Source organism: Hyalangium sp. (assembly GCF_035629615.1).
GTDB lineage: Bacteria > Myxococcota > Myxococcia > Myxococcales > Myxococcaceae > Hyalangium.
Genome location: NZ_DASPHO010000291.1, coordinates 1 through 56002, shown reverse-complemented (window position 1 = coordinate 56002; position 56002 = coordinate 1). Strand labels below are relative to the sequence as shown.

Sequence of the window (56002 nt, the reverse complement as noted above, 5' to 3'; positions counted from 1 at the left end):
ACCATCACGTTCTGCACCTTCCCGTCCCAGAGCGCACGGCCCTCGGTCTCCACGATGCGCTTGAGCTCCGCGCGCAGCGCGTCGATGTCGGCCGCGTAGTCCACCTGGAGAATGACGGGCCCGAGCAGGCCTGCGCTGGCCCGGCTCCAGTTCTGGAAGGGCTTGTCCAGGAACTGGGTGATGGGGATGACCAGGCGCCGCTCATCCCAGACGCGGACCACCACATAGGTAAGGGTGATCTCCTCCACGGTGCCGAACTCGTTCTCCACCACCACCTGATCGCCCAGGCGGATGGGCTGTGAGATCGACAGCTGAATGCCGGCCAGCAACGTGGAGATGGACTTCTGCGCCGCGAGACCGATGACCAGGCCGGCGAGGCCCGCCGAGGCCAGCAGCGAGACACCCACGTTGCGGACCACCTCGAACTGCATGAGCAGCAGCGCCGCCGCGACGACGTAGGTGGCCGTCTCGAGGACACGCCGGAGCACCGCGAGCTGGGTGCCCAGGCTGCGCATGCGCGCCGCATCCTGCGTCGTGCTGGAGACCTTCTGCTGCACGTAGGTCGTCGTCACCCGCAGGAAGCGCAGGATGAACCACGCCACGGCCAGGATGAGGAGCGAGTAGCAGATCCGATCGACGGCCCTCCGCGCCACCGGGGGCAGCAGCAGGAAGGAGGTGCCCAGCGCCAGCAGCAGCGCGTAGTACGGCATGCGCAGCGGACCCCGGCCAGCGCCCACCAGGGAGTCGTCCCAGCCCATGTGGGTCCACTTCGCCACCTGCGCCGCGAAGGCCAGGCTCATCCGCTCCAGCAGCCCCGCCAGCACCCACCCGGCCACCAGCACCACCAGCAGCCCCAGCCACTGCCACGGCTCCAGCCCCAGCACCGGGCGCTCAAAGAGGACGGCCGGAAGTGTCTCCGCCAGGATCGGGCCATAAGCGTCGAAGAGCTTGTCCACCTGCTTCACTGTGGACTCGTTGAACACCCACACCAGCGCACCATCATCGCTGCCCACCACCCGCTGGACGCGGATGGGCATCGCCGTGCCGTCCAGGACAATGGTGCCGAGCAGATCGAAGCGTGCGTCCGTCGGATCCCCCTCGGGCGCCTTGCTCAGCGTGGACAGATCCACCGGGAGCTTGCGATCCAGGACGAACTTCAGCCGGCGGGCCAGCTGGGCGCCGCGCTCGGCCTGCTCGGCGCGCGGAAGGAAGTCCAGGTCCAGGTAGTGCGCGGCCCGCTTGTAGTCTCCCGCATGGGAGGCCTCCAGGAAGCCCTGGATGGAGGCCTGGGGAGTCTGCCGGTCGACGGTAGGTGGAGGTGCACCCAGGCCGGAGTTGAGGGCCCAGGCCGGAAGTGCCATGAGCACGAGAGCGCAGAAAGCCGGGAGGGCTCGGTACATGGGCGCTTTCATTACTCCTTTGCCATGGCTTTGCCCGCAACCTTCGTGAAGGGTGGAGGCGGCGAATCGTATGCCCGTGGACAGGGCAAGGGGGGCGGCGGGCGGACAGGCGGGCGGAAAGCCGTGGTACCTCGGGAGGCGGTAAGTTAGAACGGGGCTCCAAGGGAAGGTCGCCGTGCAAGAGAAGCGAAAAATCCTCCTCATCGACGACAGCGAGATCACCCTCGCCATGGAGAAGGCCGTTCTCGAGGCGCGCGGCTATGAAGTGGTCGCCACCTCGACGCTGATGGAGTTCGAGAAGACGCTTCGGACGTGGCGGCCGGACCTCATCCTCACTGACATCCACATGCCCGAGGCCAAGGGCACGGACATCTGCCGCACGCTGAAGAACGAGTACGGCACGCAGGACATCCCCATCATCCTCTTCTCCAGCCTCCCGGACGACGAGCTGTCCAAGCTGGCCGAGCAGGTGGGCGCCGACGGCTCCCTGTCCAAGGTGAACGGACTGGAGGCCATGGGCGAGAAGATCGACGAGCTGGTGCAGAGCATCCTCTGGTGATGTGGGCGCTGCGAGCCGTTGCTCTGGCGGCAGTGCTGCTCACGGGGTGCAAGCGCGCCCAGGATCCCGCCCCTGCTCCGGAGCCGGCGGCCAAGGCCGAGGCCAAGGCTGACCCCTCGGGCGCCGTCCTCCTGTTCTCCGCGGACACGCGCGGCTACCTGGGCCCTTGTGGCTGCAGCGAGAACATGCGCGGCGGCATCGACCGGGCGGCCTTCCAGGTGATGGAGGCTCGCAAGGGCTCGCGGCCCGTCGTCTATATCGACGGGGGCGACAGCCTCTTCGGCCAGCACACGCTCACCCCTGCCCAGGTGCCGCAGGAGGAGCGCAAGGCGCAGGCGCTCGCGGACGCCATGAAGCGCATGGGGCTGGCTGTCCGGGCCACGGGCGAGCTGGATGACGTGCGCGGCGTGGCCTTCCGCCAGAGCCTGGGGCTGCCGGAGCTGCCGCCCGGCGGCGTGAAGCTGCTCCAGGCGGGGCCTCGCCTGGTGGGCGTGGTGGCCGCGCAGGATGCCGCGCAGCTCGCCCAGGCCAGCGCCCAGGCGCGCAAGGACGGCGCGGACTTCGTGGTGGCGCTCTTCCACGGCACGGTGCAGCAGGCGCAAGCGGCCGCCGAGCAGCCGGGCCTGGAGGCGAACCTCCTCCTGGCCACCCATACCGCCACCGAGTTCAGCGGCGAGGAGCACAAGCGGGTGAACGCCGCCGTGCCCGTGGTGGGGCTGCAGAGCAAGGGCCGTGAGCTGCTGCGCGTGGACCTCGGCTACGGCCCGCAGAAGGGCCCCTTCACGCCGGTGAAGTCGCAGGATGAGGCGGAGCGCGAGGTGGCCGCGCTCGACGAGCGCATGGCGCTGCTCAACAAGGACGTCAACCTCCCGGACATCGATCCTCAGCTCAAGCAGCTCAAGCAGGGCAAGCTGGAGGAGCTGGTGGCGCGCAAGCAGCGGCTGCTGACGGAGCCCGTCGCGGCACCGACGGGCACCAACAGCTTCTCGATGCGCTTCCTCCCGCTGGAGTCCAGCCTGCAAGGCGAGCCCGGGGTGAAGGCGGTGATCGCGGCGTATGACAGCGCCGTGGGGAAGATGAACCTCGCCTGGGCCCGAGAGCACGGCCAGGACTGCCCGGCGCCGAAGAAGGGCGAGGCTGCCTTCGTGGGCAACCGCCCCTGCCAGGAGTGCCACGAGGAGGCCTTCCCCCTCTGGGAGAAGTCCAAGCACAGCCACGCCTGGGAGACGCTGGAGCAGCAGGGCAAGCAGTTCCACCTCAACTGTGTGGGCTGCCACGTCACCGGCTACGAGCAGCCCGGCGGCGTCTGCCGGCTGGACAAGGTGGCGGGCCGCGAGGATGTCGGCTGCGAGAGCTGCCACGGCCCCGGCTCGCTTCACTCCGAGGAGCCCACGCCGAAGAACATCGTCCGCAACCCCGGGCGCGAGCTCTGCGTCACCTGCCACAACCCGGAGAACTCGCCCCACTTCGACTACGCCACCTACCTCCCACGGATCCTCGGGCCCGGACACGGCCAGTCCATGGGCCAAAAGTAGAAGCGCCTCGCCGCTGGCGGTGGATTTCCCGGGCTGCTAATGCCTGCTTGGGGAGCAGCCCGCCGGGTTGCTTGTTTGACCGTCAAGGAAAATGACGGAAACTTCGGCTTCCTTCTGCTTCACGGGCGTACGCCCCCAGGGTCTCCATGCCGTCTCTCTGCCTCATGCTGGTCACCCTCGCCGCGTCGGTCCCCTCCACCAACACCGCACTGCCAATGCCGCCTCCGCCTCCCGGCATGCGCGTGCTGGATGAGGAGGACAAGAAGCAGCTGCTCGGCAGCGCCGCGGGAGAAGGCGAGGCGGAGGCCGAGGAGGCCAACGAGCAGGTGGAGTCCGAGTCCGCCGAGCTGGAGGAGCTGCGCGCCCTGGAGGGTGCGGCCCTGGATCCGGCGGCGAAGCCGAACGCGGCGGTGCTCCAGTCGCTGCGCCGCCTGGGCCTGGCCAACCCGCTGCGCCTGCGGATGCTGGACGCGCTGGAGGAGCCCACCCTCCGCGAGGACGACACCCTGCCCGAGCTGCCCCTCATCACGGATCTGCAGAGCTTCGATGTGGGGCAGATCCAGGAGCGCTACGACATCCCCGTGGAGATGCAGCCGCTGGTGGCCCAGTACATCCAGTTCTTCCAGGGCCCGGGCCGCAAGTGGTTCCGCAAGTGGGTGTCGCGCTCCACGCGCTACATGCCGATGATGCAGCCCATCCTCGAGCAGAAGGGGCTGCCGCGCGACACGGTCTACCTGGCGATGATCGAGAGCGGGTTCTCCGCCACCGCCTACTCGTGGGCCCACGCCGCCGGCCCCTGGCAGTTCATCTCCAGCACGGGGCGCCAGTACGGACTGCGCCAGGACTTCTGGGTGGATGAGCGGCGGGATCCCGTCAAAGCCACCCACGCCGCCGCGGCGTACCTCAAGCAGCTCTACTCCGAGCTGGGCCACTGGTACCTGGCCTGGGCCGGCTACAACACCGGCGGAGGGCGCGTGCGGAGGATGGTGAACAAGTATGGCACCACGGACTTCTGGGCGCTGTCCCTGGAGCGGGGCTTCGCCAAGGAGACGCAGCACTATGTGCCCAAGCTGATCGCCGCGGCGCTCATCGCCAAGCACCCCAGCGCCTTCGGCTTCCGCGAGGAGGAGTTCGACTACGAGCCGCCGCTGGAGTTCGACGAGGTGAAGCTGGTGGATGCCACGGACCTGGACGTGCTTGCCCGCTCGGCGGGGGTGAGCGTCAAGGACGTACAGGAGCTCAACCCGGAGCTGAGGCGCTGGTGCACGCCGCCGGCCACCGAGAAGCAGCCGTACGTGCTCCGGCTGCCCAAGGGCACCGGGGAGCAGTTCGCGAAGAACTTCAAGCAGCTCTCACCCAACGAGCGCCTGAGCTTCCGCATCCACAAGGTGAAGCGCGGGGACACGCTCTCGAAGATCGCTCTGGCCTACGGCAGCGCGGCGGAGGCCATCCTCCAGTTCAACCGGCTCAAGAGCGCCCGCTCGCTGCGCATCAACGCGGAGCTCGCCATCCCCGTGCCCGGTGGGCGCGGCGGGAGCGTGGCGCTGGAGCGCAAGGTGGCCCAGGCCCGTCGCAGCGGCGTGACGGTGCTGCGCCCCGAGGAGGAGATCCCCGCCGGTACGCCCCGGGCGCCGGTCGCCACGGGCCCCATCAAGACGGAGGTCATCGACGGCCGCACGCGCGTCACCTACGGAGTGCAGGACGGCGACAGCCTGTGGGCCATCGCCCAGCGCTTCAACGTGACGGTGGAGGATCTGCGGAAATGGAACGAGCTGCCCCGGCGCAAGCGCGGGCTGCAGATTGGCACCGTCATCCAGGTATGGCCGGGCAATGCCCCCACGGCGCAGGTGCAGGAGCGCGCGGGCACCGTGGTGGCCACCACCCAGCCAGCGAAGCCTCAGCAGGGCCGCACCACCGTCCACACGCTGGCCGCGGGCGAGACGCTCTGGTCGGTGGCCCAGCGGTACGGCATCACCGTCGAGGACATCCAGCGGTGGAACAAGATCGAGGACCACCGCAGCCTCCCTCCCGGTAAGCAGCTCCAGGTGGCTGCTCCCTGAGAAGGCGGGAGCACAGGGTTCCGCCGTGCTCACGGCCTGCGCGTCCCAGGGGTTGACGTCATAGGATGGTGGCCTCATGGCCTCCTCCGACGCCGCCGGGACCCTCGACTTCGCCACTCCGCTCCTCTGCCAGCAGCTCTGGAGCGGTCACTACCAGGCCTTCCCTGTCGCCGCTCCAGCGCTGACGAGCCACGCGCCCACCCAGGAAGCCTGCCTGGCCGAGCAGCGCCTCTTCCTCGAGGACTATCTCTCCCGCGCCGAGCCCGACGTCCTCTCCCACTTCGCCATGCCTGGCCAGGTCCGCATCGAGATGATCGAGGCGCTCGCCCCGCGCGCTGACCTGCCCAAGCGCCTCTTCAAGCCGACGACGATCGAGCTGCTCACCCTCGTGGTGCCGCTCGCCCAGGAGACGTGGGCCTTCGTCCCCGCGCTTGACCACACCGTCTACGTGGCCCGCAACCAGAACGTCCTCGAGATCGTCCGAGCCGACGTGGAGCGCCTGCTCGCCGCCCGCGAGCCGAGCTCCCACGAGTACCTGCGGCTGTTGCCACCGAAGGCCGTGACGCTCGAGACCGTCCAGCTCAGGCTCCGGCGCCAGGATGCGTTCAGCGAGAAGGCCCGGCAGGCCCGGAAGAAGCTCCAGGAGAAGCTGCTGCGCGAGCGGGCCCACGAGGTCCTCCTCTCCGTCTCCACGCAGCTCCACGAGCGCGACGAGTCCAAGCGCGGCCCCCCGCTCATCGGCCGGGACACCGAGCTGTCGCTCTTGACGAACCTGCTCGGGGGAGAGAAGCGTCAGAGCGTGCTGCTCGTCGGCCCGGAGCTCGCGGGGAAGACGGAGCTGCTCTACGCCTGGCTCCGCGCGGAGCGGAAGGCGGGCCGGGAGCGGCGGGTGTATGCGACGACAGGCTCGCGGCTGATCGCGGGCATGTCCGGCTTCGGCCAGTGGCAGGAGCGTGTCCTGCGCGTCATGCGCGCGGCGCAGGACCTGGACGCCCTGCTCTACTTCGAGAACCTGGGTGAGCTGCTCGCGCAGCACTCCACCGAGTCCATCGATCTTCCCGGTGCGATGAAGCCCTTCCTGGAGGAAGGCAAGGTCCGGTTCATGGGCGAGCTCTCCCCGGAGTCGCTCGACCTGCTCGAGAGCCGGCACCCAGGCCTCTTCGCCGCCATGACGCGCGTGCGCCTGGAGCCCTTGAGCGCGAAGACCACCTGCGAGGCCCTGCGGGCCCGGGTGGCCTGGCAGCGGCAGATGGAGCCCACGCGGCCGGCGCTGGCGGATGATGCCGTGGATCCCCTGGTGGAGCTGGCGGAGCGCTACCTCCCCAGCCGCGCGCTGCCGGGCAAGGCCCTCCGGCTGTACGAGGAGATGCGCGCGGGCATCCAGCAGGAGCGAACGGGCGATGGCAAGGTGCCCGTCCTCACTCGCGAGCGGGTGTACTCGCTCTTCAGCCTGAAGACGGGTGTGCCCGAGTTCCTGCTCCGTGAGGATCGCGCGCTCCTCGCCGGAGACGTCGAGAAGTACTTCCGCCGCCAGCTCATCGGCCAGGAGCTCGCGGTGCGCCGCGTCGTGGAGACGCTGTGCATGGTCAAGGCGGGCCTGCAGCCCCAGGGAAAGCCGCTGGCGACGTTCCTCTTCGTGGGCCCTACGGGCATTGGCAAGACCGAGCTGGCGCGGCTGCTCGCCACCTTCCTCTTTGGCTCGCCCGAGCGACTCTTCCGCTTCGACATGAGCGAGTTCATGGACGCGTGGGCCGCGGATCGGCTCATCCGCGGCAACGAACAGGGCGAGGGACAGCTCACGCGGCGCGTCCGCCAGCAGCCCTTCTGCGTGCTCCTGCTGGACGAGATCGAGAAGGCCCACCCCGCGGTGTTCGACCTGCTCCTGCAGGTCTGCGGCGAGGGCCGACTCAGTGACGCTCGGGGGCGCACCGCCTGGTTCCACAACGCCCTCATCATCATGACCAGCAACCTCGGCGCCTCCCACCGCCGCAGCCCACTGGGCATCGGCGCGACGACCACGGACGACACCACGCACTACCTGCGCGAGGTGCACAAGCACTTCCGGCCCGAGATGATCAACCGCATCGACCAGATCATCCCCTTCCACACGCTCACCTCCGAGCAGGTGTCCGAGGTGGCACGTCTCGGCGTGGACAAGCTGCGACAGCGGCGCGGCCTGCTGCAGCGTGGCATCGCGCTCGAGCTCCCGCCCGAGGCCACCACCGCCCTCGCCGCTTCCGGCTATCAGGAGGCCTACGGAGCTCGAGCCATGCGCCGGCACCTGGACCAGCAGCTCGTCGTGCCCGTGGCTCGCGCGCTCTCCGCGGCGGGGCGAGAGGCACAGGGAGGACGCCTGGAGATCACCCTCCGCGAGGGCGCACTGGCGGTGGAGCTGCACAAGGGAAACCTGAAGACCGCCCGCAGCCAGATCGAGCTGGTGCGCGTGCTCCAGGCGGAGCGCCGATCCATGGATGCCCTCTTCCGGCTCGACGCGGTGGTGCAGCTCGAGGAGCAGATCGGCTTCCTGGTGGCCCAGCTCTCCCAGAGCGACCGGGACGAGAAAGGGCCCGGGGCCCTCTCGGTGGCGAACATGCGGGGCGAGCACCACCGCCTCGATGGGCTCTGGAGGCACGTGCAGCAGCTGCGCTCGGCGCTGGTGGCTGCCGAGGAGCTGGCGCTGATGGCCCTGTTCGAGCAACAGGACGTCCAGCCTTTCGTGGAAGACGCCCACGCGCAGCTCCAGACCCTTCGCCGGCAGATGCCGGCAGTGCTGCTCGCGCTCCAGCCGAAGCGGGACGACATCACCCTGATCGTCCAGGCGGTCGGCGAGACGTCGAGCCTCCAGCGCTGGCTCCTGCCTCTGCTCGAGGACGTGCCGCGGCGCCGCTGGGTCGTCGAAGGCCGCCCCGCCTTGACCAGCAAGAGCAGCGACCGGAAGCGCAAGTGGGACGAGCCGCTCGGCCTCGAAGCCCTGCGCAACCGCGTGGAGGCCGAGGGCGGGTGCCGCGAGGTGCTCCTGTCCGTCCACGGCCCGAATGCCGGAGTGTTCCTCGCCCTCGAGTCCGGGCTGCATCGCTTCAACACCGGGGGAGACAAAGAGGATGTCCCCGTGGTCATCGTCAAGCCCGTGGCGATGCGCAGCAGGCTCACTGACAAGGAGCTCTCGCTGCCCGCCATCGGCCCGCCAACGTCCGCCCCCATCCATCAGCTCCGGCTGGCGCCGGCCGTCCGCGAGCACCTCCCCGACGACTGGCTCCACCTGTGCAAGAACGAGAGCAAGCTCCAGCTGGAGGCCGAGGACTACTTCCGGGAGCTCGAGCTCGTCCTGCTCGAGCACATCACCCACGCGGAGCGCTCCGGGGGCCTCGACCGTGAGGAGCTCTTCTCCTTCGATCTCGATGGGGTGAAGGAGTCGAAGCGATGAACCTCACCATTGGCATCTACCAGAACCGAGGGCCCTCGGGCCTCCAGTGGACCACGCTGGCGCTCGGCCCGCACACCCGCAGCCGCACGGGCAAGAGCACCGTCAAGCTGCAGCGCAAGCTCGTGGATGACCTCCGCACCATCCTCGGCGAGCTGCCGGTCCGTGAGCTGTCGTACTTCCAGCTCCCGCGCGGCATCCGCCTGGAGCGGGTGCGGCTCGAGCTGGACTTCAAGCGTGTGCGTACCAGCGCCGAGGTGCCGCGGGTGGCCGGCCTCTTTCCGCTGATCCTCGAGCCGCGCTGGCGCACCCGCAACGAGCCGCTGACCATCGCCTACCACCCCGCTCGCCAGGACGAGTGGTTCCCCGTGGATCCCGAGCTCGGGCTCGAGGATCAGGCCAAGGCCTTCTTCACCCGCACCTGGGCCGGGCTGGACACGCTCGCGCTGGACGAGCTGCGCTCCGGCCGCAAGGACAGCCTCCAGGCGGTCTCGTTCGTCGCCCGCCCAAGGTCGCTGCTCGACGAGCTCGGCAAGAAGAAGGGGCCCTGGGATGACCTCGAGCTGGAGGACCGGCTCGGCAAGAAGAAGAAGAAGCCGAGCGGAGGGCTCCAGGTGCTGAACAACCTGGGCACCAACCTCACCGTCCAGGCGGCGGAGAACGCGCTCGACGTCGGGATGCCGCGCAGCCCGTACCGCGAGCACCTCCAGCTGCTGCTCAGCGGGGAGCGGCGCACGCCCGTGCTGCTGGTGGGCCCCCCTGGCTGCGGAAAGCGGACCTTGCTCCGGCACTTCGTGGCCGAGCAGCTCGAGGCCGAGGACTTCCGCAGCCACCGCAACCTGGACAAGGTCACCGAGGTCTGGGCCATCGCGGGCAAGCGCATCATCGCCGGCATGAGCTACGTCGGCGACTGGGAGCAGCGCTGCCTGAAGCTCCTCGAGGACGCTCGCGGGGGACGGCGCATCCTCCTGGTCGAGGATCTGCACGCCTTCGGCCGCATCGGCCGCTCGCGCGACAGTGACGCCAACCTCGCCCTCTTCTTCCAAGGGCCCCTCGCGCGCGGGGAGATCACCCTCGTGGGCGCGGTGACGCCGGAGCAGCTCCAGCGGCTCGAGACCGACGCCCCCTCCTTCGCTGCGCTCTTCACCCAGCTCCACGTCCGGCCCACGAGCGCCGACGAGACGCTGCGGATGCTGCTGCACGAGGCTCGGGAGCTGGAGGCGAAGCACCACGTCGTCTGGGAGCCTTCTCTCTTCCCCACCCTGCTCGAGCAGGCCGGCTCGCTCTTCGCCGGGGCGGCCCTCCCGGGCAAGGCGCTCGATCTGCTGCGCGAGCTGGCCACCGACTTTGGCGGGCAAGGCACCGAGGTGGATGCCGGCCTGCTCTTCGAGCACCTCTCACGCAAGACGGGGCTCCCGGACTTCCTGCTCCACCCCAACAAGCGGCTGGATCCCACCGAGATCGACACCGCCCTCTCCCGCAAGGTGATGGGCCAGCCAGAGGCGGTGGAGGTGGCGTGCGACCTCATCGTGCGCATCCACGCCGGGCTCACCGATCCCCGGCGGCCCTACGGCGTCTTCCTGTTCACCGGCCCCACGGGGACCGGCAAGACCGAGCTGGCGCGCGCCCTGGCGAGCTACCTGTACGGAGATGCCTCGCGCATGGCCCGGCTCGACATGGCCGAGTTCCAGACACCGGACGCCGTCGCGCGGCTCACCGGCGATGCCTGGCAGCCAGAGGGCCGCCTGACGCGGCTCATCCGAGAGCAGCCCTTCACGCTCGTGCTGCTCGATGAGATCGAGAAGGCGCACCCGGCGCTCCTCAACCTGCTGCTGCAGACGTTCGACGAGGGCCGGCTCACCGACGCCTCGGGAGAGACGGCGGACTTCACGCACACGGTCATCGTGATGACGAGCAACCTCGGGGCCCGGCAGAAGGCGGCAGTGGGAATCGGCGAGCGGGACGCGCGGGCCGTGGCGCTCGACTCGGACCGCGCGGTGCGCGAGTTCTTCCCTCCCGAGCTCTTCAACCGCATCGATCGCATCGTGCACTTCTCTCCGCTCTCGCGAGAGTCGGGAGAGAAGGTGGTGGAGAAGGAGCTCGCACGGCTGCTGGCGAGGCGGGGCCTGACGTCGCGCAACATCTTCGTGTCGGCGGACGACGCGGTGAAGCGGCGCATCGTCGCCGAGTCTTTCGATGCCGCCCTGGGAGCGCGCCCCCTCAAGCGCTACCTGGAGGAGAAGGTCGGCCAGGTGCTCTCCGAGGCCATCATCCGCGGGCCCCAGGCGCTGATGCGGCTGTTCCAGCTCTACACCCGGGAGGGCCGCTTCGAGGTGCAGGCCGACGCGCTCGTGCCTCGTGAGCCGGCGAACGAGGGGTTCGCGCTCGAGCCCCTCCTCGCACTCCCCGTCTCGAAGCTGCGCGAGAAGGTGCTCGAGGCGCGCGAGGAGGTGCAGCGCATCCGTCAGAGCGAGGATCTGGGAGCCCTGTCCGAGCAGGTCCGCTTCCACCTCGCGCGGCTGCAGGCTGGCGAGCACGGCCATGCCGAGTCGCTCTACACGCTGGACGCGATGCGGCTGTACCTGGAGGAGTTCGCAGGGAGCCTGGAGGCGCTGGCGCGCGCGCCTGAAGAGGATGCGAGAGAGATGCTCGAGGTCGAGCTCTTCGGAGTCGAGAGGCATCCTCCCGACCTGGAGAGGGGAGTTGCCGGGCGCATCCGGCTCTTCGATCGGCGGGCCTTCGAGCCGGTGAGGTTCATCTCCCGCGAGCACCTGCTGGACTCACTGGCGGAGGTCTACTTCCTGCGGCGCATCCTCCGGGATCTCTCCCGCTCCGATCAGCATGTCATCACCCTGGAGCTGCTCCCGCTCGGGCAGTGGCGACAGGAGGGGTCCTCCGGCTCGCTGCTCGGCCTCTGGCTCTGTGACGCCTATGCGGGTGCGCGTGGCGAGCTCGAGAGCTTCGCGGCCCGCTTCCCAGGGGGAGCGCTGATCTCGGGCGGCCCTCGGGAGCTTCCCAACCTCCTGCGAGCGCCCCTGGAGCCGGTGCACCTGGCGATCAAGAAGGTGGGACCTGGCATCCGCCCCTTCTTCGAGGGGGAGGCCGGGCTCCACGTCTGGCAGTCCACGGGCCGCCTCCCGGAGATCGTCAAGGTGCGAGTCCACGACGCAGCCGCGCCGGAGCCCCTGGAGCTGATCGCCCAGCACGACGCCAAGCTCCAGGCCTTCCACAAGGCCCGTCAGGAGGGCGTGAGCCCGCTGCCGGAGAACCCCGAGGCGGCCGCCCCCGTGCTCCGCGCCTACCGTTTCGAGCCACCCACTCGCCCGGGCTCGGTCTCGGTGCTGGAGCTGGACGACTACCTGCTCACCCACAGTGGCAGCCACCGGGTGCGCACCCCTGGAGAGGCCCTGCCTGCCCTCTGGCGCCTGCGCATGACCCAGAACCCCTCGGACGGGAGCGCCTGACTCCATGAGCGACAAGAGCCTTCGCGTCTACTTCACCACCCACCACGATGGCCGCCTCACCGGGCGGCTGCTCCCGGCGTGGGCGAGCTTCTTCGATGCGCCCGCGCCCTCCGCCTATGGCGCCAGCGCGGCCGAGGTCTACGCGCTGCTGGAGATGCGCGTGCGGCAGCTGTTGCTCGAGGATCCCTCCACGCTGGAGCGCTTCCTGTGGGAGGAGTCCCTGCAGGCGAAGACGCTCACGGTGGAGGTCCACCCGCAGACGATGCACAAGAAGCGGCCGGTGATCGGCAAGGCGCTGGTCCCGCTCAAGCTGACGTACATCTACGGGAAGCTGGAGAGCGGCTCGTATCGCGTGCTGGTGCCCCGCTTCGGCTGGTCGTTCGTGCTCGAGGAGCTGTCCATCGCGCGCGAGGTGCTGCAGCACGCGCTCGCCACCGCACTGCTCGGCGAGCAGCCCAAGGGGCTCTACGACTTCCGCCACGAGGGCGAGGAGTACGTCCAGAGCTGGGATCCGGGCGGGCTGCAGCAGTCCCAGCGGGGCGGCTCCTCCGAGGAGCCCGCGCCGCTCGTGCTCGAGCAGATCGGTGAGGAGCTGACCTCCCGCGCCCTGGGCGGGAGGGCCCCGGCGCTGGTCTACGACGCCGACTCCCTGGAGCCCTGGCGTGTCTATGTCCTGCGCCAGCCGCCACGGTCCATCCTCTTCGTGGGAGGGCCTGGGGTCGGTAAGACGACCCAGGTGATGAAGATGGCGCGCTGGATCGCGGAGCGGCGGCGCGAGGACAAGGAGCGGCAGTACCCGAAGATCTGGCGCACCAGCGCCGAGCGCATCGTGGCCGGCATGGTGTACCTGGGCATGTGGCAGGAGCGCTGCCTGAAGATCATCGACGCGCTCTCGTACGAGAACCACTACCTCTATGTCGATCGGCTCACCTCGATCCTGGCGCCGCAGCCAGACGGCTCATCGATTGGCGATCTGCTCCTGCCCGCCGCGATGAACGAGGAGCTCTCCCTCATCGCCGAGTGCACCGAGGCGGAGCTCGAGCGCTGCCAGCGGCGCTTCCCGGAGGCCCTGCGCTCCTTCCGCGTCGTCCGCATGGAGGAGCCGTCCGCCTCGCAGATGCCGGAGCTGATGCGGCGCTACCAGGAGACTCGGCGCAGCAAGGTGAGCATCCACGCCATGGGGCTGCGACAGCTCGTCGGGCACCTGGAGATGTTCCAGCGGGACAACCAGTTCCCCGGCAAGGCCTTCCGCTTCCTGGACTGGCTGGACCAGCAGGCGGAGCGCGGCAAGGCCCGGACGCTCTACCCGAGGGATGCCTCGGAGGCCTATGCGCGCTACACGGGGCTGCCCCTGCAGCTCATCAGCGACGAGATCCCCGCGGAGCAGGCCACGCTCTCGGCCCAGCTCACACAAGGAGTCATCGGCCAGGAGCGCGCGTGCGCGCTGGCGGCGGGGGTGCTCTCGCGCTTCAAGGCGGGCCTCAACGATCCGGACAAGCCCGTGGGCACGCTGCTCTTCGTCGGGCCGACAGGCGTCGGAAAGACGGAGCTGTCCAAGCAGCTCGCGCGAACGCTCTTCGGCCACGAGGACCGGATGATCCGGCTCGACATGTCCGAGTTCATGCTGCCCGGCTCGGCCCAGCGGCTGATGGAGGTGGGACCCGGCATCACCAGCCTCGCCGAGCGGGTGCGGCAGCAGCCGATGTCGCTCGTCCTCTTTGATGAGATCGAGAAGGCGCACCCGGAGATCTTCGATCTGCTGCTCGGCATCCTGGGCGAGGGCCGGCTCACAGACAGTCTCGGGCGGCTGGTGGACTTCCGGATGACAGTCATCTGTATGACGAGCAACCTCGGCGTCGAACAGTCCGAGCCCATGGGCTACGGAGCCGAGCGAGGCGCCGGTGACTTCCTGCGCGCGGTGCGCCAGGCATTCCGTCCGGAATTGTTCAACCGCATCGACCACGTCGTTCCCTTCCGCCGTCTCTCGGAGGAGGACGTGCTGCGCATCGTCGACCTCGAGCTGGAGAAGGCGGCCTCGCGCGCGGGACTGCTGCGGCGCAGGCTGCGGTTGGTGGTGGAGCCCGACGCTCGGGCCTGGCTCGCGCACCATGGCTATGACCCGAAGCTGGGAGCCCGGCCGCTCAAGCGGCTCATCGAGTCCAAGGTGATGGCGCCCATCGCGGTGAGGCTCTCGGCCGACGCCGGGCTGGAGGGCGCGATGCTGCCCGTCGTCGTGGCAGGCAGCCCAGGGGAGCGGCAGCTGCAGCCCGAGTTCCGCGCGCTCGCGACGCTGCTCGAGACCTGAGCGGCCCGCGTGCCTACGCGAGCGTTGCGCTGCGCACCGCCGCGCGCATCCGCCCAGGGCTGAGGAGCCACGACCACAACCGCGCTCCGACACACAGTGAATCCAGGTCGTGCGTCGTGTCGCGGTGATGACACGCTAACCTCATGACGTACGACATGCACGGGGGGTGGGACCCGACGACGAACTTCCACGCGGCGCTCTACAACCAGAGCGGGAACCCGGCGAAGGCGCGGCGCGACAGCACGCACGAGGCGGTGCAAGGCCACCTGGCTGCGGCGTGCCAGCGAGCAAGCTCATCGTGGGAGTGCCCTTCTACGGCCGAGGCTGGCAGGGGACGCAGGCGGGCCCGGCGGAAGATGGGCTCTACCAGCCCACCTGGGGGCCCGCATGGGGCAACTGGGACAACCTCACCACGGGCCCCAGCGGCCTCTTCGACTACCACTCCATCCGCAGTGTCCTGGAGGCCTCGGGCGTGAAGCGCCGGCACCCCGAGGCCCAGGTGCCCTACCTCTACAACCCCTCCACGGGGCTCTGGGTGAGCTACGACGATCCCACCTCCCTGGGCGTCAAGGGCGACTACATCAACGGCAACAACCTGGCCGGCGCGATGATCTGGGAGCTGAGCGGAGATGACACCCAGGGCTCACTCGTCACTGCCCTCAAGGGCAAGCTGAACCCTTGAGGGCAGTGGCTTCATCGTCTTCTCAACACGAGCCATGCCCAGCCGGGTCAGTGTCTGAGAGACAGGCCCTTGGTTAACCTGCTCCGAGTCCACCGTCCCCGCGGCTGACTCGGAGATCACCCTTGAACGACATCGCCCTGGCAGGAAGCGAGCTGCGCTACTACCACCTCGCGGCCCTGGTCCGCTCACGCGAGGAGGAGTACGAGGTGCTCCAGTCGTTCATCCAGGAAGGCATCCGCACGGGCGAGAAGGCCGTCCACATCTGCGATCCCAAGCTGCGGCACGATCACCTCCAACATCTCGAGCGAATGGGGATCCCCATCGCTGACTGCACTCGCACCGGCCAGCTCGAGGTGCTGAGCTGGCATGACACCTACCTGAAGGAGGGGCACTTCGACGGCGACACGATGATGGCCCTCCTCGACGAGACCATCCAGACGAGCTTTGCCGAAGGCTTCCCACGGGTGCGGCTCCTGGGCCATATGGAGTGGGCGAATGAGATCTGGCCGGGTGTGGAGCGCCTCATCGAGTATGAGTCGCTCATCAACAACCTGCTCAACCGGAAGAAGCAGCCGGCGATCTGCATCTACGAGGTCAGCCAGTTCAGCAGCTCGGTCATCATGGATGTCCTCCGAGCGCATCCCTATACGCTCGTGGATGGCGTGATCCACGAGAGTCCCTACTACGTCCCGCCCGAGAAGCTCCTCAGGACCTTGTCTCCGTCTGGCCGTCGTCCTTGAGGCGCGGAAGCGGGGCACCCTTGATCGAGGAGCGCAAAGCCTTCCGCCTCGCGGAGATCGCCGAGCTGGGGGCGCTCGCGCTCCGGCGGCAGGTGCATGATCTCTTCGCGCTGCTCGATCTGCCTGCTCACTGGCAAGGCCGGGAGCCGAGGGAGATCGCCGAGAGCTTCATGGAAGTGATCGTCCAGCTGCTTCGGCTCGACGTCGCGCTCATTCACCTCCGCGAGCCGAGCGGCGTGATCGAGCAGAGCTTCCCCTCTGATCTGGCCAGCGAGGCACTCCTGGGGGCCGTTCAGAAAGGGGGAGGAGCCTCGCCCATCCCGTTCGAGCTCCCACGGCCCAATACGGTGGGACGCCGGTCGGTCCGGGTGGTGTCGGTCTCGCCGCTGGGGGAGCAGGGCGTCGTTCTCGCCGGCTCGTGGCGCCAGAACTTCCCGACGGCCCACGAGCTCCAGCTGCTCCAGACGGCCGCGACCCAGGCCGCGCTCGCCATGCAGTCGAGCCGCGAGGCGCGCGCTCAGCGAAACCTCGCCGAGGAGCGGAGCCGGCTCGAGCACACGAACCAGGCGCTCGCGCGGCTCCATGCCATCTCGGAGGGCCTCTCGCGCGCCCATACCTCCACACAGATCGCGGACGTCATCCTGTCCCGAGGGTTGGCCGCCCTGTGCGCTCAGGCAGGCGGCCTCTTCCTGGTGGATGACACGCAGCTCGAGCTGCACCCGATCTCAGGCACCCGCGCCCCGGAGGCCTCCCCTCCTTCTCCTCGCCGCATCCGCGTGAGCGCAAGTCTGCCCATAGCCCAGGCCTTTCGCCGTAAGCACGGGCTCTACCTCTCACTGGAGGAGGGCTCCTCTCCAGAGCTGTACGGGCTGCCACGGGGCCTCCTGAAGGCGGTGGCGCTGGTGCCACTGAGGGTGGATACCCTCTGCCTCGGCATGCTGAGCTTCGGTTTCGCCGAGCCTCGGGTGTTCACGGAGGACGAGCGCGTCTTCATCCACGCCATTGCCCAGCAGACGGCCCAGGCGTGTGACCGCGCGCGGCTGCTCGAGGCCGAGCAACGGGCCCGGCGCGAAGCCGAGGAGAGACAGCAGCGCGCTGACCTCCTTGCCGAGGCGAGCGCCATCCTCGGCTCCTCCCGCGACTTCTCGGGGGCCCTCACCCGGATTGCCCACCTGGTGGTGCCCCGCTTCGCGGACTGGGTCACGCTCCAGGTGTCGGAGCGCATCTCGTCGAGCCTGGAGGAGACCCAGACAGTGGTTCTCCACCGCGAACCCTCCAAGGCGGAGCTGGCACGCGCGTACACCCGAAGCCTGCTCTCCACGGGTGGCGAGCTCCGGTCCTGCATCACGAACAACTCGGCCCTCGCGCCGATCCTGGCACGGGGCCGATCCTTCGGAGCGATCATCTTCGGCGCGGAGGAGCCCGGCCGCTATGGCACGGAGACACTGGTGCTGGTCGAGGAGCTCGGGCTCCGAGCGGGGGTGGCGCTGGAGAACGCCCAGCTCTTCCTGGCAGCCCAGGAGGCGGACCGGCGCAAGGATGAGTTTCTCGCGATGCTCGGACACGAGCTCCGCAACCCGCTCTCTCCCATCCTGACCGCCCTGCAGCTCATGCAGCTCAAGGCCCCTTCCTCCTGCGAGCGAGAGCGGACGATCATCGAGCGGCAGATCGAGCACATGGTCCGCCTCGTTGATGACCTGCTCGATGTGTCGCGCATCACGCGAGGCAAGATCCAGCTCAAGCGCGAGCAGCTCGATCTGATGACGGTCCTGACGAAGGCCCTCGAGATGACGGGCCCACTCCTCGAGCAGCGCTCACACCACGTCCAGTTCGACCCGCCGCCGGAGCCGCTCCTCGTCGAAGGCGACGGCGCCCGGCTCGCTCAGGTGATGGCGAACCTGCTCAACAACGCGGCGAAGTACACGGATCCCGGTGGCCGGATCCACCTCTCCGCGTCGCGCGAGGGCGAGCTGGGGGTGCTGAGAGTCCATGACTCCGGGACAGGGATCTCCCCCGAGATGCTCCCGAAGATCTTCGAGCTCTTCGTACAGGATGGCCGGGCCATTGACCGCTCTCAAGGAGGACTCGGGCTCGGACTCTCCATCGTTCGCAGCCTGGTCGAGCTCCACGGCGGCACGGTCTCTGCTCACAGCGCGGGAGTCAGCCGTGGGAGTGAGTTCGTGGTGCGCCTGCCGCTCACGAAGGCACTCGCCCTGCGCGACGACGAGGTGCCGGGTCTCGGTCAGGCCAGCTCATGGAGCCAGAGCGCGCTCCAACCCCTGCGGATCCTCATTGTCGATGACAACCGCGACGCCGCCGAGATGCTCTCCGAGGCCCTGGGGAGGGCGGGGTTCCTCACCCGGACAGCCTTTGACGGCCCCACCGGCTTCGAAGCTGCCACAGACTTCTGCCCGGCCGTGGCGCTGTTGGACATCGGCCTGCCCGTCATGGACGGCTACGAGCTGGCAGGGAGGCTCCGAGCGGAGTCCAGGCTGCACGAACTCAAGCTCATCGCGCTCACAGGCTATGGCCAGGAGTCCGACCGGCGACGAGCCCTGGAGTCCAGCTTCGACCTCCACCTGGTCAAGCCCGTGGACTTCACCCAGCTGCTCTGCGCCATCCAGGGCCTCCTCCGAGGAAAGGACGGCGGCGACAGCGCGCCTCAGGAGCACTGAAGCTCACAGGTGCCCTCCCGCCGCCCAAGCTCACTGCTCCTCGAGGAGCATCTTCAGCTCGCGCACGCGCCGCGTCACCTCGTCCCGCCCCATCGTGCGGAACTCCTCGGGCAGCAGCTCGCGGCTGGTGCACTCCTGCACCGCCACCAGGTTCTGCAGCTCGATCTCCAGCGGGTAGCTGGGCGGGATGAAGTCCGCCAGCACCGCCTTCAGATCCTCCACCGACACCTGCTCCCGCCCCTCCGCCAGCGCCCGGAACTTCGCGCGCACCATCACCGCCTCGATGTCCGCGCCGCTGAACTGGCGCGTCCCCTCCGGGATCAGCGCCGCGAAGGACGGCACGTCCACCGACACACCCGTCTTCTTCTGCATCACCTGGAAGAGCTCGTCACGCTCTGCATCCGTCTGAGGATAGAAGAGCGCCAGGTGCTCCTCCGCACGCCCTTGCCGCTTCAAGTCGATGGGCAGCAGATCCGGCCGTGCCGTCATCAGGAACCAGACAATCTTCCCGCGGTACTGCGTGTTGCCCATGAAGGAGGCGATGGAGCCGAACACGCGGCTGCTCGTCCCCGAGTCCCCGCCGGAGTCCCGGTTGCCCAGGAAGGTGTCCGCCTCGTCCACCATCACCGCCACCGGCCACAGCGCCTTGAGCAGCGTGAAGATGCGCTCCAGGTTCGACTCGGTGACGCCCTGCCACTGGCTGCGGAAGTTGAGGAACTTCACCGCCGGGATGCCGATCTCTCCGGCGAAGCTCGTCACCATGAACGTCTTGCCCGTGCCCACCGGGCCGCTGACGAGATAGCCCATGGGCATCACCTCGTTGCGGCCCTTCTTCAGCGCGGAGGCCGCGTGGCGCAGCATCTCCTTGGCCTTGGCGTGGCCCGCCACCGAGTCCAGGTTGTTGTCCGGCTCGATGAACTCCAGCAGGCCGTGGCACTCCGCCTGGATGATCTCCTTCTTCTTCTCCTTGAGCTGCTCGGGCGTGATGCGCATGTCCCGCTCGATGGCCTCGGTGAGCAGGCGATCCAGGTTGATGCGCGACAGGCCCGCCGTCATCTTCGCCAGGGCCGCCAGCGGCACATCCGAGATGGACTGCAGCTTCTTGCGCTCCAGCTTGTAGCGCACGTAGTCCAGCCGCTCCTCCTCGTTGGGGAGCGGCAGCTCAATGGGCGCCACGTACGGGTTGCGGGCGATGCGCGGCGACATGTCCGCCAGGTTCTCCGCCAGCAGCACCACGGAGATGTCGTTGGACAGGAACTGGGGATCGTGCGCCCACTTGTCCAGCGTAGCCACCACGAACCGGTCCTCCGAGGACAGGTGGCTCATCTCCCCGCCAGGCACCAGCGTCTCCGCGAAGTCGATGACCAGCGCCATCGACTTGCCCTCGCCCAGGCGCAGTCGGAGGAAGTTCTCCAGGATCTGCAGCGCCCGGCCTGGATCGCGCGGCAGGGACTTGGCGAAGTCCGTGCCGTACATCGCGTCGTACCCCGTCATCGCCCGCATCAGGTCCTTCTGGGTCTCCGGCGCGGCGGCGCGGATGCCAGAGGAGCGGTCATAGAAGATGACGTGATCCCGCCCGCCGAACAGCTCCTCGGCCAGGAACGTCTTCAGGGTGCCGTAGCCCCTGTCACCGTCCTCCAGGTTGAGGGGCTGCAGGTCCCTCACCGCCCCGTAGAGCAGGAAGGTGGAGACAGTCTTGGTGTAGTACTTCTGGGCCAGCTTCTGGGCCCAGCGAGGCAGATCCGACAGCGGATCCGACTTGTTCTTGCGCGATTTGGTCGTCACGGACGAACGTCCCTCCGCCCCTTTCAAGGGGCCCCGTGCCCGCCCGGCTCGGGCAGGCGCAGCTACTTGCAGCCAGGCTGCTTCTTCAGCGCGCCCCTGAGCACCGGCGTGCCGCCCGAGAAGGCAGGCACCGGCAGCTCGGCGTCATCGAAGCACCTCATCCTCAAGGTCACCTGCTTCGCGCCCGCGGGCAGCTTCACATCGGCGGGCGTGACAGCCCCCAGATCCTTGCCACTGGCCAGGATGGTAGCCCCCGCGGGCTCGGACTCCACACGCACCGCCAGCTCCGCCGGCTCCAGCCTCATCGTCACCTGCAGGGGCTCAGGGCCCGTGGGCGGGGTGTACTTCTGCCGGAAGGTCTTGAAGCCCGGGGCGCTCACCTCGATGGACATCTCCTCGCTGGCGGGCAGATCCTTGATGAACGAGTCCTGCGAGCCCTGGGCCCGGACGACCTTCCCGTTGAGCTTCACCTCGGCGTCCTGCGGCACGGTGGCGAGCACCATCGACACCGCCTTCACCAGGGACTCGAGCTCGGCCGACACGCGGGTGACCTGCGTGCCCTCCTGGACCTCCACCGTCTGGGTGAAGGCCTTGTAGCCCTCGGCGCTGACCGCCACGATGACTGGGCCCGCGCTCACCTGCTGCAGGACGACCCCGTTCTGCACGGGGACGGGCTGGGTGTTCAGCAGCACCTGGGCCTTGTCCTTCAGCTGCGGCGGGAGCTCCACCATGATGAAGCCCATTGCGGGCGAGCGCGTCGCGAGGAAGAGGATGAGCCCCAGCACGAGGAAGGCCACGCCCCCGATGCCCCCGAAGATCACCATCCGGTTCATGCCCGGCGGCCGCTCGGGCGGTGCGTCGTGGGAGTCCTCCGAGTCACGCACCGGCACCACGGGCGGGGGCCGCGTGGCCACGGGGGGATGAGCGGCGACCGGAGCCGCTGGAGGCATGACAGGCGCGGGGCGTATGCCCGGCGAGGCAGGCCCCCCCGGGCTCAGCATGGGAGGGCCGCCAGAAGGAGGCTCCGGGCGGACGATGCGTGGCAACCCCTCCCCTGGGCTGCGGGCCGCACCCGGGCGGCCGGAAGCCGCGGGGGCCTCGGCCAGAGCGCCCACCGAAGGCATCCCAAAGACGGAGGGACGCACCTGCACGTTGACCGAGGGCGCGACCACGGGGATGTTCGCGGTGGACGTGCGTGAGGCAGCGGGCTGAGCGCTCGGGGGCGGTCCGATGACGGCCGTCTTCCCCGTGCTCGCGGGCTCGCCCTCGCCCAGCTCCATCGCAGGCGAGTCCATCGGTGTCACGGAGCGCCCGACACCCGGCTGCGTCCTGGGCTCGTCGTTGTCGTCGAAGTACTCGCTCGAGTCCACCAGCATCGTCGCCGCGGACTCGTCGTCCTTCGGCGCCGGGGTGGCCGCCGCGGCCGTGAGCTTGGGCAGCGCGGTGAGCGAGGGGGTGCGGCGGATGGCCTCGGCGCCTGGCACGCTCGGGCCCAGGACGGCCGTGGCCCCGGCCTTGGGTACCTCCGGCGGCGTCGGGGTGGGCGCAACCACCGCAGGAGCGGGCGCCGGGGCGGTGGAGGGCGTCCCGCCGAACCCCGCCTCGATGGCGGAGAGCATCCCCTCGGGCGGCCTGATGGTGGAGTACTCCGCCAGGCGCTGCTTCTCGCGCTCCACATCCTCCGCGAAGGTGGACTTCATGTACTGCATGAGGTCCTTGCGGCCGAAGATGGTGTCGCTGGTGATGAGAAAGCGCTGCAGATCGTCGCCCAGCTCGCTGGCGTACTGGTAGCGCTCGTCCACATCCCGCGTGAGCGCCTTGAGGACGATCTTCTCGAGCTGCTCGGGGATCTTCCGGTTGTAGGTGGACGGCGGCGCCACGTCGGCCTTGCGGACTTTCTCCAGCACGGAGAAGTCGCTGTCGCCCACGAAGAGGCGCTCACCGGTGAGCATCTCGTAGAGGCACACGCCGATGGCGAACACGTCCGAGCGCCGGTCCAGCGGCAGGCCACGGATCTGCTCGGGGCTCATGTAGCCAAACTTGCCCTTGAGGATGCCCGCCTGCGTCTTCGTCGCCTTGCCGGCCGCCTTGGCGATGCCGAAGTCGATGACCTTCACCTCCCCCTCGAAGGAGATGAGGATGTTCTGGGGGGAGATGTCGCGGTGGACGATGTTCAGGTCCCGCCCCATCTGGTCCTTCTTGCGGTGGGCGTAGTCCAGGCCCTCGCACATCTTGGCCACGCAGTAGGCCACCAGCGGGATGGGAGCGGGCTCGCCCTTCTTCCGGCAGCGATCGAAGATCGCCCGCATGTCCTTGCCGGGGATGTACTCCATCGCGATGAAGTAGCTGTTGGAGATCTGCCCCAGCTCGTAGATCTGCGCGACGTTGGCGTGAGCCAGCTGGACGCTGATCTTCGCCTCATCGATGAACATCGCGATGAATTCTTCATCCTCGGCGATATTCGGGAGGATGCGCTTGATGGCGACGAGCCGTTCGAACCCCCCCGCGCCGAAGGTCTTCCCGCGCCACACCTCGGCCATGCCGCCGATGTTGATGCGGTCGAGAAGGAGGTACTTCCCAAATGGGATGGGTTGCCGCTTCGGTTGTGAGGTCGTCACGAGATTCGAGGGTCTCGGGTAATTGGTAGTGGAGCCTAGCGATCGCCCCTCTTCAGGGTCAACCATCGCCAGCCCTGGCGGGCGTGTAGGCGAGCCCCTGCTCAGGGCCCAGGGTCAGCGTCCTTCCGCTCGCCAGAGGGGGCGGGCGGCTCCTCCCCTGGCGGCCCTGGCTCCCGGAAGAGGGCTGGGGGGGCACCGGAGTCGTCTCCGACCTCCCCGGGAATGGCAGGCGCCACGAGTGCGACAGGCGCCACGATGGGCTCCCCGTTGACAGAGAGCAGCTCCGGCTTGCCAAAGCGCTTCCCGGCGGGGAGCCCGACCAGGGCAATCGAGGCGCCCTTGCGACCCGGGTCGACACAATAGATCAAGGTGCCGGGCTGGAGTCCCGGGGCCAGGCGTACCGGGCTCTCGCAGTCCTGGCGGACCTGGAGGGTGTACCGGCTGGCGGGCTGGCCGCGGACGAGGTAGGGCGGACGTCCGAGACTCTCGAGCAGGGGGCTGAGGACCGCGGGATCGGCGGGGACGGCCTCCGACGTGGCCAGCTGCTGCGCCTGCTCCTGGAAGACCCCCAGCGCCCGGGAGGCCACCTCCAGTGAGTCGAAGGGTGAGCGCTGCTCGGCGAACACCAGATCGACGAAGAGCGCGCCCACCAGGACGATGGGCAGCAGCCGGTAGCCCTTGTAGTCATCCCCCTGGCGCCGCAGCAGGCCCCACAGCGCCGCTCCCAGGGCGAGCGCGCCGAGGACGAGCACCGAGGAGGGGCGGCCAAGGGGCGGCAGCTCGGTGAAGGCGGACACCTCCGCGCTTCGGGCCTGGAGCGCGTCACTCACATCCCCGCCGTAGAGCCAGGCCAGCAGCAGCAGGCAGGCGGCGTTGGCCATGAGGAGCTTTCGAGAAGGGAGCGTCATCCAGCGAGCGTTCTAGCAGGATCCATGGCGGCGGCGCGGCGGCTGGGAAAGTAGGCCCCGGCGAGCGCGGCGAGGAGCCCGAGCGCCACGCCCCCCACCACCACCGGCCATGGGAAGGAGAAGAAGCTGTCGGGCTTGAAGGGGAAGTCCGGCAGGTACCGGGCCGCGAGCCGGTTGATGAGCAGGGCGAGGGCCAGGGCCGCCGCGGTGCCTGCGGCGCCACCGGCCAGCCCCACCACGGCGGCCTCCGCGAGCACGATGTTGCGCACATCCGAGCGCGCGGCGCCCACGGCCTGCATGACGCCGATCTCCTTGGCGCGCGCGCGCACCGAGGCGGAGAGCGCGTGGGCGATGTTCACCGCGGCCAGCACGCAGATGAGGATGGACAGGAGCGCGAGCGCGGAGGTGGTGAGCGTCACGGCGGCGCCCGCATTCTCCGCCAGCCGCCGCTCCTGGTCGTCGATCTCCAGGCCCATCTCCTTCACCGCGGTGACGAGGGCGGAGACCTTGGAGGGATCGTGCGCCACCAGCGTCACGCCGGTGAACGTCTCCGCGTCCACGTTGGAGGCGCGGTTGAGGCGGATGGCCGTGTCGAGCGGGATGGTGATGCCCGCGAGCAGGCCCCGATCGGAGGCGCCCACCACCTGCGCCTGCGCGGCGGTAGTCGGTCCCGGGGCGGCCTGGGCCACGTAGGAGCGGTTGAACTCCACCGGGAAGCCAAAGCCGACGATCATCTGCGGGGAGATCTGCGGCAGCTTGCGGGCGGGGGCAAAGGTCTTGTTGTAGATCTCCAGCAGCCGCGTGGAGATGACGGCGGGGATGGGCTTGTCCGGTCCCGGATCCTTGAACTCGCCCAGCTGCACGTCCTTCTCCACCAGCCCCGGGTCCACGCCCACGGCCAGCACCTCCATGCCCATGCGCAGGCGCGAGCCGAAGAAGGCGCCCTCGTAGCGGCTGACGGCAGGCACGCGCACGTTCATCTTCCGGTACACCCCCTCCACGCCGGGCAGGGCCTTCAGGCGCTCCACCATCTCGGTGTCCAGCTTGCCACCGCCGAGCAGTGAGCCGAGCGACACGGCCGGGGGCACCACATCCACCAATCGCGCGTCCGTGGGGAAGATGCGCTCGCGGATGACGCGGCCCACGCCCAGGCCCATGCCCACGAAGAAGACGAGCGCTCCGACTCCCACGGCCACACCGAAGGCAGAGAAGAAGGCGCCTCGGCGCTCGCGGGCAATGCTCAGGCGGACCAGCCGGGAGAGCGCGGCGGGCCTCATGACCCACCTCCGGGAGTGGCGTGGGCGGAGGGCTCTTCGACGAGCTTGCCTTCCTTGAGCCGAAGCACGCGGCGGGCGGCGGAGCTCATGCGCTCCTCGTGGGTGACGGCGAGCACGGTGAGCCCCTCGCGGTGCAGCTCGTGGAAGAGCTGGATGACGCCAGCGCCGGTGGCCGCATCGAGGTTGCCCGTGGGCTCGTCGCACAGCAGCAGCTTGGGGCCGGTGAAGAGCGCCCGGGCGATGGCCACGCGCTGGCGCTCACCGCCGGAGAGCCGCACCGGGGCGCGATCCTTCTTGGACAGCAGGCCTACCCTGTCCAGCATGGCCTCGGCCCGCTTGCGCGCATCGAGGGAGGCAGAGCCGAAGTGCGAGGGCAGCAGCACGTTCTCCACCGCGGAGAGGTTGGGGATGAGGTGGAAGGACTGGAAGACGAAGCCGACGTGCGAGTTGCGGAAGCGGGCCAGCTCCTGGTCACGCAGCCCGCGCAGCTTGATGCCCCCGACTTCGACCTCGCCGGTGTAGTGCACGTCCAGTCCGCCCAGCAGATGCAGGAGCGTGGACTTGCCGCTGCCGGAGGGCCCCACCACCGCGACGAAGTCCCCCTGCCCCACCTCGAGAGACAGGCCGTCCAGCACCCTCACCAGCGTGCCATCCCCGTCGAGGTACTCCTTGACGATCTCTCGGGCGCGGATCACTGGGCCTCGGTGGGCTGCGGCGTTGGCGGGGACGGGGCGAGCGTCAGCTTCAGGGAGACCTCGGACTGCAGGGCCTTCTCCTTCTGGGACAGGCTGAAGGTCACCGCGCGCAGATCGTCCGTGGCCTCCAGCCAGCGCAGGGCGGTGGCCCGGATGGCGAAGCCGCCGACGCCCCAGGCCTCGGAGGGGAGGTTGCGCACCGAGTCTGCCAGCTTGCGCAGATCCAGCACCACGAAGAAGACCGGGTCCTTCAGCGCATCCCGCAGGTCCTGCGCCACGGGGCTCTCCCCCGGCTTGCCCGCAAGGCTCGTGAGCGCCGCCTCCAGGCGCGAGCGGGGCGCCGCGAGCACCAGCTTCCCGCCCACCTCCGCGAAGTGCGCGCCCTCCCCGGCCCGGTATGAGGTGAGGTACACGCGCTTGCCATTCACTTCCTCGGGCTTCACCTGCGCGCCGAAGTTGCCGGCGATGCCCGGAATCTTCTCCAGCGTGGCCTGGGCCTTCGCCGCATCCTTGGCCTCGGCGACGGCCATCAGCTGCACATACTGGAAGGGGCTGGTGCGGCGGATGTCGAGCTCCGGGATGCCGCTGCCGAACTGGGCCGTGGGCGCCAGCGCTACGCCCAGCGAGAGGCCACTCTTCAGGTTGTCGAGCACCTCGCCCTTGATGTCGAACTGGCTCTGCTGCACCGCGCGGGCGACATACGGGCCGACGATGTAGGGCCACACGCCACCGAGCGTCGACGGCTCTCCGCGGTAGCTCGCCACCAGGAAGCTGTCCGCGGGCAGGTAGCCTGGCAGCTCCGGCCCCTCCTTGGGGACGAGCGGCGCGAGTGACTCCTGGGTGTCCGGCCATGGGGCGTCCGCGCGCAGCGTCACCGCGCGCTCCTCGATGAGCCCGGTGACGGTGACGCCCTGCACGGTGCCTGGGCGCACCAGCGCGGTGCCGCCGGGGAGGTAGACGTGGAAGTCTCGCTCCTTGGGGAGCCGCGCGAGCGAGGCGGCCAGCACCGGCTCATCGACGAGGGATTTCTCTGGGGGCTGCGAGGCGAACGTCGGCAGCTGCGCCACGGTGGTACCGGGGGCGACCAGGACGAAGTCTCCGATGAAGAGCAGGCCCAGCTGAGGCGTGGGTGCATCCTTCCGGCTGAAGGTGACGAGCGTGCCGCCCCCGGCCTTCTCCTCCTTGCGCTCGGGGGCGCCGAGGCGGTTCTTCGCGAGGTTGGCGAAGGTCTCCTCCAGGGCCTTCGCGTCCTTCACTCCGAGCACCGTGAAAGCCTGGCCGGCAGCGAGGATGGCCGCGCCCGCGCCCTTGCCGGGATCGATGCCGGCCTTCTCGATGGCCTGACGGCTGCGCAGATCGACGCCGATCTGCCGCATCACCGAGGAGACGACGGCGTCCGCGGACTTGGCGTTCTGCAGCTGCGCCAGGAAGGAGGCGATCTTGAGGTTCTGGAAGCGCGCGAGCTTCTCTCCGAGCGCGCCCAGGTCCTGGACGACGATGGCGGCCTGGGCCTCACGCGGGAGGAAGCGCTCGACGCTGGGAGGTTTGCCGGCGGGGCCAGCTGGACCCGCCTCCTTCCCGCAGCGCGAGCAGCCGGCGAGCACAACGAGAAGCAGCAGGGACCAGGACGAGGCGCGGCGGTGCATGGGGGCGGAGTGCAGACGGAGCCGGGTCAAGAGTCAATTTCTTCCTGTCGTCACCGCTGGATATCCTCAGTAGGCGGCTTGTTCACGGCTGGACACGCTGATAACAGGACGGGCGGGCCTGCGCCGGGCGTCCTGTATCCCCGCCGAGCAGCGCCTACCACTGGGAGGGAGTCACACCATGCGCAAGTTCGTCTCGGTCTGGGCCAAGGCCCTGGCCTTCGTACTGATCCTCGTGTCTGCCGCGGCCGAGGCGACCACGCTCCGGGTCTACTACGACGTGGGCTACGGCAATCGCATCACGCTGCGGGGCAACAAGGCGCCGTTCTCATGGACCGCGGGGGTCAACGCCACGTGGACCGCGGGCAACGCCTGGACCTACACGTGGGCCAACAGCGTGGGGGACGTGGAGATCAAGCCGCTCATCAACGATGCGACCTGGTCGGTGGGGGCCAACTACATGGTGAAGGCGGGGACCACGACCGACGTCTACCCGTTCTTCCAGGGGCGGAACGGGACGCTGGTGAAGATCTCCAACTTCAGCTCGCCGCAGCTGGGCAACACGCGGACGCTGCGGATCTACTTGCCGCCGAGCTACTCGCTGAACCCGCTGAAGCGCTACCCGGTGCTCTACATGCATGACGGGCAGAACCTCTTCGAGGCGGCGACGGCGTTTGGCGGTGTGGAGTGGAGGGTGGACGAGACGGCCAACAGCCTGGTGAACAACGGGCAGATGGACGAGGTCATCGTGGTGGGCGTGGACAACGGCGGGGCGAGCCGCATCTACGAGTACACGCCGTGCTGTGATCCGCAGTACGGGGGTGGCGGGGCGGATGTCTACGAGCGGTTCCTGAAAGAGACGGTGAAGCCGTACATCGACCAGAACTACCGGACGCTGCCGAGCAACAAGAACACGGCGATCATGGGCTCGTCGCTGGGGGGGCTGGTGTCGACGTACATCGCGCGGCGCAACCCGGGGGTGTTCTCGAAGTCGGGAGGGCTGTCGAGCTCCTTCTGGTGGAACGGCCAGGCGCTGACGAAGCAGGTGGAGGTGGCGACGGGCAAGGTGCTGGTGAACTTCTACATCGACGCGGGGACGAGCAGCGACGGGCTGACGGAGACGACGCGGATGCGGGACGCGCTGACGGTGGACGGCTACGTGCAGGGCAAGGACCTGTACTACTACGTGGCGCAGGGCGCGGGGCACAACGAGGCGGCGTGGGCGGCGCGGCTGAACCTCCCGCTGACGTACCTCTTCCCGTGGCAGAGCACCGTGTACTGAGCCAGGAGGCCCGGACGCGCTCCGGGCCAGGGCTCACCGCACCTCCTCAGGCTGTCACCTTCGCCGGGACACTGGCCACTTCCCGGTTGAACACCTCTCACTCCTTGCGCAGCCGCTGGAAGAGCAACCCGGTTCCCTGGAGGGCTCAGGGGCTCGGCAAAGCACGGCAGCGCTCTACCGGGTGGCCTTCAGTGCGATGAACCACCCCCAGGAGCTGGGCAGGTACGGGCCCAGCCAAGCTGGCAGGCGCGAGCGATCATAGGCAGTCACGAGCGGCTCGGCGGAGAACTCCGAGAACGCGGAGAACATCTGCTCCAACTCCGGCAGGGTGTACGCCTTGGTGCCGGTGCTCTCGCAGTGGTTGGCCAGCACCTCCTTGAAGGTGCGCCAGGGCCGCCCCGCGAGGAGGCCCCGTCGCACCCATGTCTTGAGCGCCGCGACCGATCTCCGGCCGTACATCATCCCCACGAACTGGCCCCCCGGCTTCAGGACCCGGCGGATCTCCGCGATGATGCTCATGGGGTGCGCGGAGTGGTGGATGACGCCCCAGGAGTAGACGATGTCGAACATCTCCTCCGAGAACGGCAGCACCTCGGCATCGGCGCGCAGCAGGTTCGACTCCAGTCCGTACAGCTCCAGGTGGGACCGGGTCGTCTCAATGGCCGCATCGGTCAGATCCACCCCGTAACACTCGGCCCCGGCGCGCGCCCACTGCAGGTGATCGGTCCCGGCGCCGACTCCAACCTCCAGGACTCTCTTGCCACGGCCTCGGGTGAACTGGGCGACCGAGTGGATGAACGGCTCCGTGGCATAACGGTGTGCCTCCACGCGCTCGAACCACTCCCGCGTCTGCGTGGGCACCTCTCCAACGATGGCTGGGCTGGTCCCACAAGGCTCAGCTTCCCAATAGGTGCGAACCTGCTCGTTCAATCTCGTAGCCCCCATCCCTTTGCCTCTCTTTCCCTGGATGTGCTTGAAACAAGATTTAGCGACGGGTATTCGTCCTACCCACCCTCCCTCTAGGCGGAGACATGTGTCATGGGTCCCACAGAGCCTCGGCACTGGAGGCCTCTCCCGGGAAAAGCCTTTCTGCACCTGGCATGTCTCCTTCCAATAAAGGCACCCAAACCTCTCCGGGAGCCCATATCGCGTAGGCAGCTGCCTCGTCTGAGGACTGGCATTTCCCATGCAGCCCTGGCCCCCCAGAGGATTCTCTGCGCAGGGGGAGCGGTCATGGAGGCGGGCAAGTGGGTGCGAAAGGCCGTGAAGGTGACGGCCGCCGGGGTGCTTCACTACAGCGGGATACGCAAGGCGATGGCGATGTACCGGCGGCGCCAGTCCGGTGGGCGGCGCATCCTGATCGTGAGCTACCACCGGGTGGTGGCGGATTTCACGGGCGAGTTGCAGCGCTCGCTTCCAGGGCTGCTCATCTCGCAGGAGACATTTGGGCGGCAGTTGGAGGAAGCTGCCGCGGCGGGCTACGAGTTCGGCTCCATCGGTGACGCGGTGGACGTGATGGCCGGGCGCAAGGTGACGAAGCGGGATCTGTGCGTCATCACCTTCGATGATGGGTACCGGGACGTGTACCAGTATGCGTACCCGCTCCTGAAGAGGATGGGCGTGCCGGCCATCGTCTATCTGCCTACGGCGTTCATTGGGACGAACCGGCGCTTCAACCATGACCGGCTCTTCCACCTGGTGCGCTGTGCGAAGAAACGGCGGCTGCGGCCATCCGCGGTCACGCTGCCGGGCCCGGCGCTGGAGTTGCTGAAGCCCCTCCTCTCCGAGGAGAAGACGCCCTCGAGGGCGCTGGATGACTTCATCGGAGAGCACCCGGCGGGTGTGCTCCTGGAGGTGATCGAGGCGCTCGAGCGGGAGCTGGGCGGCGGCCCGGAGCTGCTGCCCGAGCAGGGGGAGCCCATGAGCTGGGACGAGGTGCGCCGCATGGCGCGGGATGGCTTCGAGTTCGGCGCACACACGCAAGGCCACACCGTCCTGACGTTGGAGCCCCCCGAGGTGGTGGAGCGGGAGATCGTCGAGTCCAAGCGGACCATCGAGCGGGAAGTGGACATCCTGGTGCGGGACTTCGCCTACTGCAATGGCTGGTACTCGGATGAGATCATCCGGGTGCTGGCGGCGCACGGGTTTCGCTCAGGGGTCACCACCGAGGATCTGCCCAACCGCATCGGCGGCGACCCGTTCGCCCTCAAGCGCAAGGTGCTGTGGGAGAACTTCAGCATCGGGATGCTGGGGAGCTACTCTCCGGTGTTCACTGGGTGCGAGTTCGATGACTGCTTCGGCGTGCTGGGCATGAGCCACCCGGTGCCGGGTAGGCGCCCGCATTCCTTCGCCGCTGGCCGCCAGCTGCTTGCGCCCCCAGGGTGACTCTCGTACCTCTTCCCGTGGCAGCGCACCGTGGACTGAGCAACGATGCGGGTCATGACGGCCCACGCCTCCCCCCTCACGAGAGGAGTACCTCCCTCTCACCGCTCCCTTGGAAGAAGCCCTCAGGTGAGGGGGGCGTACCTGGTGGCGTTGCTGCTCCTGGCGATCTCCTGTGCCACGGACAGCGGGCGAGCCCGAAGCATGGACGCTTCGGATACGGGCTCTCGCATTGTCCTGATCGCAGAGGAGGCCCCGCCGATAGTCGCACCAGCTCCGGTTCGCCCGGAGCCTGTGGAGGTGAGCCGGGCCGAGTATCAGGCTGCGATGAAGCGCTTTGCCCGGGAGCTTCGAGACAGGCTTCCGCCCCGTCTTGAGGAGCGGTTGGACGTCGTCTCCTGGGGGAGTCCCGAGCAGAGGGATGAGCGAGCGGAGCTGGCCGCGGAGTACTCCCGGTGGTGCGAAGCCCGAGGCACTCCGGGCGACTGCCTCGCGCTGCTTCAGGGCAGGCTCTACCTGACCGAGGAGGCCAAACGTTCCCTGGCCTTCGCGCTCGCGACCCGGGGAGTCTGGGATGGCACCAAGGCGGTGATCGACGAGGTGATAGACCCCGCTCAGCTCCAGATCGCGCTGGTGAGCACCATCACGATGACGCTTGCGCTCCTGGCGATCCCCGAGCCCATCTCGAAGGTGATCGTCCTCGTGATGACTGCTTCCATGGTGGCCTATGTGGGATGGGACACGCTGGTGGGCCTCATCGAGGGCTGGCGACGGCTGGAGCAGGAGTGCCAGCGAGCACGCACCTTTGCCGAGCTGCGCGATGCTGGCGACCGGTATGAGCGGATCATGGGAGAGAAGGTCACCCGGCTGCTGATCCTGGCGGCCACGGCCGCACTGGCCTCAGGAAGGACGGATCAAACCCTACAAGGACTCTCAAAAACCTTGGCGCCTGATCGAGAACAAAGGGCGAGACCGTGCAGGGAATGGATTCCCAGAGTTCAACACGAAATTTGAGACCATTCTTGATGATGTACACATCGGGAGCGGCAATCCCAGGGCGCACAGGACAGCCTGCAACGAGAACCTCTTCCGCTCCGTCAAGCAAGACCCATCTCTCGCGAAAGATCTAGGGTTGAGCTCGGAGTCGGTGAATGCGCTGCCACATTCAAGCACTCCGCCTCCAGGCTATACGTGGCACCACCACCAAGACGTCGGAAGGATGCAACTGGTGCTTCTCTCTGAACATAGATTGGCCATTTCACACACAGGGGGAATGGCCATCTGGGGTGGGGGATATCCCTGATGACCGTGATCTGGAAAAGCTACATCTGGAACCAACCACGCTTCGCCAAGCCGGATGAAATTGCATCCCTCGAACAGAGTTGGGGAGTGATTCTCCCCAATGACTACAAGGATGTCGTCTCGATGCACCAAGGAATGTCACCACACCCCGACGCCTTCAACATCGGCAGGGGCGAGGACGCCATTGCTGCACTCCTGATCATCAGCCCGGATGAGCAGCAGCGTGCCTACTCCATGAAGGACACGTACGCTCAGGTGAAACCTCATGTCCCCGACGGAATCTATCCGTTCGCAGTCACCGGGTCAGGCGACTACATCTGCTTCGACTATAGGGGTTCTCTCCATGCACCCAAGGTCGTCTTTTATTTTTCAGAGGATGCAGGGGAGGAAGCCATCCATCCGCTCGCAGAGAGTTTCTCCGCTTTGCTGACCAAGCTACACGACTGAGCAATCAACCTCTGCCCCGCTGCGCCACATGCTCGCCATGGCCCCTGGCGAGACGGTACGTGGCAAAGTGAGCGCAGGAAGTCACTGAAGGGACGGGTGGACTACGCGGGCCCTTGGCCGCCCCGCTGACGCAGCTCGCTCCAGGCCTGGTTGAGCCGGCGCGTCTCCTCCGCCGCCAGCGCCTGGAGCTTCGGCCCCAGCTGCGCCACCTTGTCCGGGTGGTACTGGGTGATGAGGGCGAGGTAGGCCCGCTTCACCTCGGACAGGGGCGTGCCCGGAGCCACGCCGAGCACCTCCCACGGGCTGCTCGAGGGGGCGTCCCGGGCCGCGGGGGGCTCGTCTCCGTCCTCCTGCGCCTCGTCCGTGCGGGGCTCTGACGCAGGGGCCTCTTCCTCCGGGAGCGGAGCAGCTCCGAGCTCCTCCGCACACGTCGTGCACAGCAGCAGCTCACGCACGCCGAGGCTGCCGTCCTTCGCCTCGCGTTGCCCGGCGCGCGGCTCCCGCAGCGTGTAGTCGCCGAAGCATTCGTCACACACCATCCGCCGACAGTGCTCGCAGCGCGCGGCGCTCTCCGCCTGATCGAGCGGCTCCCCGCAAGCGAAGCACTCCTCGGGCAGCGGGGCCTCCTCGCCGCAGGACACGCAGAAGGCCCAGGTGGGCTCGAGCCTCGCCTCGCACCCCACGCACGCGGGCGCGTCCGCCTCCCCAGAGGGTTGCCAGCGCTGCGCCGTTGCACACCAGGGGCAGTACGGCATCAGCCACCCCACCCGGCCCTGACACCGACGGGAGCGACAGTCGAAGGCGAGCACATAGCCCTCGGCGGTGTCCCCGGCTTCGTTCTCCTCCTCGAAGGACTCTCCACACGCCCAGCAGCAGTTGAACTCAGCGTGCGAGGGCGCTCCGCACGCGTCACACACGGGGTTGCCGTGCTCGGCCTCCCAGGCCAGCTCGGCGCCGCAGGCGGGACAGCACCGCATCCACCGCACCGCCTGGACATGCGCGCAGGCCGCCTGCGCCGCCCGCCTGCTCCGGCCCGGCGGCTCGGGCAAGGGCGGCGGCTCACCACGGGCCACGAACACCTCCCACAGGCAGCTGCCGCAGACCTGCCTCCGTGCTGCTCGTGGCGTGGGGCCGCCGTCGGGGGCCCGGCCTCGCAAGAACGCCTCCACCTCCGGAGTGCCTGAGTGCAGGCAAGCCTGGCACACCTCCTCACCACACAGCTCGCAGCTCCCCGCGAGGCGGCGGCCACCGAGGCCCAGGAGCGCGGGCGTCAGGACCTCCAGGCAGCACGGACACTCAGGCATGCTCTCCCTCAGGGCTGGCCCGCCGCCAGGCTTCGCCCAGCGGCTTCGAAATCGGCGCGGAGGAACCAGGCTTCGCCGAGCCGGCCCTGCCCGACCGGGACGCTGAGGCGCATGCCGGTCCGCAGTTCGCGGTCGAGCTCACGCGAGATCGAGACATCGAATACCTCGGAGCGCCCGTTGAAGCGGACGCTGGCGAAGCGCAGGTTGCGATCGCTCCGGGTCTTGACGATCTCGGCGCTCCACGACTGGGGCGCGCCGCCATCCAGGCCCGCGTTCACCACCAGGAAGCCGGTGCTGACCCAGCAGCCCACCGCGACGGCCGCTCCCGCGAACAGCCCCAGCCCCGCATTCAGCGTGAGGTGCGAGTCGCCCTGCCGGCTGTAGAGCCACAGCGCGATCCCCCCGATCACCACGCTGCTGGTGAGCACGGCGAGCCAGTGGCTCCGGCCACTCACAAGCACCCAGCGGTAGTGCGCGAAGCCAGCGGCGAAGAGGCCGAGGAGCAGCGCGATGAAGCCGGTGAAGACCCAGCGTTCTTGAATGACAGCCATGGACCTCCCGGGTCATGCGCTCAGGTTCTCTCATCCTACCTCCTGAAGGAGCCTCGTGGTGACGACGGAGTAGGCGCTTGCTGAGGTTCACCCCTCCTCCGTATGCTCGACTCCATGGCGGCTCGAAAAGCTCAGCGCTCCAAGGCCCGAGCGGGCAGCGCGGCAGGGAAGATCAGCGAGCACGCCTTGGTGGGCGCTCGGCAGCTGCAGCTCCGGCGCGGCTCCGGCGAGGACGTGGTGGAGATCCTCGAGCCGGCCGGAACTCGCGCCATCACCCTGACGGTAAACGCCGATACCATTGTCATCTCCGTGGAGGGTGGCAGCGTGGTGCTCCGGACAGCGGGGAGCCTGCGGCTCGAGGCCGAGCAGCTCGACCTGCATGGCCGGCGCGGCGTGAACATCACCAGCGAGGGGGACGCCAGGATCGCCGTGGCGGGGAACGTGTCGCTCCATGGGCGCGCCCAGGAGCTGGTGGCGCACCGTGGCAGTGTCAGCGTCACCGCGAGCGATGACGTGAAGCTCGACGGCGAGCGGATCATGCTGAACTCCTGAGATGAAGCTCGGCAACCTGACCCCCCTGCCCGCGGAGCTGCTGCGCACCGCCATTGACGATCAGCGGATCGCTGCCGCTGTCGTTGCCAAGGCGACCTTTGATGTGTCGAGCGGTGAGCCGCGCCTCGCCGACGAGCAGGCGTGGAAGGTGGCGCGTGAGCCCCTCGAGACCGAGTACGGCATCGTCGACCCCGAGCAGCCCTGCCGCCGCGAAGGCGTCGACCTGTTCCTGTTCGGCAACGCCTACGCGGCTGGTGGCCGGAAGACCATCGCCCAGGAAGTGCGCCTGGAGATCGGAACGTTCTCGCGGCGGGCGGCGGTGATCGGCGATCGCGTCTGGCGCAAGTCGCTGGGTGAGCTGATGGCTTCGGATGCGAAACCCTTCGAGTCCATGCCCCTCACGCTGGCGGGCGCGTTCGGCGGCAGCACCTTCTGGGACGGGCTCGAGCTCAAGCACCCCGAGAACCCGGGCGGCAAGGGGTTCTACGGCACCCTCCAGGAGGCCGTCGACCAGCCGCTGCCCAATATCGAGGAGGCCGACATGCTCGTGCGCAGGTGGGATGAGCGGCCTACTCCCGCCGGGCTCACCTTCTGCCCGATGACCAGCGCGCTGCGGCTCTCGGCCGCCTTCCAGTTGGACGACAGCGGTGCCCCGGTGGGCCTCTCGCGCCGCCTGTTCAACGCCGCGTTCCCGCGGATGATCGCACCCGCCGTCAGCCCTGGGGATCCGGTCCGCCTGCAGGGCGTCTCTCCCCGGGGGCCGCTCCTCTGGAGTGTCCCCAAGCTGCGGCCCACCGTGAGGCTCCGCTTCGACGACGAGCGCATCGAGCAGCCCCTGCAGATCGACCAGGTGGGCTTCGAGCCCGACAAGCAGCGGATGTTCGTCTCGTATCGCTTCGTGTTCAGGTACGTCATCCATCCAGGCCAGCTCCGCGAGTGTGAGCTGGTCATCGCCTGAGGGAGCACCCCATGGTGTTCTGTGCCCTGATGACCGTTCATCCGATGGTGGGCGTGGATCTCCACGACGGCATTCCCCCCCCCGGGCCGGTGCCCGTTCCGAAGATCCCGCACTTCACCGTCGCCACGCTGAAGTGGCTGCTCCCGACATCGACCCCGACCCCCAAGGTCCAGGGACCGTTCGGCTTCTCGCTGATGCAGCAGGGAACGGACATCGGCAACTTCCTTCCGCACGTGGCGGCCAACTACCTGCTGCCGCTGGTGATCGCGACCAGCGGCTCGAAGTCCCACTTCGGGGCTTCCACCGTCCAGTCCGAGGGCAAGCCGACGGCCGCGGCCATCCTCGTCGCCGTCAACCTGAACCTGAACTGCGCGGGCGCAGCCATGCCGCCGCTGCCCTCAGGGTTCGTGGTGGCACCGAACACAGTCCTCGTCGGGCTCACCCTGGGAGACGTCCTGGGGGGCATCTTCTCGATGGCGGTGGACTGCGCGATCCAGTTCGGGCTCAACCGGCTGTTCGCCTCCCAGCGGGTGGGGAACCTGTTCACCCGGCTCCAAGGGCCGCTGATCCGCGCGCTGATGCCCAATGCCCCGCGCTTTGTGTCGCTGACCACGGCCCTCTTCGGGCAGTCCAGCCGGATCCTGTCCAACCCCTACGTCGCCAATACCCTGGGGAACCTGCTGCCCACCGCCGTGGGCGTCCTGCTCGGCTCGCCGCTGGGCTACACCCCTCCCACGGGGGTGGTGGGCAACACCTCCTCCGCGGTGAACGACTGGGCGCGTGGGAAGGGGGAGCAGCTCGGCAACGCGATCAGCTCGCTCTTCGACGATCCGGCGACGCCGCAGTACCCGACCCGCGCCCCGACTCCAGGCGGCTCGTGACATGACGACCGCAGCCCCCGCCAGTCCTCCTTCGACGGTTCGCCAGCTCTCCGGGTACGGCGCGAGCGGCGAGTTCATCCTCTCTCTCCTCGTCAAGCGGACGTACCGGCTCCTGCCGGACGGCCGGTGTGTGCTGGCACCCGAGCAGCTCCCGCTGGTCGAGGAGCCAGTCTTCGATCCCGAGCTGCCCGGGGTGATGCTCGACGACATGGACCTCTACGCCTACAAGCCTCTCTCGGACGTGGTGGTAGACGGGCATGCCTACGCGGAGAAGCCGAGCGGCGCATTCCCTGCCGGCCTCTCCATCGGGAAGGTGCTGAAGAAGCTGGCGCTGTTCGGGCCGCGCCGCTGCCAGCCCTCGCGCGCGGGCCTGCGCTTCTCTCCCCCGGAGCCTGTCGCCAAGGTGGCGCTCCTCAGCAAGCATGCCTATGGCGGCCATGACGCGGCCGCCGAGGCCAAGTACGGAAACCACCTCGCGGAGCTGGCGCCGTACCTGCGAGAGATGGACCTGCGGCTCGCGAGCCCGTACGTGTACCCACGCAACCCGGCGGGGAAAGGCTTCGTCATCGACGGCGCGACCGAGGCGCTGGAGACGGTGTCGCTCCCGTTGATCGAGGATCCCGATGATCTCCTCACCCCGGCACGGCTGATCTGTGGCGCGCCCGCGCGCTGGGCGGCGATGCCGCTCCCCTGGTCCCCCGGGTGGACCGACCTCGCCGTCTTCCCGCGCTCGGCCTACTTCGGCGCGGTGCCGGAGATGGATCCCGAGACCCTGCCGCTGCCTGAGGTGCGCCGTGGGTTCATCCCCCCAACGCTGGTCCGTGGCGGGCACCTGTTCGAGTCCTTTGATCTGCGTGCGGCCAACGGCGCCTCTTTCGGTCTCCAGCTTCCCTACGTGAAGCCGGAGACGGACATCGTGCTCATCGGGCTCCACCCGACGGCGCGCAAGCTCCAGTTCCGTCTCCCTGCAGAGCAGCCAAGTCTCTGGATCGATGGGCGCAACGGGAAGCTGGTGAAGACGGAGCCCGTCCTGCACACGCTGCGGCTGTTCCCCGATCGCGGCCTCTTCACGGTGACCTGGTGCGGCTCGGGCCCGGCGCTCCGGCCGTACCTCCCCGAGGAGCTGGAGAAGATGCCTTTCAAAGTGGCCTGGTGACTCCAGGCCGAGGCCTGCGCGCAAGCACCTCGTCGCCTTCTGTTCGTGGGAGCGACGCGGTATGAAGTGAGTCCACGAAAGAACCTGATTCCTGGAGTAGCTGCGTGTCAGACTCGGATGACGTTCTGCGCCGCCTCAAGCAGGGCCAGCAGGTGGCTCAAGAGGTCAAGGAAACCATCAAGCAGGCGCGCGAGGGCGAGGTCCCCGTCGAGCAGGTGCGCAAGCTCGAGAGCGCCGTGAACGAGCTCCCCGAGGTGCAGCAGGCCCGGCAGCAGTTGGAGCGCGCCGGGGGCACCGTGCGGCAGGTGGTGGACGTGGCCGAGCGCGTGCTGGGCGCCGCAGGCCCGCTGGAGGCGCTGTCCGAGGTGGCGCAGGCCCTCGCCGGGCGCAAGCCCCTGGACAAGGTCCGCTTCTCCTTCACGTCCAGCGCGGACCCCGGCGGCTCCTGGCGCGTGGTGGAGCTGCATGCCCGCGAGGGCCTGTCCGAGCTGTACAGCTGCACGCTGGACCTGGCCAACGAGCACCTGGGCGCGGACGTGGACGGGCTGCTCGGCTCCTCGGCAGAGGTCGTCATCTCCCGTGAGTCCGCTGCCCGCCGCCTGTGCGGCGTCATCCACCGCGTGGAGCACACCGGCACCAAGGCGGGGCACCTGCTGGCGCGCGTCCACATCGTCCCCGCGCTCTGGGCCCTCTCCCAGCGCCGGGACTCCTACATCTTCCAGGAGAAGACGGTGAAGGAGATCCTGGAGGACGTGCTCACCGAGGGGCTGCAGCCCTTCGAGCGCTCGTTCCGGCTGGATCTGAACCGCGAGTTCCTGCCGCGCGAGTACTGCGTGCAGTACCGGGAGACGGATCTGGAGTTCCTCCTGCGGCTGATGGAGGAGGAGGGCCTCTTCTTCTACTTCGATCACTCGGGCGAGAAGGAGGAGCTGGTGGTGGCGGAGGAGAACGAGCAGGTCCCCACCTGCGAGGCGGTGAACGGCGGCCCTATCACCGTGAGGGGGCCCGACGGCGGCACCGCCGAAGAGGAGTCCGTGCGCCACTTCGACTTTGCTCAGCAGCTGCACACCACCAGCGTGGTCATCCGTGACTTTGACTGGACGCAGCCGGCGCTGGATCTCACCAAGAAGGCGCTCGCCTCGGACAGGCAGGGCCGGGAGCGGGAGCTCTACGAGTATCCGGCGCCCCTCCTGGGCCCCTATGACGCGGGCTCGAAGAAGTACAAGCACGAGCAGAAGCAGGAGACGCTGCGCCGCCAGGCCCTGCACTCCGAGGGCCGGCGCGCGCACGGCGTGGGCTACATCACCGGCTTCTGCCCAGGCCACATGTTCGAGCTGAAGGAGCATGCCATCCCCGCGCTGGATCAGTGGTACCTGCTCACCCGGGTGGAGCACGCTGGCCATGCGCCGGAGGAGCTCACCAGCGACACGCATGAGCACGGCCGGGAGGGCCGGAGCACCGAGCGCTACCGCAACACCTTCGAGTGCCTTCCGCTGGACGTGCCCTTTCGCCCCGAGCGCCGCCACCCGCGTGCCCGGATCAGCGGCCTGCAGACCGCCACGGTCGTCGGGCCCTCAGGCGAGGAGATCTTCACGGACGAGCACGGCCGCATCAAGGTGCAGTTCCACTGGGATCGAGCCGGCCAGCGGGACGAGCGGAGCTCGTGCTTCCTGCGTGTGGCTCAGGTGTGGGCCGGCCCGGGCTGGGGCTTCGTCTTCCTGCCGCGCATCGGCATGGAGGTGCTGGTGGACTTCCTGGAGGGGGATCCGGACCGGCCGATCGTGGTGGGCTGCGTCTACAACGGGCAGAACACGCCCCCCTACCCGCTGCCGGAGCAGAAGACGCGCAGCTCCATCCGCACCGCCAGCACCCCTGGGGGTGAGGGCTTCAACGAGCTGCGCTTCGAGGACGCTGCTGGCGCGGAGGAGCTGTTCCTCCATGCCCAGAAGGACTTCAACGAGGTGGTGCTCCACAACCACAGCACCCAGGTGAAGGCCAACCAGAGCAACTCGGTGGACGGCTCGCAGTCGGAGACGATCGGCGGCAACCAGTCGATGACCGTCCACGGCAAGCGCACCAAGACGGTGGACAAGGACGAGGAGGCCACCGTCACCGGCAAGCGCACCGAGGAGGTGACGGGCCAGGAGAAGCTCACGCTGCACGGGGGGCGGGACACCACCGTCAACACGCTGGAGAAGCTCACCGTCACCGGCCGGCGGGATGAGACGATCGGCGGCAACGACGATCTGACCGTCGAGGGAGACAAGACGGACCACATCACCGGCAAGTACGCGATGACGGGGGATCAGGAGGTCAAGCTCAACCAGGGCGACGTGAGCATCGTCCTCAACCGGGGGGGCGCCGTCATCGAGGGCACCGGGCAGAAGATCCAGCTCCACAACACCTCGGGGCAGATCACGTTCGATGGAGGGCGAGTCGAGGTCTCCGCTCAGAGCGAGCTGAAGCTGGTGTGCGGCTCATCGAGCATCACGCTCGCGAGCGACGGCACCATCACGCTCTCCGGCTCCACGGAGGTCAAGATGAGCTCGGGGCCGAGCTTCGTGAAGGCGACTCCCTCGGCCGTGCAGAGCTCCGCGCCGGCCGTCAGCTCCTCGGCCACCGGGGGCAACAACGAGATCTCCGGCACACTGGTGAAGATCAACTCCTGACGCGCGGTGCTTCAGGGCCACGTGAGCAACGGCAGCGACCCTTGAGGTATGGTGTCCCTCCCCTACCCGAGGCGCCCCATGCAGCCACCCCAAGCCCCTGCCCTGAACCCGGCGCTGCTTCCTCCTGGCACCCTCGTGGGCTCCTGGCTCGTGGTGGCCTGGGCAGGCCGCGGCGTCCACGGCGCCGTCTACCAGGTTGTGCCCGTAGACAAGCCCGAGGCCCGCCCCAAGGCCCTCAAGCTCGCTCTGCTCCCCGGGGATCCCCGCTTCGTGCGCGAGGCGGAGCTGCTCTCCCTGGTGCGTCACCCCAGCGTCCCTCGCCTGTGGGACTCCGGGGACTGGCAGCACCCGGGCGGCGCCCTCCATCCCTTCGTTGTCATGGACTGGATCGACGGCGCATCGCTCTATGACTGGGCCCGTCTGCACCTCCCCTCCTCCCAGGAGGTGCTCCTCCTGCTGGCCCAGCTCGCTGGCGTCCTCCAGACCTTGCACTCCCAGGGCTGTCTCCACCGCGATGTGAAAGGCGACAATGTCCTGGTGCGCCGCTCCGACAGCCGCGCCCTGCTCACCGACTTCGGCTCCGGCCGTTACCCCCACGCCTCCTCCCTCACCCCTGACATCCTGCCCCCCGGCACCCCGGCCTACCGCTCCCCGGAGGCCTGGCTCTTCGAGCTCCAGTTCTTCCGCGACCCCAAGGCCCGCTACTCCGCTCAGCCCGCCGATGACCTGTACTCGCTGGGCGTCACCGCCTACCGGCTCGTGACTGGCACGTACCCCGAGCTCGGGGAACCTTCCAAGGATGAGGCCGGCCTCTGGCACCTGGAGAGTCTTGCCTCTCCTCCTCCGCTCGTTCTCAACCCCCGCGTGGACACGCGTCTCAATGCCCTCATTCTCCGCATGATCTCGGTGCGCCCCGAGCAGCGTGGCACCGCGCAAGAGCTGGTCGAGGCGCTGGAGCAGGCCGCGCAGCTCACTCTTCCCGAGAGCACCCGTTCACTCTTCGTCCAGGAACTGTCGCCCTCGGTGGACTCGGGTGGGCAGGCTCCTGCCGCTTCCGGGCCTGCTCCCCTCCCACTCGCGCATGACATGGCCGAGGCCCAGGCTCCCAAGCTGACCTCGCTCACGCCGGGCTCCGCTGAGCGTGTCAGCCCTCTCGTGCACATGCGGCCCTGGCTGCTTCGGCTTGCGACGGCCGCAGCGCTCCTCGCCCTGGGCGCCTGGGTCGGGTGGCTCACTCCCAGGTAGTTCCCGGAGCCTCCCTCTCTCGTCAGGCATGCGGTGGGCGCAGCCCGCCTGCAGGACGGTGGCGAAGCAGGGCTCGGAGATGCTTCGGCGAGCACCTCCACGGGGCCATCCCCCACTCCCTCCGTCCCCGGAGTGCGGGCCGAGGACACGCTCCCCGAGCCGTTTCAGGACCAGGCGCGGCCCGACGCGAAGGGCCGGTGCCCTCACCCGCGGCAGGTTTCCCTCAACGGTGGGTGTTGGGTGAATGTGAAGTTGCAGCCCGAGGAGTGCGAGGCGCTCAAGGGCTCCATGCTCAAGGGGGCCTGCTACGTGCCCGGGCCCCTTCACGAACGCCAGCCCACCTCCCACCCCGTGCGCAAACAGTGACGCCTCACTTGGGCCGGTACGTGCTGTTGGGGCTGCCGATGGCCAGCACCTTCCCGTCCAGAAGATGCACGGTGCAGTGATCGGGGCCCAGGTGACCCACGGCGACAGCATAGGAGCGTGTAGGCGGTTGCTCTCCAGGGCCCCTGTCCTGCCCACGCTCTCTCGCGGTATTGTCGGGTAGAACACGTTGTGTGCCGCGAGGGCTCACATGAATGAAGCCTGGGTAGAGCAGATCCGTGAGCGCTACCGCGGCTTCATCAAGGAGAAGGTGAACCCGGGCGCCGTCGAGCGGGACGCGGCGGCGGCCACCCTCTCGAGAGAGCTCCTGCGCGAGGCCGCCAGCCTGGGCCTGTTCCGCCTCCCCCTTCCCAAGAGGCTGGGAGGCGAAGCCGTCGACGAGCTCCGCTGGGGCCTGGTCCTCGAACAGCTGGGCTACCTCAGCGTGGATGCATCGTTTCCCACCCTGGTCGGCCTCTTCGTCGGGACCCACCAGTTCCTGCTCGGCCTGGGCAGGACAGACCTCGAGGAGCGCTACCTGCGTCCGCTGGGGCGCGGCGATGGCCTCGTCTCCTTTGCCTATACGGAGGGAGCCGATCCGTTCTCCTTCCGCTCGCGGGCGCTCGAAGTGCCGGGGGGCTACCTGCTCCACGGTGAGAAGCACATGGTGAGCGGAGGCACCATCGCTGACGCGTTCATCGTCTACGTCCGCGATGAGAAGAACGATCTGCTCGCCTTCCTCGTCGAGCGCGATGACCCGGGCCTCGAGATCCTCCCCCTCCAGCTCTCCGGCCTGCGGGCCCTGGGGGTAGCGGCCCTGAGGCTGAAGGACGTCCGCGTGGGCCCCGAGCGGCTGCTGGTGGCCTCGGATGGCCTGCGCGAGGCCCAGAGCTACCTGAATGCCCGCCGCGCCAGCGTGGTGCCGCCCATGGTGGGCCGGATGCAGGCGATCCTCGAGGGGTGTGTGGAGAGCCTCGGCGCCACGCTCCGGTATGACCGGCCGCTCACGGACATGCAGAACGTCCAGGCCCGGCTGGGCCGGATGTCCGTGGCGGTGGAGATCTCCCGGGCGGCGATGTACCGGACCCTGGAGCGGCTCAGCAGGGGCGAGACCGACGCCCTCTGGGACGCCTCCATCTCGGCCACCAAGTACTTCGTCACCGAGCAGGCGCTGCAGGTAGCCGAGGCCGCCCTGAGGCTGCTGGGCACGCGCGCCTACCTCCGGGAGAACCACTTCGAGCGCTCCGTCCGGGACTTCCTGGCAGGGCTGGCGGCCGCCGGCGCCCAGGACACCCTGGAGGTGGATCTCGGAGTCATGGCGATCAGCGCCATCGAGCAGCGCAGACGTCAACCCCCCAAAGGAGGCCAGCCGTGAGGTTCAGGTTTTCGGGCACGTTGCTTCGCTTCACAGACTTCCAGAAGGAGATCCAGGTCCAGGCCCCAACGCTCGGGGAGGCGCTCGTGCACCTGGTCTCCCAGCACGAGCGCCTCAAGCCGGTGCTCCTCGACAACAACGAGCGGCTCCGAGGGATCCACCGCCTCTTCCTGAACGGCGAGCAGCTGCTCGAGGTTCAGCCGCAGCAACCGCTCGCGGACGGCGACTGCCTCGAGTTCGTCACCGCCGTCGCTGGGGGATGACGCCTTGGCACGCACCATCTCCTTCGAGGTCCCCGTCGACACCAGCCTCTTCACCCCACAGCAGCTCCAGCCGCGCGCGGCGCTCGCACTGGCCATGCAGGGGTTTGCCCGGTGGGCCAAGGAGTACCTGGTCAGCTTCCCTCGGATGATCCGGGAGTTCGGGGTGGGCCTCGTCGTGGCCCGGCTCCAGGTGGACTACCGGGCTGCGCTGGGGTTCTTCGACGCGGAGACGCTCCAGTTCACAACGGGGTTCCGGCTGGTCAACAAGGGGACCTTCATCGAAGGGGTGGCCTCCTGCTCCGGCGGCGGCGCCCCGGCGGTCGAGTTCAAGGGCATGATGCGCCCGGTCCTCCTCGGCGAGGCCGAGACCCTGGCGGCCAGGCCGGGCCGGCTCCCCACCGCGCTCCAGGAGCGCTTCCTGCCGGACGAGATCATCTCCGAGCCTCCCGCCCAGAGCCTGCGCGTGCTCTCGAGACACCTGATGGAGCACGAGCGGCCGCTGGCGGAAGGCCGCTACCCGTTCGTGGTCCACCGGCATGCGTGCGAGGTGGCCGACCAGTGGTCCTTCATCGAAATCCCTGGCCACGTGGGCGCAAGCCGGGAGAGCCTGATCATGTCCCAGGGAGCGAGCTTCGCCGGGGTGCGTCCGCGCCTGAGCAGCCCCCTCCAGTCGCTCACCCTGGAGCTGCGGCGGCCCTACTTCCTGCTCGATGAAGGAGCCGTGCTGACCCAGGCCTTCCTGCACGAGGGCCAGCTGCTCTTCCTCCACCGCCTCTGTTCCGGCAGCGGGAACGAGAACCTCCACGGCATCGTGCTGGAGCGGTACTGAGGGGGCGGCGGGACTCGAGCCGGGCGGCAACCTGTCAGCGGCCCTCTCGCAGCTCGCCGCCCGCGAGGGCACTCCCGCGGGAGGAAGCGAGCATTCCGTCCTTGAAGAGTTGCTCCACGAGCCTCTGAGCGCACGAGTCGAGGATGGCCTGTGACGCTTTGCTCGTCCGGCCGTACTGGCAGGTGGCGCTCCAGCTGCGCCGGTCCGACCCCACAGGCGTCAACAAGGCCTCAATCCGGGTGGTCGTCATGCGCTCGGCCGCCACACCGCCCATCCCCCCGGAGGCCACCCATGCCTCTGTCATCGCCAAGGTGAGGAGCAGCACCCCCTCCGCTTTCCACTCCTCGATCCGCTGGCGCAGCGTGTCGGGGCTGCCGGGTTCCCGCGGGTCGAGCACCTGTGCCGAGGCCGCGATCCCCCGCTCAGCCAGCTTGTTCATCACGGCGTTCGACAGCTCCCCCAGGCGAGCGCTGTTCTCGGGGCTCCCGGCCAGGGGATTGCCGACGACGAAGAGGCGGGAGAGCCGTGGCAGCTCGCCTGGCTCTCGCGCCGAGCGGACGCTCGCGGAGGCGCACCCGGTCGCGGCGAGCGACAGCGCGGTGAAGGCCAGCATGAGGAAGGGGAACACTGTACGCACCATGAGGTCGCCCACTCTAGCCTCTGACGGCCTCTCCCGGGCGGACACCGGCGGGCCTCATACACTGGGTGGTTCGTCCACGCTGGGCACCGGAATCTCCGCGCCACGCAAGCGCGCTCTGAACACCGCGGCTCGCATCAGGAAGACGGTGGTGACCGGTCCGGTGAGAGCAATGAACACCGCGATGAGCAGCGCATGAACGTAGAGCTGCCCGTGCTCGAACGACACCTGCACCACCGTCGCGAGCGTGAGGCTCCACGTTCCCAGCGTCGTGCCCAAGGTGGGCGCGTGGACGCGCTGGAAGAAGCTCCTCAGGCGCAGCACCCCGAACGATCCGATCAGGGCCGCCAGCGCGCCGGCCACCGCGAGCACCGCGGTGAGGGCATCCACCCACGGAGTCGTCGACACGTTCATTCGATGATCTCCCCGCGCAGGAGGAACTTGGACATCGCCGCGGAGCCCACGAACCCGAAGAGCGCGATCAAGAGCGCCGCTTCGAAGTAGGAGCTGCTGCGATAGAGGAGCCCCAGCGAGAGGACGATCAGCATCGTGTTCACGTACAGGCAGTCGAACGCCAACACGCGGTCCTCCGCCCTGGGCCCGACAATCATCCGTGCCAGTGACAGCATCATCGCGAGGGCGAGGCAGCCGAGGGCGAAGGCCAGCGCCCAGGAGAGCAGAGGGCTCATTCGAAGATCTCCTTGAGCGGACGTTCGTAGCGGTGCTTGATGAACGCCACCAGCTCCGCCTCGCTCTGAAGGGCGAGCACGTGCAACAACAGGACGCGATTGTCCGCCGAGAGCTGCGCCCAGGCGGTGCCCGGCGTGAACGTGACGATCATCGCCAGCACGGCCAGGCCGTTCGGATCCCGCAGCTCGAGCGGAACGAGGACGAAGCCAGAGCGGATGTCGCGCGAGCGCCGCGCGAGAATTGCCCACGCGACCTCGGCGTTCGACCGCAGCATCTCGATCACGACTCGGCCGAGCAGGCGCGCCATGACGAGGGGCCTGCGCAACCGCACGGGGGCTGGCCTGAGCCTGGCGGTCACCGCGGGCCAGAACAGCGCCAATGCGACACCGAGCACCAGCGTCCCCGCGCTCAACGACTGCATGAGCAGTATCCAGAGCAGGAGCAGCGCCACCGAGAGCACAGGGTAAGGAATGAGCCGCCTCATCGCCCAACCTCCGGCGCCGTGGGCGACGGCCGCACCTTGGCCCCGAGGACTGCGCCGATGTACCCGCTGCGGTCATAGAGGGACTGCGCCGTCGCACGCGCGAGCTCCATCGTGGGCGCAGCCGCGAGTGTCAGCGCTCCGCACGCGGCGAGGAGCGCCACCACGGGGAGTCCCTCCGGTGCCCGAACCCGAGGTGGCTCGCGCTGCATTTCCGCCCAGAAGGTTCGGATTCCTGTTCGCGTGAGCGCGATGAGGGTGAGCAGGCCGGAGCCCAGCAGCACGCCGACGAACAGCCACGAGCGGGCGGGAATTGACCCGCTCTCTTCACGCACCGCGAGCGCCGCCGACAACATGCCGAGCTTGCCGATGAAGGTCGACAGCGGTGGCAGGCCGGAGATGAGCAGCGTACACGCGACGAACGCCAGCCCCATCAAGGCGGTGGAAGCGGGGAACGGCAGCGCGACGAGCGGTTCCTCCTCGTCGTCGAGGTTGACATCCTGCGCTTCGAGCGTCGCGCTCAGGAAGGGCGCCTCGTCCACGACGGTCGCACCCGCGCGCCACCGCTCGACGAGATCGACGAGCAGGAAGAAAGCGCTGGAGGCGAGCGTGGAGCTCACCAGGTAGAACACCGCGCCGCCGAGGACGGCTTCCTGGCCCAATCCAAGAGCAGCCAGGAGCGTCCCGGCGGAGACCACCACCCCCGAAGCAGCCTGCTCAGCAAGCCGATGCGAGGCGATCATCCCAAGGGCCGCGAGCAGCGCGGTGACCAAGCCGAACGCGAGCAGACCGTCCGCACCGAACCCCGCCAGCGGCCCCCCGGCGAACATCAACGTCCAGAGCCGCACCAGCGCGTAGACGCCGACCTTGGTGAGCACGGCGAACAGCGCCGCCACAGGTGGCGTCGCTGACGAGTAGGCAGGGACGAGCCAGAAGTTGAGCGGCCAGGCCGCCGCCTTGACCAGGAACGCCACCGCGAGGATGGCCGCTCCCGCGTCGATGAGGTGCCGATTGGCCACGGCCCCCTCGGACAAGCGCGCGGAGAGCTCCGCCATGTTGAGTGTCCCCGTGACGCCGTAGATCATCGATGCGCCGATGAGGAAGAGCGACGAGGCGGCGAGGTTCATGGCCACGTAATGCACGCCCGCGCGGACTCGCGGTCTTCCGGAGCCATGCAACAGCAGGCCATACGAGGCGGCGAGCAGGATCTCGAAGAAGACGAAGAGATTGAAGACGTCCGCCGTCAGGAACGCGCCGGAGAGCCCCATGAGCTGCAGCTGCAAGAGCGGGTGGAAGTGAACGCCTGCGCGGTGCCAACGCGCGGAGGCGAAGCTGAGGGCGCAGGTGCCCAGGGCCCAGCTCAGCACCAGCATCCCGGCCGAGAGGCGGTCCACCGCGAGGGCAATCCCGAACGGCGCGGGCCAGTTGCCGGGGAGGTAGGCCACGACGCCGTATTCGTTCACCCACGCAAGAAGCGCCGCCGAGACGGCGAGTCCCAAGAGCGCTGAGCTCATCCCAAGCACTCGCTTGGCAGGGCGCTTCCCCTCGCCCAGGAGGAGCATCGTCGCTGCGGTCAGCATCGGCAGGAGGATGGGCGCCACGATCAAGTGTGGCATCACGCATTCAACAAGCGCTCTCATGGTTCGGTGCCGTCCACGTGATCGGTCCCAGTCGTCCCGCGTGAGGCCAGGATGACGACCAGGAGGAGCGCCGTCATCGCGAAGCTGATGACGATGGCAGTCAGCACGAGCGCCTGAGGGACCGGGTCGGTGTAGTGCACAAGGTCTCGCGGGACGCCCTCGACGAGGATGGGCTCCCTATCGATGGCCAGGCTGCCGATGCTGAAGATGAAGAGGTTGACCGCGTAGGAGATGAGCGACAGGCCGACGACCAGCTGAAACGTGCGGGGCCGCAGAAGGAGCCAGACACCAGAGCCGGTCAAGATGCCGATGGCGACCGCGAGCACCACCTCCATCACTCACCTCCTGAGGCCCGGTGCGCGCGGATTGACTGGTGCGCGAGCGCCACGAGGATGAGCAACGTGGAGCCCAGCACCAGACAGAACACGCCCAGGTCAAAAAACATCGCGCTCCCGATGTGGATCTCGCCCAGCACGGGAGCTTTCAGATGGAAGGTGTGCGAGGTGAGCAGCGGATACCCGACCACGAGCGCCCCTGTGGCCGTGCCGAGGACACACAGGAGCCCGATGGCCATCAGCATGCGCGGTGCGAGGCGCAGCCTCTCCTCGACCCACTCCGTCCCGGACACGAGGTACTGGAGCAGAAAGCCCACCGACATGACCAGCCCCGCCACGAACCCGCCGCCTGGCGCGTTGTGCCCGCGCAGGAAGAAGAATGCCGCCACGACTCCCGACACGGGCAAGAGCAAGCGAACCAGCACCGCCGGGACCATCAGGTACCCCACCGCCGTGTCACGCGCCTGGCGTGGGTTCACCAGGTCTGTCTGCAAGTCCTTCGGGAGTGCCTGCTGCTGCGGCGTAGGCGCCATGACCTCGGTGGCCGGCCGGAAGCGCCGGAGGAGCGCGTAGACAGTGAGCGCGACGAGCGCCAGCACCACTCCTTCCCCGAAGGTGTCGAACCCGCGGAAGTCCACCAGCATCACGTTCACCACATTCCGCCCGCCGCCGCCGCTCAGAGCGTTCTCGAGGAAGAACGAGGTGCGCTCGGGGAAGTCTCGCGTCATCACCGCGTAGGCCAGGAGCGCCATTCCGCCGCCGGCACTCACCGCGATGACGAAGTCGCGGGCTCGCCGGCCCCTGGCAACCCTCAATGTGTGCGCATCGTACACGCCGCGGGTCGGCTCTCGCGGCGGGAGCCACCTGAGCCCCAGCAGGATGAGCAGTGTCGTCACCACCTCAACGGTGAGTTGGGTGAGCGCGAGGTCCGGCGCGGAGAACCAGATGAACGTGACGCAGCTCACCGCGCCCGCGGTCCCTGCAAACATGAGCGCGGCGAGCCGGTGGAACTTCGCCTGCCATGCTGCCGCCAACGCCGCGACGCCGCCCACCGTCCACAGCGCGATGAACGTCGGCGAGAGAGGCACCAGCGGACGCTCCCCCTTGCCAATGCCACCCCACAGCGCCCAGATACCCACGAGCAGCGTGACCACCACCAGCGCCAACAGCTGCCGCTGGAGTCCCGCGGTGAGCAGCCAGCGACGGGTCCATCTGCTCAACGAGGTCAGCCGCGCCAGCAGTGACGCAAAGAGCCTCGCACCATCCAACCGCTCCACGAGGCGGCCGCCGAGGCGCACGTGCCTTACCTCCAGCCGCCGGGCCCACAGGTACAACATTCCGCCACCGCCGAGCGCAAGCGCGCTCATGAGGAGCGGGGGAGTGAACCCATGCCAGAGCTTGAGGCTGTACGGCGGGAGCGTTCCGCCCACGACCTGCCGGGACGCGGCATCGAGGATCGGCCCGATCGACACGGCTGGCGCGACGCCCACCACCAGGCACATGACGACCAGCACCTCGACGGGGACGCGCATCCACTTGGGCGGCTCCTCCGGGACGCGCGGAGTGTCCCGTGCGCTGGAGGGCCCAAAAAACACCTTCGCCGCAAACCGGAGCGAGTACGCAACGCTCCCCATGCCTGCCAGGGTCGCCGCAATCGGCAGGCCCCACTGGACGGCGGGCATGGCGTTGACGACAACCGTCTCGGCAAAGAACATCTCCTTCGACAAGAAGCCATTGAGCAACGGGACTCCCGCCATCGCCGCCGTGGCAACGACCGCGAGCGTCCCGGTGATGGGCATCAGGCGGAAGAGCCCCGACAGCCGCCGGATGTCCCGCGTCCCTGTCTCATGATCGATGATCCCCACCGCCATGAACAGCGAGGCCTTGAAGGCCGCGTGGTTCATGATGTGGAACACCGCCGCCACCGCTGCGAGCGGGCTGTTGAGCCCGAGCAGCAGCACCACCAGCCCGAGATGCGAAATGGTGGAGTATGCGAGCAACCCCTTCAGGTCGCGCTGGAACAGCGCCGTCCACGCGCCGAACAGCAGCGTGACGAGCCCAGCGGACCCGACGAGCCAGAACCAGAGCTCCGTCCCCGACAGCACCGGCCACAGTCGCGCCAGCAGGAACACGCCCAGCTTCACCATGGTCGCCGAGTGCAGATACGCCGACACCGGCGTCGGTGCCGCCATCGCGTTCGGGAGCCAGAACTGGAAGGGGAACTGGGCGCTCTTGGTGAACGCGCCGAGGAGGATGAGGCAGAGTGCCACCGGGTAGAGCGCGTGGGCTTTGACGCGCTGCGCGCTCCTGAGGACGACGTCCAGCTCGTAGCTGCCCACCACCTCGCCGAGCACCAGCAGCCCAGCCAGGAGGCACAGGCCGCCCATCCCGGTGACTGTGAGCGCCATCCGGGCCCCGCGCTGTGCGTCCTTCCGTTGGTTCCAATAGCCAATGAGCAGGAACGAGAAGAGGGAGGTCAGCTCCCAGAAGAAGGCAAGCTGCAGCAGGTTTCCCGAGAGGACCACGCCCAGCATCGCGCCCATGAATGCCAGGAGGAATGCGAAGAACCTCGGCACGGGATCCGACGGCGAGAGGTAGTACCGCGCATACAGCATCACCAGCGCGCCGATGCCGAGGACGAGCACGCAGAATGTCCATGAGAGGCCGTCGAGCCGCAGCACAAGGTCGAGCCCCAGCGAGGGCACCCACGAGATGCGCTCGACCAGCAGACCTCCACCCCGAACTCTCGGGAAGTGGAGCGCCACGCCCACGAGCCCCGCCAGCGCGGTGAGGCCCGCGAGACCCGCTGCGCGGTTCCGGGCACTCGTGGGCAGCAGCGCCGCGATGGCAGCGGAGACCCCGGGGATGAGCAAGAGCGCAAGAAGCGGCATCGTTCAAGCAATCGATGGGAGCGAGCTGCCAACCCCTCAACTTCTGCCGGACCCCTGGGGCCTGGGGGGTACAACCAGGACGTCGCACGGCACTTCCCGGAGGACGTCGCCGGCAACAGTCCCGAGGAGCGCGTGCGCGACACCGGCACGGCCATGCGTTCCAAGCACCAGGAGGTCCGCTCCAGCCTTTGCGACAGTGTCCGCTATGACCGTCCTCGGCGAGCCGTATCGAACGTGGGACTTCCAAGAAGGCGCGTCGTCATGCGAGGCCTTCATGTCTGCCAATGCGGTGGCCAGCGCGCGGGCGATATCGTGAAGTGCCTTCTGCCGATAATGGTGGCGGAACTCCTGGCCCTGGTCCGGTGAGAGGCTCGGATAGATCAGGCCGTGGTAAGGCACGTCGTAGGCGTGGACCAGCCCGATCTGAGGACGGGGAGGCGGAAGCACCCGAAGGGTCAAGGTCAGAACATCCTGGGCAGCTTGATCCGTATCCAGGGCGAGCAAGGGGCGTCGATAGGCCCCGTGCGGTTGTAGGCGAACCACCAGGACTGGCAGCTGACCCTTTCGGATGACGCGCTCCGCAGTCGATCCAAGAAAGATGTCGCGGAGCGTACGACCGCCGCCGCGGCCCATCACAATCAACTCGGCCTTGCACGAACGCGCGTGCCTGGCGATCTCGGCAGCCGCGACGCCAACCTTTACGCTCGGCATGACCTTGACGCTCTCCGGGAGCTTGGCCGCCACGTTCCTCACCGCGTGCTGGAGCGCCTTCGTCGCATCGCTTTCTGCCAGGCGCCTGGCTTCCCGTGAGAGAAGCCTCGGGACTACGTGGAGAAGGGTGAGCTGAGCGTTCTTGGCGAGGGGGAGCAGCGCTGCGCGCTCCACGACCCGTTCCGTCGCGGGTGAGAGATCGACAGGGATGAGCAATGAACGAAAGTCGTGGGGAATGGAGCGCCCTGCCCTGTCCCAGACACGACCCTGAGTCATCTTGGGCATCGTGTCAGCCTGCGCATTCCTATATTGCGCCGCAAGTGAAAGAACGGCGACGGCTGTACGCTGTTGACTGCATGGCATGCGGGGAGCGGATGGGGCACCTGAGCCGCACGAAAAGCTGGAGAGGCGCTCGGCTCTACACGGTCGGCCATTCGACCCGAACGTTCGATGAGCTGGTCGCGCTGCTTCGTGCCTTCGACATCTTCGTCTTGGCGGACATCCGGACCATCCCCCGATCGCGGCACAACCCCCAGTTCAACGGCGATGCGCTTCGATCGGCGCTTCGTGCGCGGCGCCTTCGCTACGCACAGCTCCCCGAGCTCGGAGGCCTGCGCCGGCCACGCAAGGACTCACCCAACGCGGGGTGGCGCAACGCCAGCTTCCGGGGGTACGCCGACTACATGCTGACCGAGGACTTCGAGACTGGGCTCGCGAAGCTGCACGCGCTGAGCGCGGAGGGTCGCGTCGCGCTGATGTGCGCAGAGGCCGTGCCATGGCGTTGCCATCGCTCCCTCGTCGCAGACGCACTGACGGCCCGCGGAGCCCATGTGGAGCACATCACCAGCGCCAAGCGCTCGACTCCGCACCGCGTGACGGCGTTCGCCAAGGTCAAAGGCACACGTGTCACGTATCCCGTCGAGGACTCCGCGGGCGGGCGGCTCGCCACCCGGGCGCCCTTCCATCTCGAGGCGACCGTGCGCGTGCTGCAGCGCCGTCCGACGAACCGGGTCAATGTCTGGGAGCAGGAGCGCTACCTGCGAGTGCTGGCGACGGCTGACGGTCTCGCGCTGGCCGAGGTGACGAATCGCGGAACGATCGACGAGCCAGACGTTCGGTTCACCGTCCTCCAAGGCAACCTCTCCACCGCCACGCGCGAGGCGCTCGGACAGACCATGCGGAGGATGCTCGGCCTGGAGGTGGACCCGGAGCCGCTGCAGCGGCTGGCGGAGGCCCAGCGCAGGCTTGTCCCCACGGCGCTCGCGCTGCGCGGCATGCGGCCACCGCGGTTCGCCGAGTTGTTCGAGGCGTTCGCGAACGTGGTGCCTTTCCAGCAGGTGAGCCTGGACGCCGGTGTGGCCATCGTGGGCCGGCTGGTCGAGCGCTTCGGCAAGTCCCTCGAACACGACGGCCGTCGCTTCCACGCGTTCCCTACGGCTCAGGCCCTCGCCGAGGCTCGCCTCGACGCGCTCAGAGCGTGCGGCTTGAGTCTTCGAAAGGCCGAGACACTCCGCCACGTTGCCAGCGCGATCGCAGCGGGCGAGCTGACGGAGGAGCAGCTCTTGCGCATGAGCAGCAAGGAGGCGATCGGGTTTCTGGCCGAGCTGCAGGGCATCGGCCCCTGGAGCGCCAGTTTGGTGCTCCTGCGGGGGCTCGGTCGCCTCGACGTGTTTCCTCCGGGTGACGTTGGTGCCAGGCGCGGGCTCAGCACGTTGATGCGCCTGGAGCCAGGACCCGCGCTCGATCGCGTCGTCCAGCGCTTTGGCGATCGCCGCGGCTACCTCTACTTCTGTGCCCTGGGCGGCAGCCTCCTGGCAAAGGGCCTGATTCACCCGGCTCCTCCGCCGTGACGGAGCTGGGCTGCGCTCACCGGCTCAGCGCACCCGAGTGCCGTGCGGCAGCGGCTTGGCGATCTCGTCCTGGAAGTCCATGAAGCGCTCCATCTCGCGCACCGTCTCGTCCGTGGCCTGCACCTCGGCGCTCACCACGTCCAGCTGCCGGTTCACCGTCTCCGGATCCCGGATGGTGATCGACTGCTCGTGCGTCAGCCGCATCAGATCTTCAATCCCCGCCAGCTGGTGGCTCACCACCTCACGGCTCTCGCCCGCCTGCTGGAAGCGCCCCAGCCGCTTGCGGAGGATCTCCAGCCGCTTCTCCTTCACGTCCTTCAGCCGCGCGTTGGCCTCCTGCGCCACCTCCGCCTCCAGCTCGCGCAGCTCCTTCTCCAGCTGCTCCCTGTCCGTGCTGTTCAGGTACGTGCGGTGATGGTTCAGCGCCGCCACCAACCGCAGGAATGAAGTCAGCAGCGCGTCCAGCCGCGGCTCGCTGTCCGTCGCCAGCACCTTCCCAGCGGGCAGCCGGCGGTAGTTCTCCAGGATCTTCTCCTTCAGCCCCACCAGCACCTGGTAGTGCTCGCGCTGAGAGGGCGCCAGCTCCGCCAGCAGCCCGTCCACCTCCTTGCGCGCCGGATCGCTCGCCTCGTCCCCGCCCCGCGCGCGGATCGCCCGCTGGAAGCGCTTCATGGACGGGACGATCCCCAGGTACAGCCCCTCCACCCCCAGCGCCACCAGCGCGGGCAGCGGCTCCCCCGTCATCAGCGACGAGGCCCCCGCCGTGAGCAGGCCCACGAGGTTTGCGGGCAACATGAAGGCGGCCTTGATGAAGCTGGGCGAATCCGCCACGGAATCTCTCCTCCCCTCCCGGGGGGTATCAGGGTCCGCGAGCCTCCGACACGTACTTCAACGCTCCGAGATCTCGCGTGTCCTCTGCAGGCGGCGCCACGGCCCCCCGCTTGAGCTTCTGGAAGAGCGCCGAGGCGCTCTGGAACAGCTCGTCATAGGTGACGGGCGCCTCGCCGGAAAGCCCGAAGAAGGCGCGATTGTCCGCCAGTGTCGCCGGAGGCGCCGAGCGGATGGCCTCCGTAGGGTCCCCCAGGTAGGGCGCCACGTCCCCCAGCATCCGCGCTGCCGGGCCCGGCTCCTTCTGAACACTCTGCCCCGCATCCAGCAGGCCCCGCAGCACCCGCCGCACCGCGTCCGGGTACCGCGCCGCGAAGTCCCCGCGCGTCACCAGCACCGTGGCAATCAGGTGCGGAGCGTCCGCAGTCGTGGCCAGCACCGCCCCCCCGCGATCCCTCGCCGCCAGCTCCACGTCCCCCCACAGCCCCACCACCGCGTCCGCCCGGCCCTCGCGCAGCGCCCGGCCCGCATCCAGCGTGGAGGGCAGATCCACCCACCTCACGTCCGTGGTCCGCAGCCCCATGCGCGACACCACCCACAGCGCGAAGTAGTG

Annotated in this window: 45 protein-coding genes; 25 read left to right on the top strand and 20 right to left on the bottom strand. The window is 68.5% G+C overall.

The genetic code is table 11. From position 1 onward, the window contains the following. The coding region (locus VD972_RS14910) for a mechanosensitive ion channel family protein (protein ID WP_324987172.1) at positions 1 to 1400 on the bottom strand (1400 nt) is incomplete at its 3' end. Between the two features lie 175 nt (positions 1401 to 1575). Here VD972_RS14910 and VD972_RS14905 point away from each other — a divergent pair. From VD972_RS14905 to VD972_RS14865, 9 genes are all read left to right on the top strand, one after another. Further along, complete coding sequence (locus tag VD972_RS14905; protein WP_224365326.1) at positions 1576 to 1959, top strand: response regulator; 384 nt, start codon at positions 1576 to 1578, stop codon at positions 1957 to 1959. Continuing rightward, positions 1959 to 3494, top strand: coding sequence for a multiheme c-type cytochrome (locus tag VD972_RS14900; protein WP_324987166.1), 1536 nt, complete (start codon positions 1959 to 1961; stop codon positions 3492 to 3494). The genes VD972_RS14905 and VD972_RS14900 overlap by 1 nt, the downstream gene beginning before the upstream one ends. A gap of 146 nt (positions 3495 to 3640) precedes the next feature. After that, positions 3641 to 5554, top strand: coding sequence for a LysM peptidoglycan-binding domain-containing protein (locus tag VD972_RS14895; protein WP_324987164.1), 1914 nt, complete (start codon positions 3641 to 3643; stop codon positions 5552 to 5554). Positions 5555 to 5630: 76 nt separating this feature from the next. After that, entirely contained in the window at positions 5631 to 8978 is a 3348-nt protein-coding gene (locus tag VD972_RS14890; protein ID WP_324987161.1) for an AAA family ATPase, read from the top strand. Then, a complete protein-coding gene (locus VD972_RS14885) occupies positions 8975 to 12439 on the top strand; it encodes an AAA family ATPase (RefSeq protein WP_324987157.1) in 3465 nt (1154 codons plus the stop codon). The genes VD972_RS14890 and VD972_RS14885 overlap by 4 nt, the downstream gene beginning before the upstream one ends. 4 nt (positions 12440 to 12443) lie before the next feature. Continuing rightward, positions 12444 to 14744 (top strand): AAA family ATPase, encoded by a 2301-nt coding sequence (locus VD972_RS14880; RefSeq protein ID WP_324987154.1) that lies wholly within the window; start codon positions 12444 to 12446, stop codon positions 14742 to 14744. 277 nt (positions 14745 to 15021) lie between these two features. Further along, positions 15022 to 15426 (top strand): glycoside hydrolase family 18 protein, encoded by a 405-nt coding sequence (locus VD972_RS14875; RefSeq protein WP_324987151.1) that lies wholly within the window; start codon positions 15022 to 15024, stop codon positions 15424 to 15426. 122 nt (positions 15427 to 15548) lie between these two features. Beyond that, positions 15549 to 16166, top strand: a complete 618-nt coding sequence (locus VD972_RS14870; RefSeq protein WP_324987148.1) for an MEDS domain-containing protein — start codon at positions 15549 to 15551, stop codon at positions 16164 to 16166. Between the two features lie 20 nt (positions 16167 to 16186). Beyond that, a complete protein-coding gene (locus VD972_RS14865) occupies positions 16187 to 18841 on the top strand; it encodes a hybrid sensor histidine kinase/response regulator (protein WP_324987145.1) in 2655 nt (884 codons plus the stop codon). A gap of 30 nt (positions 18842 to 18871) precedes the next feature. Here VD972_RS14865 and VD972_RS14860 read toward each other — a convergent pair whose 3' ends face one another. The 6 genes from VD972_RS14860 to VD972_RS14835 form a co-directional block, all read right to left on the bottom strand. Then, positions 18872 to 20626: an ATP-binding protein gene (locus tag VD972_RS14860; protein ID WP_324987142.1), complete on the bottom strand. Its 1755-nt coding sequence runs from the start codon at positions 20624 to 20626 to the stop codon at positions 18872 to 18874. Between the two features lie 62 nt (positions 20627 to 20688). Beyond that, a complete protein-coding gene (locus VD972_RS14855; protein ID WP_324987140.1) occupies positions 20689 to 23244 on the bottom strand; it encodes a serine/threonine protein kinase in 2556 nt (851 codons plus the stop codon). Between the two features lie 101 nt (positions 23245 to 23345). Further along, a complete protein-coding gene (locus VD972_RS14850) occupies positions 23346 to 24152 on the bottom strand; it encodes a hypothetical protein (RefSeq protein WP_324987136.1) in 807 nt (268 codons plus the stop codon). After that, the gene (locus tag VD972_RS14845; protein ID WP_324987134.1) at positions 24149 to 25429 is read right to left on the bottom strand and encodes an ABC transporter permease; all 1281 of its coding nucleotides are present in this window, start codon (positions 25427 to 25429) and stop codon (positions 24149 to 24151) included. The genes VD972_RS14850 and VD972_RS14845 overlap by 4 nt, the downstream gene beginning before the upstream one ends. Continuing rightward, entirely contained in the window at positions 25426 to 26124 is a 699-nt protein-coding gene (locus VD972_RS14840) for an ABC transporter ATP-binding protein (protein WP_324987132.1), read from the bottom strand. Before VD972_RS14840 ends, VD972_RS14845 begins: the two co-directional genes overlap by 4 nt. After that, positions 26121 to 27770: a DUF3352 domain-containing protein gene (locus VD972_RS14835; protein WP_324987182.1), complete on the bottom strand. Its 1650-nt coding sequence runs from the start codon at positions 27768 to 27770 to the stop codon at positions 26121 to 26123. Before VD972_RS14835 ends, VD972_RS14840 begins: the two co-directional genes overlap by 4 nt. Positions 27771 to 27948: 178 nt before the next feature. On the opposite strand from VD972_RS14835, the gene VD972_RS14830 reads away from it, so the two are divergent. Then, the gene (locus tag VD972_RS14830) at positions 27949 to 29049 is read left to right on the top strand and encodes an alpha/beta hydrolase (protein ID WP_324987129.1); all 1101 of its coding nucleotides are present in this window, start codon (positions 27949 to 27951) and stop codon (positions 29047 to 29049) included. A gap of 174 nt (positions 29050 to 29223) precedes the next feature. Here VD972_RS14830 and VD972_RS14825 read toward each other — a convergent pair whose 3' ends face one another. After that, the gene (locus VD972_RS14825) at positions 29224 to 29910 is read right to left on the bottom strand and encodes a class I SAM-dependent methyltransferase (RefSeq protein ID WP_324987126.1); all 687 of its coding nucleotides are present in this window, start codon (positions 29908 to 29910) and stop codon (positions 29224 to 29226) included. Positions 29911 to 30363: 453 nt separating this feature from the next. Here VD972_RS14825 and VD972_RS14820 point away from each other — a divergent pair, with 453 nt between their 5' ends. The 4 genes from VD972_RS14820 (at position 30364) to VD972_RS14810 (ending at position 33180) form a co-directional block, all read left to right on the top strand. After that, the gene (locus tag VD972_RS14820; RefSeq protein ID WP_324987178.1) at positions 30364 to 31434 is read left to right on the top strand and encodes a polysaccharide deacetylase family protein; all 1071 of its coding nucleotides are present in this window, start codon (positions 30364 to 30366) and stop codon (positions 31432 to 31434) included. 201 nt (positions 31435 to 31635) lie between these two features. Next, complete coding sequence (locus VD972_RS14815; RefSeq protein ID WP_324987124.1) at positions 31636 to 32445, top strand: hypothetical protein; 810 nt, start codon at positions 31636 to 31638, stop codon at positions 32443 to 32445. Further along, entirely contained in the window at positions 32345 to 32734 is a 390-nt protein-coding gene (locus VD972_RS45495; protein ID WP_414654063.1) for an HNH endonuclease, read from the top strand. Before VD972_RS14815 ends, VD972_RS45495 begins: the two co-directional genes overlap by 101 nt. Then, positions 32734 to 33180: an SMI1/KNR4 family protein gene (locus VD972_RS14810; RefSeq protein WP_324987121.1), complete on the top strand. Its 447-nt coding sequence runs from the start codon at positions 32734 to 32736 to the stop codon at positions 33178 to 33180. Before VD972_RS45495 ends, VD972_RS14810 begins: the two co-directional genes overlap by 1 nt. 101 nt (positions 33181 to 33281) lie before the next feature. Here the strand turns inward: VD972_RS14810 and VD972_RS14805 are convergent, their stop codons facing one another. Together VD972_RS14805 and VD972_RS14800 are read right to left on the bottom strand one after the other, a co-directional pair. Then, on the bottom strand, positions 33282 to 34484 hold the full coding sequence (locus tag VD972_RS14805) for a DnaJ domain-containing protein (RefSeq protein ID WP_324987118.1): 1203 nt from the start codon (positions 34482 to 34484) through the stop codon (positions 33282 to 33284). A gap of 8 nt (positions 34485 to 34492) precedes the next feature. Continuing rightward, a complete protein-coding gene (locus VD972_RS14800; protein WP_324987115.1) occupies positions 34493 to 35035 on the bottom strand; it encodes a hypothetical protein in 543 nt (180 codons plus the stop codon). Positions 35036 to 35149: 114 nt separating this feature from the next. Between VD972_RS14800 and VD972_RS14795 the strand changes: the two genes are divergently transcribed. The 10 genes from VD972_RS14795 (at position 35150) to VD972_RS14750 (ending at position 45326) form a co-directional block, all read left to right on the top strand. Next, a complete protein-coding gene (locus VD972_RS14795; protein ID WP_324987113.1) occupies positions 35150 to 35587 on the top strand; it encodes a hypothetical protein in 438 nt (145 codons plus the stop codon). Between the two features lies 1 nt (position 35588). Next, the gene (locus VD972_RS14790; protein ID WP_324987110.1) at positions 35589 to 36545 is read left to right on the top strand and encodes a DUF2169 domain-containing protein; all 957 of its coding nucleotides are present in this window, start codon (positions 35589 to 35591) and stop codon (positions 36543 to 36545) included. An 11-nt stretch (positions 36546 to 36556) separates the two neighbouring features. Next, a complete protein-coding gene (locus tag VD972_RS14785; protein ID WP_324987107.1) occupies positions 36557 to 37426 on the top strand; it encodes a hypothetical protein in 870 nt (289 codons plus the stop codon). Position 37427: 1 nt separating this feature from the next. Continuing rightward, positions 37428 to 38582, top strand: a complete 1155-nt coding sequence (locus VD972_RS14780; protein WP_324987104.1) for a DUF2169 family type VI secretion system accessory protein — start codon at positions 37428 to 37430, stop codon at positions 38580 to 38582. Between the two features lie 104 nt (positions 38583 to 38686). Continuing rightward, positions 38687 to 41251, top strand: coding sequence for a type VI secretion system Vgr family protein (locus tag VD972_RS14775; protein WP_324987101.1), 2565 nt, complete (start codon positions 38687 to 38689; stop codon positions 41249 to 41251). Positions 41252 to 41329: 78 nt separating this feature from the next. Beyond that, positions 41330 to 42496: a serine/threonine-protein kinase gene (locus tag VD972_RS14770; protein ID WP_324987098.1), complete on the top strand. Its 1167-nt coding sequence runs from the start codon at positions 41330 to 41332 to the stop codon at positions 42494 to 42496. A gap of 240 nt (positions 42497 to 42736) precedes the next feature. After that, on the top strand, positions 42737 to 42862 hold the full coding sequence (locus tag VD972_RS14765) for a hypothetical protein (RefSeq protein ID WP_324987095.1): 126 nt from the start codon (positions 42737 to 42739) through the stop codon (positions 42860 to 42862). Positions 42863 to 43070: 208 nt separating this feature from the next. Beyond that, positions 43071 to 44234 (top strand): acyl-CoA dehydrogenase family protein, encoded by a 1164-nt coding sequence (locus VD972_RS14760; RefSeq protein ID WP_324987093.1) that lies wholly within the window; start codon positions 43071 to 43073, stop codon positions 44232 to 44234. Continuing rightward, positions 44231 to 44497 (top strand): MoaD/ThiS family protein, encoded by a 267-nt coding sequence (locus VD972_RS14755; protein WP_324987091.1) that lies wholly within the window; start codon positions 44231 to 44233, stop codon positions 44495 to 44497. The genes VD972_RS14760 and VD972_RS14755 overlap by 4 nt, the downstream gene beginning before the upstream one ends. Positions 44498 to 44501: 4 nt before the next feature. Beyond that, positions 44502 to 45326 carry a hypothetical protein gene (locus VD972_RS14750; RefSeq protein WP_324987089.1) on the top strand — a complete coding sequence of 275 codons (825 nt, stop codon included), beginning with the start codon at positions 44502 to 44504 and terminating at the stop codon, positions 45324 to 45326. A gap of 34 nt (positions 45327 to 45360) precedes the next feature. On the opposite strand, the gene VD972_RS14745 is transcribed toward VD972_RS14750, so the two are convergent. From VD972_RS14745 to VD972_RS14710, 8 genes are read right to left on the bottom strand one after another with little or no spacing between them, the layout of a single operon-like run. Then, positions 45361 to 45966, bottom strand: a complete 606-nt coding sequence (locus tag VD972_RS14745; protein ID WP_324987086.1) for a hypothetical protein — start codon at positions 45964 to 45966, stop codon at positions 45361 to 45363. Positions 45967 to 46020: 54 nt separating this feature from the next. Continuing rightward, on the bottom strand, positions 46021 to 46377 hold the full coding sequence (mnhG, locus tag VD972_RS14740) for a monovalent cation/H(+) antiporter subunit G (RefSeq protein WP_324987083.1): 357 nt from the start codon (positions 46375 to 46377) through the stop codon (positions 46021 to 46023). Further along, the gene (locus VD972_RS14735) at positions 46374 to 46652 is read right to left on the bottom strand and encodes a K+/H+ antiporter subunit F (RefSeq protein WP_324987081.1); all 279 of its coding nucleotides are present in this window, start codon (positions 46650 to 46652) and stop codon (positions 46374 to 46376) included. Before VD972_RS14735 ends, mnhG begins: the two co-directional genes overlap by 4 nt. Further along, positions 46649 to 47104: a Na+/H+ antiporter subunit E gene (locus VD972_RS14730; RefSeq protein WP_324987078.1), complete on the bottom strand. Its 456-nt coding sequence runs from the start codon at positions 47102 to 47104 to the stop codon at positions 46649 to 46651. The genes VD972_RS14735 and VD972_RS14730 overlap by 4 nt, the downstream gene beginning before the upstream one ends. A gap of 29 nt (positions 47105 to 47133) precedes the next feature. Further along, positions 47134 to 48750, bottom strand: coding sequence for a monovalent cation/H+ antiporter subunit D (locus VD972_RS14725; protein ID WP_324987075.1), 1617 nt, complete (start codon positions 48748 to 48750; stop codon positions 47134 to 47136). A gap of 20 nt (positions 48751 to 48770) precedes the next feature. Next, a complete protein-coding gene (locus VD972_RS14720; RefSeq protein ID WP_324987072.1) occupies positions 48771 to 49109 on the bottom strand; it encodes a Na+/H+ antiporter subunit C in 339 nt (112 codons plus the stop codon). Next, positions 49109 to 52000 carry a monovalent cation/H+ antiporter subunit A gene (locus VD972_RS14715; protein WP_324987069.1) on the bottom strand — a complete coding sequence of 964 codons (2892 nt, stop codon included), beginning with the start codon at positions 51998 to 52000 and terminating at the stop codon, positions 49109 to 49111. The genes VD972_RS14720 and VD972_RS14715 overlap by 1 nt, the downstream gene beginning before the upstream one ends. A 36-nt stretch (positions 52001 to 52036) precedes the next feature. After that, the gene (locus VD972_RS14710; protein WP_324987175.1) at positions 52037 to 52987 is read right to left on the bottom strand and encodes a universal stress protein; all 951 of its coding nucleotides are present in this window, start codon (positions 52985 to 52987) and stop codon (positions 52037 to 52039) included. 98 nt (positions 52988 to 53085) lie between these two features. Between VD972_RS14710 and VD972_RS14705 the strand changes: the two genes are divergently transcribed. Continuing rightward, on the top strand, positions 53086 to 54561 hold the full coding sequence (locus VD972_RS14705) for a DUF488 family protein (protein WP_324987066.1): 1476 nt from the start codon (positions 53086 to 53088) through the stop codon (positions 54559 to 54561). A gap of 24 nt (positions 54562 to 54585) precedes the next feature. On the opposite strand, the gene VD972_RS14700 is transcribed toward VD972_RS14705, so the two are convergent. Beyond that, positions 54586 to 55392: a hypothetical protein gene (locus VD972_RS14700; protein WP_324987063.1), complete on the bottom strand. Its 807-nt coding sequence runs from the start codon at positions 55390 to 55392 to the stop codon at positions 54586 to 54588. Positions 55393 to 55420: 28 nt separating this feature from the next. Beyond that, positions 55421 to 56002: ABC transporter substrate-binding protein (locus tag VD972_RS14695; RefSeq protein ID WP_324987058.1), on the bottom strand; the 582-nt coding region annotated here is incomplete at its 5' end.

What these genes read in the sequence shown, in the direction of transcription:
- VD972_RS14900 (WP_324987166.1), top strand. Translation starts at nt 1,959, where the DNA reads ATGTGGGCGCTGCGAGCCGTTGCTCTGGCGGCAGTGCTGCTCACGGGG.
- VD972_RS14895 (WP_324987164.1), top strand. Translation starts at nt 3,641, where the DNA reads ATGCCGTCTCTCTGCCTCATGCTGGTCACCCTCGCCGCGTCGGTCCCC.
- VD972_RS14890 (WP_324987161.1), top strand. Translation starts at nt 5,631, where the DNA reads ATGGCCTCCTCCGACGCCGCCGGGACCCTCGACTTCGCCACTCCGCTC.
- VD972_RS14885 (WP_324987157.1), top strand. Translation starts at nt 8,975, where the DNA reads ATGAACCTCACCATTGGCATCTACCAGAACCGAGGGCCCTCGGGCCTC.
- VD972_RS14880 (WP_324987154.1), top strand. Translation starts at nt 12,444, where the DNA reads ATGAGCGACAAGAGCCTTCGCGTCTACTTCACCACCCACCACGATGGC.
- VD972_RS14850 (WP_324987136.1), bottom strand. Translation starts at nt 24,152, where the DNA reads ATGACGCTCCCTTCTCGAAAGCTCCTCATGGCCAACGCCGCCTGCCTG.
- VD972_RS14845 (WP_324987134.1), bottom strand. Translation starts at nt 25,429, where the DNA reads ATGAGGCCCGCCGCGCTCTCCCGGCTGGTCCGCCTGAGCATTGCCCGC.
- VD972_RS14835 (WP_324987182.1), bottom strand. Translation starts at nt 27,770, where the DNA reads ATGCACCGCCGCGCCTCGTCCTGGTCCCTGCTGCTTCTCGTTGTGCTC.
- VD972_RS14830 (WP_324987129.1), top strand. Translation starts at nt 27,949, where the DNA reads ATGCGCAAGTTCGTCTCGGTCTGGGCCAAGGCCCTGGCCTTCGTACTG.
- VD972_RS14820 (WP_324987178.1), top strand. Translation starts at nt 30,364, where the DNA reads ATGGCGATGTACCGGCGGCGCCAGTCCGGTGGGCGGCGCATCCTGATC.
- VD972_RS14815 (WP_324987124.1), top strand. Translation starts at nt 31,636, where the DNA reads ATGGACGCTTCGGATACGGGCTCTCGCATTGTCCTGATCGCAGAGGAG.
- VD972_RS14810 (WP_324987121.1), top strand. Translation starts at nt 32,734, where the DNA reads ATGACCGTGATCTGGAAAAGCTACATCTGGAACCAACCACGCTTCGCC.
- VD972_RS14805 (WP_324987118.1), bottom strand. Translation starts at nt 34,484, where the DNA reads ATGCCTGAGTGTCCGTGCTGCCTGGAGGTCCTGACGCCCGCGCTCCTG.
- VD972_RS14800 (WP_324987115.1), bottom strand. Translation starts at nt 35,035, where the DNA reads ATGGCTGTCATTCAAGAACGCTGGGTCTTCACCGGCTTCATCGCGCTG.
- VD972_RS14795 (WP_324987113.1), top strand. Translation starts at nt 35,150, where the DNA reads ATGGCGGCTCGAAAAGCTCAGCGCTCCAAGGCCCGAGCGGGCAGCGCG.
- VD972_RS14790 (WP_324987110.1), top strand. Translation starts at nt 35,589, where the DNA reads ATGAAGCTCGGCAACCTGACCCCCCTGCCCGCGGAGCTGCTGCGCACC.
- VD972_RS14785 (WP_324987107.1), top strand. Translation starts at nt 36,557, where the DNA reads ATGGTGTTCTGTGCCCTGATGACCGTTCATCCGATGGTGGGCGTGGAT.
- VD972_RS14780 (WP_324987104.1), top strand. Translation starts at nt 37,428, where the DNA reads ATGACGACCGCAGCCCCCGCCAGTCCTCCTTCGACGGTTCGCCAGCTC.
- VD972_RS14770 (WP_324987098.1), top strand. Translation starts at nt 41,330, where the DNA reads ATGCAGCCACCCCAAGCCCCTGCCCTGAACCCGGCGCTGCTTCCTCCT.
- VD972_RS14760 (WP_324987093.1), top strand. Translation starts at nt 43,071, where the DNA reads ATGAATGAAGCCTGGGTAGAGCAGATCCGTGAGCGCTACCGCGGCTTC.
- VD972_RS14745 (WP_324987086.1), bottom strand. Translation starts at nt 45,966, where the DNA reads ATGGTGCGTACAGTGTTCCCCTTCCTCATGCTGGCCTTCACCGCGCTG.
- mnhG (WP_324987083.1), bottom strand. Translation starts at nt 46,377, where the DNA reads ATGAACGTGTCGACGACTCCGTGGGTGGATGCCCTCACCGCGGTGCTC.
- VD972_RS14735 (WP_324987081.1), bottom strand. Translation starts at nt 46,652, where the DNA reads ATGAGCCCTCTGCTCTCCTGGGCGCTGGCCTTCGCCCTCGGCTGCCTC.
- VD972_RS14725 (WP_324987075.1), bottom strand. Translation starts at nt 48,750, where the DNA reads ATGCCACACTTGATCGTGGCGCCCATCCTCCTGCCGATGCTGACCGCA.
- VD972_RS14720 (WP_324987072.1), bottom strand. Translation starts at nt 49,109, where the DNA reads ATGGAGGTGGTGCTCGCGGTCGCCATCGGCATCTTGACCGGCTCTGGT.
- VD972_RS14715 (WP_324987069.1), bottom strand. Translation starts at nt 52,000, where the DNA reads ATGCCGCTTCTTGCGCTCTTGCTCATCCCCGGGGTCTCCGCTGCCATC.
- VD972_RS14710 (WP_324987175.1), bottom strand. Translation starts at nt 52,987, where the DNA reads ATGACTCAGGGTCGTGTCTGGGACAGGGCAGGGCGCTCCATTCCCCAC.
- VD972_RS14705 (WP_324987066.1), top strand. Translation starts at nt 53,086, where the DNA reads ATGGGGCACCTGAGCCGCACGAAAAGCTGGAGAGGCGCTCGGCTCTAC.